Source organism: Sphingomonas sp. NPDC079357, from assembly GCF_044901155.1.
Taxonomy (GTDB): domain Bacteria; phylum Pseudomonadota; class Alphaproteobacteria; order Sphingomonadales; family Sphingomonadaceae; genus Sphingomonas.
Genome location: NZ_JBJDOM010000001.1, coordinates 1 through 56406, shown reverse-complemented (window position 1 = coordinate 56406; position 56406 = coordinate 1). Strand labels below are relative to the sequence as shown.

Annotated in this window: 49 protein-coding genes, 2 tRNA genes, 1 pseudogene and 1 other annotated feature (1 of these 53 only partly in view); of the genes and pseudogenes, 26 read left to right on the top strand and 26 right to left on the bottom strand. The window is 65.3% G+C overall.

The features are described from left to right. Positions 1-541: the beginning of a TonB-dependent receptor domain-containing protein gene (locus tag ACI2JO_RS00260; protein ID WP_404718761.1), read on the bottom strand. 2255 nt of this gene lie to the left of the window's left edge; 541 of the gene's 2796 nt are visible here — the first part of the coding sequence; the start codon lies at positions 539-541; its stop codon lies off the left edge, out of view. A 277-nt stretch (positions 542-818) separates the two neighbouring features. Here ACI2JO_RS00260 and ACI2JO_RS00255 point away from each other — a divergent pair, with 277 nt between their 5' ends. The 3 genes from ACI2JO_RS00255 to ACI2JO_RS00245 are packed head-to-tail and all read left to right on the top strand — an operon-like array spanning position 819 to position 3819. After that, positions 819-2093 (top strand): extracellular solute-binding protein, encoded by a 1275-nt coding sequence (locus ACI2JO_RS00255; RefSeq protein WP_404718760.1) that lies wholly within the window; start codon positions 819-821, stop codon positions 2091-2093. After that, complete coding sequence (locus ACI2JO_RS00250; RefSeq protein WP_404718759.1) at positions 2090-2971, top strand: carbohydrate ABC transporter permease; 882 nt, start codon at positions 2090-2092, stop codon at positions 2969-2971. Before ACI2JO_RS00255 ends, ACI2JO_RS00250 begins: the two co-directional genes overlap by 4 nt. Continuing rightward, positions 2962-3819 carry a carbohydrate ABC transporter permease gene (locus ACI2JO_RS00245; protein WP_404718758.1) on the top strand — a complete coding sequence of 286 codons (858 nt, stop codon included), beginning with the start codon at positions 2962-2964 and terminating at the stop codon, positions 3817-3819. The genes ACI2JO_RS00250 and ACI2JO_RS00245 overlap by 10 nt, the downstream gene beginning before the upstream one ends. On the opposite strand, the gene ACI2JO_RS00240 is transcribed toward ACI2JO_RS00245, so the two are convergent. The 3 genes from ACI2JO_RS00240 to ACI2JO_RS00230 form a co-directional block, all read right to left on the bottom strand. Further along, complete coding sequence (locus ACI2JO_RS00240; RefSeq protein WP_404718757.1) at positions 3816-4907, bottom strand: ABC transporter ATP-binding protein; 1092 nt, start codon at positions 4905-4907, stop codon at positions 3816-3818. The two genes, ACI2JO_RS00245 and ACI2JO_RS00240, sit on opposite strands and share 4 nt — an antisense overlap. 131 nt (positions 4908-5038) lie before the next feature. Next, positions 5039-6844: an NPCBM/NEW2 domain-containing protein gene (locus tag ACI2JO_RS00235; RefSeq protein ID WP_404718756.1), complete on the bottom strand. Its 1806-nt coding sequence runs from the start codon at positions 6842-6844 to the stop codon at positions 5039-5041. A 112-nt stretch (positions 6845-6956) separates the two neighbouring features. Beyond that, on the bottom strand, positions 6957-8084 hold the full coding sequence (locus ACI2JO_RS00230; protein ID WP_404718755.1) for an acyltransferase family protein: 1128 nt from the start codon (positions 8082-8084) through the stop codon (positions 6957-6959). A gap of 102 nt (positions 8085-8186) precedes the next feature. On the opposite strand from ACI2JO_RS00230, the gene ACI2JO_RS00225 reads away from it, so the two are divergent. The 4 genes from ACI2JO_RS00225 (at position 8187) to ACI2JO_RS00210 (ending at position 14811) form a co-directional block, all read left to right on the top strand. After that, positions 8187-9617, top strand: coding sequence for an O-antigen ligase family protein (locus ACI2JO_RS00225; RefSeq protein ID WP_404718754.1), 1431 nt, complete (start codon positions 8187-8189; stop codon positions 9615-9617). A 332-nt stretch (positions 9618-9949) separates the two neighbouring features. Beyond that, the gene (locus tag ACI2JO_RS00220) at positions 9950-10216 is read left to right on the top strand and encodes a hypothetical protein (protein WP_404718753.1); all 267 of its coding nucleotides are present in this window, start codon (positions 9950-9952) and stop codon (positions 10214-10216) included. Positions 10217-10302: 86 nt separating this feature from the next. Continuing rightward, the gene (secA, locus tag ACI2JO_RS00215; RefSeq protein ID WP_404718752.1) at positions 10303-13038 is read left to right on the top strand and encodes a preprotein translocase subunit SecA; all 2736 of its coding nucleotides are present in this window, start codon (positions 10303-10305) and stop codon (positions 13036-13038) included. Between the two features lie 165 nt (positions 13039-13203). Continuing rightward, positions 13204-13259 (top strand) — a sequence feature (sul1 is cis-regulatory element that is thought to sense ions involved in sulfur or methionine metabolism; They are found in Alphaproteobacteria). A 67-nt stretch (positions 13260-13326) separates the two neighbouring features. After that, a complete protein-coding gene (locus ACI2JO_RS00210; protein WP_404718751.1) occupies positions 13327-14811 on the top strand; it encodes a SulP family inorganic anion transporter in 1485 nt (494 codons plus the stop codon). A gap of 65 nt (positions 14812-14876) precedes the next feature. Here ACI2JO_RS00210 and ACI2JO_RS00205 read toward each other — a convergent pair whose 3' ends face one another. Next, on the bottom strand, positions 14877-15485 hold the full coding sequence (locus ACI2JO_RS00205; RefSeq protein WP_404718750.1) for a CC0125/CC1285 family lipoprotein: 609 nt from the start codon (positions 15483-15485) through the stop codon (positions 14877-14879). A gap of 196 nt (positions 15486-15681) precedes the next feature. Between ACI2JO_RS00205 and ACI2JO_RS00200 the strand changes: the two genes are divergently transcribed. Then, a complete protein-coding gene (locus ACI2JO_RS00200; RefSeq protein ID WP_404718749.1) occupies positions 15682-16416 on the top strand; it encodes a PEPxxWA-CTERM sorting domain-containing protein in 735 nt (244 codons plus the stop codon). A gap of 101 nt (positions 16417-16517) precedes the next feature. Here ACI2JO_RS00200 and ACI2JO_RS00195 read toward each other — a convergent pair. The 3 genes from ACI2JO_RS00195 to moaA all read right to left on the bottom strand — a co-directional run bounded on the left by ACI2JO_RS00195 (position 16518) and on the right by moaA (position 18455). Then, positions 16518-16592 (bottom strand) — tRNA-Asn (locus tag ACI2JO_RS00195). 76 nt (positions 16593-16668) lie between these two features. Next, on the bottom strand, positions 16669-17448 hold the full coding sequence (locus ACI2JO_RS00190; RefSeq protein ID WP_404718748.1) for an NAD kinase: 780 nt from the start codon (positions 17446-17448) through the stop codon (positions 16669-16671). Beyond that, on the bottom strand, positions 17445-18455 hold the full coding sequence (gene moaA / locus ACI2JO_RS00185; protein WP_404718747.1) for a GTP 3',8-cyclase MoaA: 1011 nt from the start codon (positions 18453-18455) through the stop codon (positions 17445-17447). Before moaA ends, ACI2JO_RS00190 begins: the two co-directional genes overlap by 4 nt. Before the next feature lie 110 nt (positions 18456-18565). Here moaA and ACI2JO_RS00180 point away from each other — a divergent pair, with 110 nt between their 5' ends. After that, positions 18566-19840 carry an EAL domain-containing protein gene (locus tag ACI2JO_RS00180; RefSeq protein WP_404718746.1) on the top strand — a complete coding sequence of 425 codons (1275 nt, stop codon included), beginning with the start codon at positions 18566-18568 and terminating at the stop codon, positions 19838-19840. Next, positions 19834-20241, top strand: coding sequence for a YybH family protein (locus ACI2JO_RS00175; protein WP_404718745.1), 408 nt, complete (start codon positions 19834-19836; stop codon positions 20239-20241). Before ACI2JO_RS00180 ends, ACI2JO_RS00175 begins: the two co-directional genes overlap by 7 nt. Before the next feature lie 97 nt (positions 20242-20338). Here the strand turns inward: ACI2JO_RS00175 and mfd are convergent, their stop codons facing one another. Further along, a complete protein-coding gene (mfd, locus tag ACI2JO_RS00170; protein WP_404718744.1) occupies positions 20339-23794 on the bottom strand; it encodes a transcription-repair coupling factor in 3456 nt (1151 codons plus the stop codon). A 133-nt stretch (positions 23795-23927) separates the two neighbouring features. Next, entirely contained in the window at positions 23928-24203 is a 276-nt protein-coding gene (locus ACI2JO_RS00165) for a succinate dehydrogenase assembly factor 2 (protein ID WP_404718743.1), read from the bottom strand. 73 nt (positions 24204-24276) lie between these two features. Here ACI2JO_RS00165 and recG point away from each other — a divergent pair, with 73 nt between their 5' ends. Together recG and ACI2JO_RS00155 are read left to right on the top strand one after the other, a co-directional pair. Continuing rightward, a complete protein-coding gene (gene recG / locus ACI2JO_RS00160) occupies positions 24277-26331 on the top strand; it encodes an ATP-dependent DNA helicase RecG (protein WP_404718742.1) in 2055 nt (684 codons plus the stop codon). Between the two features lie 146 nt (positions 26332-26477). Next, a complete protein-coding gene (locus ACI2JO_RS00155) occupies positions 26478-26915 on the top strand; it encodes a DMT family transporter (protein ID WP_404718741.1) in 438 nt (145 codons plus the stop codon). A 22-nt stretch (positions 26916-26937) separates the two neighbouring features. Here ACI2JO_RS00155 and ACI2JO_RS00150 read toward each other — a convergent pair whose 3' ends face one another. From ACI2JO_RS00150 to serS, 5 genes are all read right to left on the bottom strand, one after another. Further along, entirely contained in the window at positions 26938-27249 is a 312-nt protein-coding gene (locus ACI2JO_RS00150) for a PilZ domain-containing protein (RefSeq protein WP_404718740.1), read from the bottom strand. A 65-nt stretch (positions 27250-27314) separates the two neighbouring features. After that, complete coding sequence (gene tyrS, locus ACI2JO_RS00145) at positions 27315-28541, bottom strand: tyrosine--tRNA ligase (RefSeq protein ID WP_404718739.1); 1227 nt, start codon at positions 28539-28541, stop codon at positions 27315-27317. 24 nt (positions 28542-28565) lie between these two features. Then, on the bottom strand, positions 28566-29636 hold the full coding sequence (locus ACI2JO_RS00140) for a peptidoglycan DD-metalloendopeptidase family protein (RefSeq protein WP_404720295.1): 1071 nt from the start codon (positions 29634-29636) through the stop codon (positions 28566-28568). A gap of 39 nt (positions 29637-29675) precedes the next feature. Next, positions 29676-30446: a 5'/3'-nucleotidase SurE gene (gene surE / locus ACI2JO_RS00135; RefSeq protein ID WP_404718738.1), complete on the bottom strand. Its 771-nt coding sequence runs from the start codon at positions 30444-30446 to the stop codon at positions 29676-29678. Continuing rightward, positions 30446-31723 carry a serine--tRNA ligase gene (gene serS, locus ACI2JO_RS00130; RefSeq protein ID WP_404718737.1) on the bottom strand — a complete coding sequence of 426 codons (1278 nt, stop codon included), beginning with the start codon at positions 31721-31723 and terminating at the stop codon, positions 30446-30448. The genes surE and serS overlap by 1 nt, the downstream gene beginning before the upstream one ends. A gap of 95 nt (positions 31724-31818) precedes the next feature. Between serS and ACI2JO_RS00125 the strand changes: the two genes are divergently transcribed. From ACI2JO_RS00125 to ACI2JO_RS00115, 3 genes are all read left to right on the top strand, one after another. After that, on the top strand, positions 31819-32328 hold the full coding sequence (locus tag ACI2JO_RS00125; RefSeq protein WP_159759194.1) for a host attachment family protein: 510 nt from the start codon (positions 31819-31821) through the stop codon (positions 32326-32328). Positions 32329-32503: 175 nt separating this feature from the next. Then, entirely contained in the window at positions 32504-32971 is a 468-nt protein-coding gene (dksA, locus tag ACI2JO_RS00120; protein ID WP_404718736.1) for an RNA polymerase-binding protein DksA, read from the top strand. A gap of 88 nt (positions 32972-33059) precedes the next feature. Beyond that, positions 33060-33371 carry a PilZ domain-containing protein gene (locus ACI2JO_RS00115; RefSeq protein WP_404718735.1) on the top strand — a complete coding sequence of 104 codons (312 nt, stop codon included), beginning with the start codon at positions 33060-33062 and terminating at the stop codon, positions 33369-33371. 184 nt (positions 33372-33555) lie between these two features. On the opposite strand, the gene ACI2JO_RS00110 is transcribed toward ACI2JO_RS00115, so the two are convergent. From ACI2JO_RS00110 to purM, 3 genes are read right to left on the bottom strand one after another with little or no spacing between them, the layout of a single operon-like run. After that, a complete protein-coding gene (locus ACI2JO_RS00110) occupies positions 33556-33828 on the bottom strand; it encodes an MmcQ/YjbR family DNA-binding protein (RefSeq protein ID WP_404718734.1) in 273 nt (90 codons plus the stop codon). Continuing rightward, positions 33825-34391, bottom strand: coding sequence for a phosphoribosylglycinamide formyltransferase (gene purN / locus ACI2JO_RS00105; RefSeq protein WP_404718733.1), 567 nt, complete (start codon positions 34389-34391; stop codon positions 33825-33827). Before purN ends, ACI2JO_RS00110 begins: the two co-directional genes overlap by 4 nt. Beyond that, complete coding sequence (purM, locus tag ACI2JO_RS00100) at positions 34388-35479, bottom strand: phosphoribosylformylglycinamidine cyclo-ligase (protein ID WP_404718732.1); 1092 nt, start codon at positions 35477-35479, stop codon at positions 34388-34390. Before purM ends, purN begins: the two co-directional genes overlap by 4 nt. A gap of 260 nt (positions 35480-35739) precedes the next feature. Here purM and ACI2JO_RS00095 point away from each other — a divergent pair, with 260 nt between their 5' ends. From ACI2JO_RS00095 to mprF, 8 genes are all read left to right on the top strand, one after another. After that, positions 35740-36969, top strand: coding sequence for a heavy-metal-associated domain-containing protein (locus tag ACI2JO_RS00095; protein ID WP_404718731.1), 1230 nt, complete (start codon positions 35740-35742; stop codon positions 36967-36969). Then, complete coding sequence (locus ACI2JO_RS00090; RefSeq protein WP_404718730.1) at positions 36966-37586, top strand: chromosomal replication initiator DnaA; 621 nt, start codon at positions 36966-36968, stop codon at positions 37584-37586. The genes ACI2JO_RS00095 and ACI2JO_RS00090 overlap by 4 nt, the downstream gene beginning before the upstream one ends. Beyond that, complete coding sequence (locus ACI2JO_RS00085; protein ID WP_404718729.1) at positions 37583-39769, top strand: RNA degradosome polyphosphate kinase; 2187 nt, start codon at positions 37583-37585, stop codon at positions 39767-39769. Before ACI2JO_RS00090 ends, ACI2JO_RS00085 begins: the two co-directional genes overlap by 4 nt. Further along, entirely contained in the window at positions 39766-41253 is a 1488-nt protein-coding gene (locus ACI2JO_RS00080) for a Ppx/GppA family phosphatase (RefSeq protein WP_404718728.1), read from the top strand. The genes ACI2JO_RS00085 and ACI2JO_RS00080 overlap by 4 nt, the downstream gene beginning before the upstream one ends. A 188-nt stretch (positions 41254-41441) precedes the next feature. After that, complete coding sequence (locus ACI2JO_RS00075; protein WP_404718727.1) at positions 41442-41723, top strand: hypothetical protein; 282 nt, start codon at positions 41442-41444, stop codon at positions 41721-41723. 1 nt (position 41724) lies between these two features. Beyond that, on the top strand, positions 41725-42453 hold the full coding sequence (locus ACI2JO_RS00070; protein ID WP_404718726.1) for an AcvB/VirJ family lysyl-phosphatidylglycerol hydrolase: 729 nt from the start codon (positions 41725-41727) through the stop codon (positions 42451-42453). A gap of 90 nt (positions 42454-42543) precedes the next feature. After that, positions 42544-42984 carry a DUF2147 domain-containing protein gene (locus ACI2JO_RS00065; RefSeq protein ID WP_404718725.1) on the top strand — a complete coding sequence of 147 codons (441 nt, stop codon included), beginning with the start codon at positions 42544-42546 and terminating at the stop codon, positions 42982-42984. Further along, complete coding sequence (gene mprF, locus ACI2JO_RS00060; RefSeq protein WP_404718724.1) at positions 42977-45547, top strand: bifunctional lysylphosphatidylglycerol flippase/synthetase MprF; 2571 nt, start codon at positions 42977-42979, stop codon at positions 45545-45547. The genes ACI2JO_RS00065 and mprF overlap by 8 nt, the downstream gene beginning before the upstream one ends. Before the next feature lie 31 nt (positions 45548-45578). Here mprF and ACI2JO_RS00055 read toward each other — a convergent pair whose 3' ends face one another. The 3 genes from ACI2JO_RS00055 to ACI2JO_RS00045 all read right to left on the bottom strand — a co-directional run bounded on the left by ACI2JO_RS00055 (position 45579) and on the right by ACI2JO_RS00045 (position 47305). Then, entirely contained in the window at positions 45579-45920 is a 342-nt protein-coding gene (locus ACI2JO_RS00055; RefSeq protein ID WP_404718723.1) for an SWIB/MDM2 domain-containing protein, read from the bottom strand. Between the two features lie 236 nt (positions 45921-46156). Next, complete coding sequence (locus ACI2JO_RS00050; protein WP_404720294.1) at positions 46157-46855, bottom strand: endonuclease/exonuclease/phosphatase family protein; 699 nt, start codon at positions 46853-46855, stop codon at positions 46157-46159. A 267-nt stretch (positions 46856-47122) separates the two neighbouring features. Continuing rightward, positions 47123-47305: a hypothetical protein gene (locus ACI2JO_RS00045; protein WP_404718722.1), complete on the bottom strand. Its 183-nt coding sequence runs from the start codon at positions 47303-47305 to the stop codon at positions 47123-47125. Between ACI2JO_RS00045 and ACI2JO_RS00040 the strand changes: the two are divergent. Next, a pseudogene (locus ACI2JO_RS00040) lies at positions 47249-47446 on the top strand (DapH/DapD/GlmU-related protein); the annotation flags it as partial. The gene ACI2JO_RS00045 and the pseudogene ACI2JO_RS00040 overlap by 57 nt on opposite strands. A gap of 110 nt (positions 47447-47556) precedes the next feature. Here ACI2JO_RS00040 and ACI2JO_RS00035 read toward each other — a convergent pair. The 5 genes from ACI2JO_RS00035 to ACI2JO_RS00015 all read right to left on the bottom strand — a co-directional run bounded on the left by ACI2JO_RS00035 (position 47557) and on the right by ACI2JO_RS00015 (position 53892). Continuing rightward, positions 47557-47632 (bottom strand) — tRNA-Thr (locus ACI2JO_RS00035). 22 nt (positions 47633-47654) lie between these two features. Continuing rightward, on the bottom strand, positions 47655-48512 hold the full coding sequence (locus ACI2JO_RS00030; RefSeq protein ID WP_404720293.1) for a hypothetical protein: 858 nt from the start codon (positions 48510-48512) through the stop codon (positions 47655-47657). After that, on the bottom strand, positions 48512-49969 hold the full coding sequence (locus tag ACI2JO_RS00025; RefSeq protein WP_404718721.1) for a serine hydrolase domain-containing protein: 1458 nt from the start codon (positions 49967-49969) through the stop codon (positions 48512-48514). Before ACI2JO_RS00025 ends, ACI2JO_RS00030 begins: the two co-directional genes overlap by 1 nt. Continuing rightward, positions 49966-53271 carry a glycosyltransferase gene (locus tag ACI2JO_RS00020; RefSeq protein ID WP_404718720.1) on the bottom strand — a complete coding sequence of 1102 codons (3306 nt, stop codon included), beginning with the start codon at positions 53269-53271 and terminating at the stop codon, positions 49966-49968. Before ACI2JO_RS00020 ends, ACI2JO_RS00025 begins: the two co-directional genes overlap by 4 nt. Positions 53272-53499: 228 nt before the next feature. Then, positions 53500-53892 carry a hypothetical protein gene (locus tag ACI2JO_RS00015; RefSeq protein WP_404718719.1) on the bottom strand — a complete coding sequence of 131 codons (393 nt, stop codon included), beginning with the start codon at positions 53890-53892 and terminating at the stop codon, positions 53500-53502. Between the two features lie 25 nt (positions 53893-53917). Here ACI2JO_RS00015 and ACI2JO_RS00010 point away from each other — a divergent pair, with 25 nt between their 5' ends. Both ACI2JO_RS00010 and ACI2JO_RS00005 read left to right on the top strand, forming a co-directional pair. Continuing rightward, on the top strand, positions 53918-54604 hold the full coding sequence (locus ACI2JO_RS00010; RefSeq protein ID WP_404720292.1) for a winged helix-turn-helix domain-containing protein: 687 nt from the start codon (positions 53918-53920) through the stop codon (positions 54602-54604). A 15-nt stretch (positions 54605-54619) separates the two neighbouring features. After that, positions 54620-55963: an ATP-binding protein gene (locus ACI2JO_RS00005; protein WP_404718718.1), complete on the top strand. Its 1344-nt coding sequence runs from the start codon at positions 54620-54622 to the stop codon at positions 55961-55963. Positions 55964-56406 lie beyond the last annotated feature (443 nt).

Below are 56406 nucleotides of genomic sequence, written 5' to 3'. Positions count from 1 at the left end.
TTCGACCGGCAATAACCGAGGCGAAGCGGGTCGCACCATCGCCATATTGCGACACCCCCATCTGCGCGCGCGCTGCGACGCCGTCGAAGTCGCGACGAAGTACGAAATTGACGACGCCCGTGACGCCATCCGCGCCATAGATCGCCGATACCGCTCCGGTCAGCACGTCGACCCGGCTGATCAGATCCGTCGGGATGGCATTGATGTCCACCGCGGCATTGCTTGCCTCGGCCGCAACGTGGCGGCGACCGTCAACCAGCGTCAGCGTCCGATTGGCACCGAGATTTCGGAGGTTGAGCTGGTTCAGCCCAGTCTGGCCGAACTGCGCGCTCGACACCGCGTCGCCACCACCGGCACGCGTGCTGTCACGCGAATTGACCAGCGCCGGGACGCGCACCAGGAAGTTGGTCAGGTTGGTGTTGCCTGATTGACGGATCTCTGCGGCATCGCTGGAAATGAGGGGGTTGGGCGCCTCATAGTCGGGGCGCCTGATGCGCGAGCCGGTTACGACGATATCGGAGGGCTGGTCGTCAGCTTGCATTGATGCGGTTTCGGGCGTTGCGGTGGACGCCGTTTGAGCTGAGACTGACACCGAAGCCAGTGAGGTGCACGCCAGGAGCGCGCCGATGGTGATCTTCGTCATGTCGTTCTGTCCCCCTCCACCCTGAGCGGCCAGTTCGACAGACTGCGCCTTTCTCGATGCTTCATACGAATGAGCAGGCTCGCCGCTCCAAGGAATAATTTAAATCATCGATATAGATAGCTAAAAGGCGTTTTCCGCTGTTCGCGGGCTGAACGCGCTGTCACAACGCTCAGGGATGGACGATGACGTCGGGGAGAGATGGACGCGACGACGCGCGCTGCGTGCGATGGCATCGGTCGGCATCACTGCTCTGTTGCCCGCCTGCATCCCGCGCCGCGACCCGAGTGCGCTGACGTTCTGGGCGACCGGCTATGAGGGGGACTATGCGCCACATCTGATGACGGCGTTTACAGCCCGGACGGGGATCGCGGTCGAAACGCAGTCGTTGCCCGGAACCGCCGCCCATGAGAAATTTCTGACCGCGCGTGCTGGCGGATCATTGCCGGATGTAATGATGCTACCGGCCGGATGGGTTCGCGAGTTCGCAATGATCGGCGCGCTCGCTTCATTGCCGCACTCCGAACTCGGCCGCGACACATTCCCCGATGTGATGCGACCGCTCACCTACGAGGGTCGTAGTTATGCGATGCCGTGGTCGGTGGGGAGCCAGGTGCAATTCTATCGCCGCGATCTGTTGGGCGAGGTGGGGTATGACGAAGCGCCGACCAGCTGGGATGGCTGGCGCGATCTGGGAGCCAAGCTCAAGCGCCGCCACCCCGATCGCTACACGATGTTGCTGTTCCTCAACTGGTGGGACACGCTGACGACCTTCGCCGGGCAGGGCGGAGCTTACCCGCTCACCGCCAACGATACGCGCGGCAATTTTCGCACCCCGGCTTATCGCAGCGCGCTGGCCTTCTACGTGTCGTTATTCGCAGACGGTTATGCGCCGCGCATCGCCTCGAACGAATTGCAGGACCCGCTGGCGGCATTTGCGCAAGGGTGGTTCGCCATCTATCCCAACGGGGCGACGCTGCTGACCGATCTTCACCGCCGCGCGCGTGAAATCGCGCCGGATCAGTGGGGCGTGTCGCGGATGCCGGGCCCGAAAGGGCCCGCGGCCGTCTCGACGATCAACAACAGTATCGCGGTCTCGGCGACGACCGACCGGCCGGCGGCCGCCTGGGCGCTGGCGCGTCACCTGACCTCGGTGGCTAGCGAGTTGCGATTTCAGCGGATGATCGGCGTCCTGCCGGCGCGCCGGAGCGCATGGAACAGCCCGCAGCTTGCCGATCCGGTGTTGCGCCCCTTCGCCGAACAGATCGAGCAACCGGCACTTCAGCCGGCGATCGTCGAATGGGAGCGCATCCGGCTGGAGGTGCAGATCATCGCCGAGCGAGTTGTGCGTAACGAGATGACGGTCGATGAAGGGCTCGAAGCGATGGACAGGCGTGTCGACGTACTGCTGGCGCAACGCCGGCGGCTGGTCGCGGCGGGAAAGATCGCGTGAGCCGGCAGGAGCGCTCGGCCTGGCTCTTCGCCGCCCCGGTGCTGGCGGTGATCGCGCTGGTGTTCGTGCTACCGACCCTGCTCGCGCTCGGGTTGAGCGTCACCGACTACAGCATCTATGCGCTGGCGGACTGGTCGAACCTGCGCTTCGTCGGCCTCGGCAATTTCGGTGATCTGCTTGGCACGCCCCTGTTCTGGCGGGCGCTCCGGAATACCGTGATCTTCGCCGCACTGGGCGTGCCGATGGCGATCGGGACGTCGCTGTTTACGGCACTGTTGCTCAACGATGCTACAATACGTTGGAAACCATTGTGGCGGGTGGCGCTCTTCGCTCCCTACGTCACCGGGATCGTCGCCACCGCCGTGGTATGGCGCTTTCTGCTCAATACGCGCTTCGGCTTGCTGAACTGGCTGCTGGCGCAAATCGGCATTGCGCCGGTCGACTGGCTCGGCGACCCGCGCTGGTCGATACCGGCGATCCTGTTGTTTGTGACGTGGAAGGTCTTCGGCTACAATATGATCGTCTTTACCGCCGCACTCGCCGCGGTGCCGCAGGATCTGATGGAAGCCGCGCGGCTCGACGGGGCGGGGGCGTGGACGCGGTTCCGCCATGTGACCTTGCCGGCGATCGGGCCGACCCTGTTGCTCGCCGCCGTGCTGAGCGTCGCTGGCTTCCTGCAGCTTTTCGCGGAGCCCTATGTGATGACGCTGGGCGGCCCCTCGCAGTCGACGGTGACAATCCTCTACTTCATGTTCGACGAAGGCTTCAAATGGTGGAACCTCGGTCAGGCGTCGACGGTCGCGTTCGTGCTGCTGTTGCTCATCCTCTCGTTGACGCTGGTGCAGGCCCGCATCGGGCGGCGCTACGAATGGCTGTGACGCCCCGCCGCCTCCGCGCGATCATTCTCAACTTGGCCGTTGCGCTGGTGACGTGCGGCACATTGGTGCCGTTCGTCTGGATGGTGACGGTGTCGTTCATGCCGCGCTATGACTCGAGCCGCTATCCGCCGCCGTTCTGGCCGCGTCGATGGACGCTGGAAAACTACCACGAATTGCTGATGCGGCGGCAATATGACGGGGCATGGTTCGATTACCGCATCCTTCCTGCCATGGGGAACAGCCTGCTCATCGCGACGATCTCGACGCTACTCGGATTGCTGCTGACGGTTCCGGCGGGCTACGCCTTCGCCAAGCTGCGGTTCCGGGGGCGCGAACGTCTGCTGAAGGTGCTGATCGCCAGCCTCGTCGTGCCGGGGCAGGTGGCGATGCTGCCGTTGTTCCTGATCTTTCGTGAGCTTGGTTTGATCGACAGCTATGCCGGGGTGATCCTGCCTAGCCTGGCGAGCATTTTCGCGGTGTTGTTCGTCCGGCAGGCCACGCTCGGCATTCCCGACGAAATGATCGACGCTGCACGGCTCGACGGCGCAGGGGAACTGCGAATCTTCGTGTCGATCGTGCTGCCGCTGCTGATGCCGGTCACGGTGACGCTCGCGCTGTTCATGTTTCTGGGCAGCTGGAACGATTTCCTGTGGCCGCTGATCGTTCTGTCCGACCAGCACCATTATACACTACCGGTCGCGGTCGCGGCGATCTCGCGCGAACATGCCGCTGATGGCGAGTTGATGATGGCGGCGGCGGTGGTGACGACGCTGCCCGTGCTGATGCTGTTTCTCTCGCTCCAGCGCTATTATATCGGCGGCCTGCTGGGTGGCAGTATCAAGGGCTAGCCCGTTACGCGCGCGTGGCCGTCCTCCCCGAAGACATGCAGTCGCTGCGATAAACCGCGAAAGCGGAGCGTTTGTCCGAGCGTGATATGGCGATCACCCGGCAACTGCGCGACAATCGTCGTTCCGAGCCCAGGCGATCCAAGATGCGCGAACGACAGCGGCCCCAGCCGCTCGAACAGCTCGACCTTCCCCGCGAGAGGACCGTCGTCGTCGGGCACCAGATGCTCGGGCCGGATACCGAGCGTCACCGGCTCGCCTGCTTCGCCCTGAACCCGGACAGGCACGGTCTCGCCGGTCGTCAGGCGTACGCCGGCGCCACCTGGCCCGTCCGTCGCGATCGTGCCCGCCAGCAGGTTCATGCGCGGCGATCCAATCGCGCGCGCCACTGCCAATGTCGCCGGAGTGTCGTACAGCGCCAATGGTGCACCGACCTGCTCTATCCGGCCGGCGTTCATCACGACGATGCGGTTGGCAAGCGTCATCGCCTCGACCTGATCGTGGGTGACGTAGATCATCGTCGCAGCGAGCTGTGCGTGGAGCCGGGCGAATTCATGTCGCATCCGGACACGCAGGTCGACATCCAGATTGGACAATGGCTCGTCGAGCAGGAGCACTTTGGGTTCGCGGACGATGGCGCGCGCGATCGACACGCGTTGTCGCTGTCCACCCGACAAAGCCTTGGGGCGCCGCGACAGAAACGCTGTCAGACCCAGCGTTTCTGCTACGTCCGCCACACGCTTCGTCACCTCGGCGCGTGGTGTCCGGGCGACGCGGAGCGGAAAGGCGATGTTCTCGGCGACGGTCAGGTGCGGATAGAGCGCATAGGATTGAAACACCATCGCCAGTCCGCGATCTGCCGGGGCGGCGTGGGTGACATCGCGACCGTCGATCGAAATGCGCCCGGTGCTCGGCTCCTCAAGCCCTGCGATAAGGCGAAGCAAGGTCGACTTGCCACAACCGGATGGTCCGACGATGGCAACGAATTCGCCATCCGCGATTGTCAGATCACTCGGGGCCAGCGCTGTAACCGTCCCGAAACGCTTGCTCACATCGCTGATGACGACATCTGCCACCTGATGAACCCCCATCGAACGCCGGGACCGCCGGTGCGCCGATGCCGACGCGCGACACGGCACCGTTTCATAACGATCATGGGGGGCAAGTCGACGCGTGGCGACCGTAAAGACGACCATTTACCTGATGATAGCAATAGCGACGGTCACGATCGGGTGGTGACGCGTCGGGTGAGCCGAAGGTTGTGCCAGGCGAATTGCGTGTTGCCGCCCGACGGTGGCGGCGCAATTAGCTCGAGTTGCCGCGCATCGCGAACGTGGAGCACGATCGGATGGGCCTGCGGGGACGCGACGCCTTCCGCCAGCATACGCCCGTCGACCCGGATCAGATAAGTCCCGTTCGCTTTCCCCGGCATTCGCGGATCGACCGACACGCGATCGTAGCGTCCGGCAAGATCGATACGGATCCGCGATCCCGCGGTGACACCCAGGCCGGCATGATCCTGCACGCCATCAAGCATCAGCGGTTGGCCATCGGGGCGAAAGCCGATCTGCGCCAGCACCCATTGTCGCGCCGGGGTGCGATCGGGTGCCTTGTATCCTGCGTCGGCAACGTCGAAGCGCGCCGGAAGGTCGGCGGGGCGGTCGACATTGTCCTCTGCCGGGCGACCCTCCACCCGCAACAAGGCGGTTTCCTGCGGCTTCAGGCTCACGCTGATCCGGCCGTTGCGCACGGCGCGCGTCTCGCCGCTCCACACGTCACGTGCCGTCGTGGGGGCGGTTGCGGACAGGCCGAGGTCGGCGAGCTCGACCGACAGCGTCAGTGGGTTGGTGCCGCGATTGATCAGCGCGACTGCCTTGTGACCCGTCGTAGCCAGCGCTTTGGCAACAACCTGCCCGTCGCCGTCGCGCGACACGACGACGCCCTGGTGGCCCGCAGGATCCTGATCGATCGCGATTACCTCGCGATTGCTGATGATCGCGGCGATCTCCGGGGTCATTCGGCGCAGATCGTTGCCGAGGATCAACGGCGCGGCGAGCACCGCCCACAGGCTCATATGCGCGCGCGCCGCAGTCAGGTGAGCGCCGTCGAAGGCGCCATTGCCGACCTCCAGCATGTCGGGATCGTTCCAGTGGCCTGGTCCGGCGAATAGCGCACGTGACGCTGCGCTGTCGAAATTGAACAGCATCGCGTCCCAGGTCGGGGCGATGTCGAAGCTGGTGCGCGACATCTGTCCATAGCGGCGGGCCCAGTCATTGACGTCCGCCTGCCCCCAGGCGCAGATCGAGATAAGGGGCGACCGTCCCGATGCGCCGCGCCGCGCCGCATCGGCGAAGCTGGCATATTGCCGCGCCAGTTCCGCGGCGTCGGACCGTTGCGGTCGCTCGCGCACGATCAGCGGCGTAAAGGCGCGGAACGTGCCGTCCCGGACTTCCTTCACGTCCGCGCCGTAATCGGCCGCGCCGCAGGCATCGACCTTGATGAAGTCGAATCCCCATCTGGCGAAGAGCAGCGCGGCGTCCTGTGCATGATGGCCATAGGTGCCGACCTCACGCTGTCGCACCGTGCCTTCGGGAAGGTTGGGAGTGCGGGGACGCCAGCGCTGCGAGCAGGTATTCAGCCCGATGTCAGTGTAGATGCCGGCTTTAAGCCCCATTGCGTGCAGGCGATCCACGAACGGTCGCAGGCTGGTGCTGCCGTCGGGCAAGGCTGCCGACGGATAGATGGTGGTGCGTACGCGGATCGTGTCGTCTTCGCGCCGCAGCCACCAGCCGTCGTCGACATTGACATGGACGTAGCCGAGGCGCGCAAGCCCCAGTGATACCAGCAGATCGGCCTGCGCCATCACCTCCGCTTCACCGTAATTCAGGTCGAAGACGTTGTAAGGGTTCCAGCCCATCGGCGGCGTTGCGGCGGACTGTGCCTCAGCCTGCGCGGCGGGTGTTGCCACCAACAGGGCCGCACCCGTAATGTTCAGCCCCAGCCGCCGAATATGAGCGCCGATCGTCACGCGCAATCCTCTCTGCACATCGTCCCGACGGGTGCGAAGGCATCCGTCTAGCAATGAGGTGTTCGTATACGATCCGCACGACCAGTGGCCAGCCCTTTGAAGATCATGTCCCTCAGGCCGGTTGCGGTTGCTGGGCCGATTGCCTCGATCGCCCATACCGCTGCGCCAGCCGATGCGTTGGAGCTTCGATGAAGAACCAAAACAACGTCGCACCGCTCACGCACAGCGCAGTCTGAATTGCGAATTGCAGAACATGGCTCGGCGTGCCGTTATCGGCCATGCGCGTGACCAAGCCGCCGCTGATCATCATGATTGGCACATGGACCAGGTAAAGCGAATAGGAGATCTTTCCGAGGCCGTTGAGGATCGTACTGGACGCGCCGATCCGCAGGAAATTGAAGCGCGCACCGGCATAGAGCAGGATCGCGGTGAACGCTGCGGGCGTGTTGAAGACCTGTTCGGTGAGCGGCGCCCGCGCCAGCGTGATCATGATCAGGATGGCGAGCGACGCGAGCGACAGCCACCCGCCACGACGCCATCCCGCGACATACGCCAGACCTCCCATGACGAAGGCAAACCAGTAATTGAGGAACAGGCCATGAATGGTGACGTCGTGATCGCCCATCGCTGAGACGATCGCTGTAGCGACGAAAATGGTCGGGATGGCCAGAACCGCGCGGCGCCAGCCCGTCATGCGACCGCGCGCGCGGCACCATGCCCAGGCGCCGAGCAGTGTCAGCAGGTAGAATTGAACCTCATAAGTCAGGGTCCAGTAGACGTACTGAATCTGCTCGGTGGGAATAAGCTCCTGCAGGTAGAAGAAGTGCAGGATCAGCATGCGCAACGTTGGTCCCTCGAAAACATTGCCATGTGCCGCCGCGATGATCGCCGCTGACGCATAGGCCACTGCGATCGACGCCCAGTAGGCCGGGTCGAGGCGGATAATCCGTCGCATCATGAACCCGCGAGCGTACCGGCCATCCACGGGCTTGTTCCACAGGCTGTGCGTGATGACGAAACCGCTGAGCACGAAGAAGACGGCGACCCCTCCGCGCCCGTAATCGAACACCAACCTCTGAAGAATCGCTGGGAGTTCATCGTAAAATGGCTGGATGAGCCGCAACGTATACATGTGGAAGAATACTACCCACAACGCGGCAACCCCGCGCAGGATCTGCAGAAGGGCGAAGTGATCGGATGGCTGCTGCGTCGCGATGGGGAGGCGATCGTCACTGTTCATTAACCGGAGAGTCTGCATTTCATCCCCATCGATTATCTTCGTTGAAGATACGGTGAACTTTTAGATTGAATCACGATTGCGGCCCTGTATCGGCCATCCACGGTGCCGGACGACGGCGGACGCGGCCCAGGCCGTTCCGCAAAGGCTCCGCCCCAATGTCGGAGATGCGTCGCCTTGAAGTGGGTTTTTCTCTTACTCCTGCTGAGCCTGAGCCCCGCGCTTGCCTCCTACGCGCGGCAGCCGCGTTATCAGCCGGCGTTCGGCTTCGCCATGGGCGCGTTGCCTTTCCTGCTGGGACTATTGCATCTTTACGTCGCGCCGGTGTCGTTTCCTTATTGGCCCGGTCACACCAAGGGCATCGAGGTTTCGTTCATCGACGCGTTGGCGATCGCGATCCTGATCGGAATGCCGCGACGCAAGCCGCGCGGCCGGCTGCCGTGGCTGTTCATCGCCTATATTGTCGTCGTCGCCCTAACCGCGACCTGGGCAATCGACAAGCTGGCGGCGGTTGGATACACGGCGCAGCTGATCAGGATGCTGCTCGTGTTCATGGCGGCACGCCGGCTTGCCGCTCATCCGGACAGCTTCAAGGCCGTGGTCGCCGGGGGTGTCTGTGCGCTGGTGATCCAGCTCGGCTATTCGGTACAGCAGCATTTTTCCGGCGTGCTGCAGGCAACCGGAACGTTGGGCGCGCAAAATCTGCTTGGGCTGATGACCAATCTCATCGCCATTCCGGCGTTGGCGCTGGCCTTGGCGAATGTGCGTGGCTGGTCAGCGAAGACCGGTCCGATCATGGCACTCGTCATCGACGTTCTCACCGCCTCACGCGCCACGCTGGCCTTCGGCGCGGCAGGCATGGCCGCGCTGCTGCTGGTCTCGAGCAAGTGGCGGTGGACGTCGCGCAAGGCGCAGTTGTTCGGCCTGGCGGGCGTTGCCGCGCTGGTGGTTGCGCCGATCGCGATCACCACGATCAGCAAGCGCGCACATTCGAACAACGTCGAAAGCAGTAATGCCGAGCGCGAAGCCTTCAAGGCGGCGGCGTGGATGATGATCCGGGATTACCCGGCCGGCGTCGGGGCAAATTGCTATGTGGTGATCAGCAACATCGGCAATTACGCTTCGCGCGCGGGCGTTAATGCCACCTCGGGAAGCCGCTCGACGAACGTGCATGACAGCTATCTGCTTGTCACCGCCGAAACCGGGATGGTCAGCGTGATCCTGCTGATGGTCTTCATCGGCGGCGGCATCCTGAAGATTATGCGGACCGCTTTCAAAAACCGCAAAGACAGGCGAGGCGAGTATTTGCTGGGGATCGGCATGTCGCTGCTGACCGCCGGATTGCATCTGAAATACGAATGGGCCTTCGTCATCTACCCGGTGCAATATCTCATGTTCCTGTATCTCGGGCTTGGCATGGGGATCGCCGAGCAAGTCAGCGCGGATGCCGACGCGGCGCGGCGCGCCAAGCGCACCGCCGAGCGGCAGGTGCGTGAGGGGGCCGAGCTGGAAGCAGGGCAGGGGATGGCTTCCTGAAATCCTGGTCGGGCGGGCGAAGCCGATCGGCAGAGGTCTTGCCCCGTGACGCGGCCCCCGATCGTCTCGGGTCATATACCCGCCACCTGTACCGAGCCTAGCAGCGATCAGGGGGAGGCGGGATGGCCGGCGGGCGATCAAGGACCGGCGTTACAGGGCCGAGGGGGCGTTCGAGAGTCCATGTACGCTGCTACCCGTCTACGATCGATCCGGCTGTCCCGGATTCGCGTCGCGCCAGGATTTCGTGCCGCAATCGACCTCCATTCCCTATCGCCCATTGCCTTGGGACAATTGAGACGTTGAGGCGGTGGACGTGAGCGCTGCCTCATCCTATGTCCATCGCCGTGAATCTGCTGCTGTTCTTTTCCGCACTCCTTTCGGCGCTGACCGGCGTTGTCGGCAGCGTGCGTCAGCCGCAGGTCGCGCAGGCGGTGGCGCAGCAGATCGAGTCCATCGCGACGTCCGCCGGCACACGGCTTTTGGGCACGCGGCCAGCTGCAGCACGCTTCACGCCGGCCACCAGCCGCGACGCGCCGATCGCGCGTGTTTTCGCACTGGTCGCGATCGAGCCGATCTTCTCGGGCCGCCGGCGCGAATAGCGCCCCCGCCGCTCCGTCACGCCCTTTTTCGCGCGGCCGCCCGATACCGGCGTCGCCGCGACGCTTCCAGATACAGGATTACGCCCATGTTCGGCGGTATTGCCAAGTCGCTCTTCGGTTCGTCCAATGACCGTTACGTCAAGTCGCTCAACCCGATCCTCGCCAAGATCGCCTCCTTCGAGCCGGCATTGCAGGCGATGGACGATGCCACGCTGTCGAACCAGACCGTGTTGTTCCGCGAGCGGCTGGCGAACGGCGAGACGCTCGACCAATTGCTCCCCGAAGCGTTCGCGACCGTGCGCGAGGCGGCGAAGCGCGTGCTGGGGCAGCGTCACTATGACGTGCAGATGATCGGCGGCATCGTGCTCCATCGCGGCGAGATCGCCGAGATGCGGACAGGCGAGGGCAAGACGCTGGTCGCGACGCTGGCCACCTATCTCAACGCGCTGCCGGGCGAGGGCGTCCACGTCATCACCGTCAACGACTATCTCGCCAGCCGCGACGCCGACTGGATGGGCCGCGTCTACCGCTTCCTCGGGCTAACCACCGGGGTGATCGTGCCGAACCTGTCGGACGAAGAGCGCCGAAACGCGTACGCCGCCGACATCACTTATGGCACGAACAATGAATTCGGGTTCGATTACCTGCGCGACAACATGAAGTATGAGCGCAGTCAGATGGTGCAGCGTGCCTTTTCGATGGCGATCGTCGACGAGGTCGACTCGGTGCTGATCGACGAAGCGCGCACGCCGCTGATCATTTCCGGCCCGACCGACGACAAGTCCGAGCTGTACATTGGCGTCGACGCGATCGTGAAGCAGCTGAACGAAGAAGATTACGAGAAGGACGAAAAGCAGAAGTCGATCGTCCTGACCGAAGACGGCACCGAGCGCGCCGAGCGGATGCTCGAGGCTGCCGGGCTGTTGCAGGGCGCGAACCTGTACGACTTCGAGAACACGCAGGTCGTCCACCATCTGAACCAGGCGCTGCGCGCGAACGCGATGTTCAAGCGCGACACCGATTACATCGTCAAGGACGGCAAGGTCGTCATCATCGACGAGTTCACCGGGCGCATGATGGACGGGCGTCGCTGGTCGGACGGTCTCCACCAAGCCGTGGAGGCCAAGGAGGGCGTGCAGATCGAGCCCGAGAACCAGACGATGGCCTCGATCACCTTCCAGAACTACTTCCGCATGTACCCGAAGCTGGCCGGCATGACCGGCACCGCGGCGACCGAGGCGGCGGAATTCTACGATATCTACAAGATGAACGTGGTGACGATCCCCACGAACAAGCCGGTGCACCGCGTCGATGAGGAAGACGAATTCTACAAGGACACGCAGGACAAATTCCGCGCGATCGCCAAGAAGATTCGCGAACATGCCGAGACGGGGCAGCCGGTGCTGGTCGGCACCGTGTCGATCGAGAAGTCCGAGCTGCTGAGCGAGTTCCTACGGCAGGAAGGCGTCGACCATTCGGTGCTCAACGCGCGCTACCACGAGCGCGAGGCGCATATCGTGGCGCAGGCGGGGCGGCTGGGCGCGGTGACGATCGCCACCAACATGGCCGGGCGTGGTACCGACATTCAGCTTGGCGGTAACCCTGAGATGCGCGTCGAGGACGAACTGGCCGGGATGCCGGACGGACCCGAGCGCGAGGCGGCGATCGAGCAGATCCGCGCCGAGATCGCTGCCGAGAAGCAGAAGGTGCTGGAAGCCGGCGGCCTGTTCGTGCTCGCGACCGAGCGGCATGAGAGCCGCCGCATCGACAACCAGCTGCGTGGTCGTTCGGGCCGGCAGGGCGATCCTGGGCTGAGCCGTTTCTATCTGTCGCTCGACGACGATCTGCTGCGAATCTTCGGCCCCGACACGCTGTTCGCCAAGATGATGCGCAACAACATCAACGATGGCGAGGCGATCGGCAGCAAGTGGCTGACCAAGGCGATCGAGACCGCGCAGAAGAAGGTCGAGGCGCGCAACTACGACATTCGCAAGCAGGTCGTCGAATATGACGACGTGATGAATGACCAGCGTAAGGTGATCTACGAACAGCGCGCCGATATCATGGATGCCGACGCGGTCGGTGACGTCGTGACCGATATGCGCGCCGAGACGGTCAACGCGATCGTCGGCGAGGCGTGCCCGCCTAATTCCTATCCCGAGCAATGGGATGTGGAGGGAATGAAGACGCGGCTCGCCGAGGTGCTCAACATCACCCCGCCGATTGATGACTGGCTGAACGAGGATGCGCTCGATCCCGAGATCGTCACCGAGCGCGTGCTGGCCGAAGCCGACGCGATGGTCGAGGCAAAGGCGGCGGAACTGGACACCGCGACGTGGACGCAGGTCGAGAAGTCGATCCTCCTCCAGAACCTCGACCATCACTGGAAAGAGCACCTCGCGATGCTCGACGCGTTGCGTCAGGTCGTCCACCTGCGCGCCTATGCGCAGAAGACGCCGATCAACGAATATAAGCAGGAGGCATTCAACCTCTTCCAGCGGATGCTCGACGCGATCCGTGAGGACGTGACGCGGACGATCGCCTTCGCGCAATTCCAGATGCAGGCGCCGCCGCCGCTGCCGGATTTGCCCGACTTCATCACCACCCACTTCGACCCGTTCACGGGCGAGGACAATTCGAACGACATCGACGCCGGCACACGCGGGCTGGTGACGACCACGATCCCGCCGCTCCAAATCCCGCAGCCGACCGCCGCCGATCTCGGCGAGGATCCGGCGAGCTGGGAGGGTGTGGTCAGCCGCAACGCGCCGTGCCCGTGCGGATCGGGGCGCAAGTACAAGCATTGCCACGGCGCGGCGTGAGGTAAAAGGCGTCCACTCAACCTGACCCCGGACTTGATCCGGGATCCCGCTTTCTCATCTCGCGCACGGTAGAAGCGGGGTCCCGGATCAAGCCCGGAGCGTCGTCTAATCTGCTGCACTCTCTTGCCCGAACCGCCCGAACGCGCCTAAAGGCACCGGCATCCGCATGGACCCGGTGCAACTCCGGGTGGCTATCCCGGCCGCCGATCCGCCGGGCAACCTCCACGTATCGTCCTGAACACAGCGTCCCGTGCGGGCGCCGATGCGTGTTGTGGTTTCAACAGGCTCATGACCAACATTATTTCTCACTTCCGATCTGCTTGGTGCGCAAATGCGGGCGAAGCGCGCCGCGAGGTGCTCGCGGGCATCGTCGTCGCGCTTGCGCTCATCCCCGAGGCGATCGGCTTTTCGATTATCGCCGGGGTCGATCCGCGTGTCGGCCTTTATGCCTCGATCGCCATCGCGATCATTATTTCGTTGCTCGGCGGCCGACCGGCGATGATCTCCGCCGCAACCGCCGCGGTGGCGGTCGTCGTCACGCCGCTGGTCCGCGACCATGGCGTCGACTATCTCTTCGCCGCCACCATCCTGATGGGCGTCATTCAGATCATCGCCGGGCTGTTGCGGCTCGACCTGCTGATGCAGTTCGTGTCACGGTCGGTTATCACCGGCTTCGTCAACGCGCTGGCGATATTGATCTTCATGGCCCAGCTGCCGCAGCTCACCGGCGTGACCTGGCACAGCTATGTCTTGGTCGCAGGCGGATTGGCGATCATCTACCTCCTGCCGCGCGTGACGAAAGTGGTACCGTCCCCACTGGTGGCGATCGTCGTGCTGACGATGCTGGCGATTATGTTCGGTCTGCCGGTGCGCACTGTTGGCGACATGGGGAGGCTGCCTGAAGGACTTCCGTCGCTCGCGCTGCCGCAGGTGCCGCTCACATACGACACCTTGCGGATCATCGTGCCTTATTCGCTGACGATGGCAGCGGTCGGGCTGCTCGAATCGATGCTCACCGCGCAGATCGTTGACGATATGACCGATACCGACAGCGACAAGCGCCGCGAGTGCATGGGGCAAGGGGGCGCGAACCTCGCTGCCGCGCTGGTCGGCGGCATGGGCGGGTGCGCGATGATCGGACAGTCGGTCATCAACGTCACCTCAGGCGGTCGCAAGCGGCTGTCGACCTTCACCGCTGGTGCGTTCCTGCTCTTCCTGCTCGCGGTTCTGGGCCCGGTGGTCGGGCGCGTGCCGATGCCGGCCCTCGTTGCGATCATGATCATGGTGTCGGTCGGCACGTTCAGCTGGAACTCGATTCCCAATTTGCGCCGCCACCCCATAACGTCGTCGATCGTAATGCTCGTCACCGTCGCTGTCGTCGTCGCGACCCGCGATCTGGCGCAAGGGGTCGTTGCCGGCGTGCTTCTTTCGGGCATCTTCTTCACCGGAAAAGTCCGGCGGATGTTCGTGGTCGAACGTGAATCCGGCATTCCGGTACGTTACCTGGTGCGCGGCGAGCTTTTCTTTGCGTCGGTAGACCGGTTCACGCGCGCCTTTGCGGTCGAGGATGCGTCCGCCGTGGTGATCGACGTGTCCGCCGCGCACTTCTGGGACATTTCCGCGGTCGCCGCGCTCGACAAGATCGTTGCTCGGTTGCGGCGCGATGGCGCGTCGGTCGAGGTCGTGGGCTATAACGAGGCCAGTGCCGATCTCGTTGATCGCTTCGCGCTGCATGACAAGACCGGCGTCGAACTCGGCGTGGCCCCGCACTGAGGGCATGAAAAGGGGCATCGGTCACCCGGACCGACGCCCCAACCGCCATATGGCGGAACCGTGGCTTATGACGCCTTGGGCAAACGGATCGTTGGTCCGATCGATTCGACCACCGCGCGCGCGTTGAAGGCGCGCACGTTGCCGCGGTCGGGCGTGCCCTTGAACATCACAATTTCGGCGGACGCTTCATAGCGATCGACGGTGCGGATGTCCTGGCCACCACCGAAGCCGCCCCATGGGCCACCCCAGAACGGATCCCACGCGCGATAGCCGAAGCCGCGGCCGTAAAAGCCCCAGCGCGGCCCCCACAGCCCACCACCAAACGCACCAAATCCTGGTCCCCAGCCGCCGCCGAAGCCCGGTGTCGAATAGGTTCGCGCCTGACGATCGGTGTCGCGATCCGCCATGACAAAATAATCGTAGCCATTCTGCAACGTTAGCTCGGCCGAGCGGAACAGCAGATAGCGTTCGACGACGTCACGGTCGGTAACGGTATTGCCCGCGAAGGTCACGCGATAGCGATTCGGCTCGATCCGAACGTCGCTGTAACCGGTACGATAAAAGCCGCTGCCGGTGGCGGGCCGATAGGCGGTTTCGGTGGCGCAGGCCGCGACCAGCGTCGTACTGGCCGCCAGCGTCACCACCAACGCTGAGCGGCCGAACTTCATCATCATGGCGTACTCTCCAACGCACCCGGGCGGTGCGACGAGCCGTCGCATAGCCGAGATGAGTGGAACGTGCGATGAACGAAATCGCTCCGTTCGGCGGCCGGGCTGCTCACCGGCTGGCCACTCGGCGGGGTAGAGACGCCGCTGCCAAGTGGAAGTAGTATTCTCGGGATTAATTGTAAGGAACGCTCAAGTATAACAGTTGCGATCACCAAATCTGGCATTTACCATCCTTTGCGGCGGGTCGGTTCTGGGGAGAGTCGCGGAAAGCGCATCCTCGCCCTCATTGAACAGGGGTGAGATCATGATCCGTTCCATCAAGGCTGTCCTGGCGTTCTGTACAGCGGCCATCTTGTTGCCAGCGCCAGCGCATGCCGCCTATACGATCAACGTCGTCGAAAGCGGCGGCAGCGTCGTGGCAACCGGCAGCGGGACGCTCAATCTGAGCGCTCTTACAATCACCTTGCCGTCGGCGCTGTCGGGGTCGCAGCTCTATGCGGCGGTCGGCAATATCGTCACCGGCGGGGATTTCGATCCCGTGCCGATCACGCAATATGGCAACGTCACCGGACCGGGCAGCTTCGGCACGGGCCTTTTGACGCTCCCGAATCTTTACAGCCCGGTCACGCCGACCGGCGCCATCGTCGGCATCATCTCCAACACCGACAGCCTGTTTGTCCCTTATGGCTATGTGTCAGGGAGCGACCTCGGCGTCAGCAAAAGCACCTATTCGGGTAAATCCTTCGCATCGCTCGGCCTTGCGACTGGCAGCTACAAGTTCAGTTGGGGGCAGGGGGCAAGCGCCGATACCTTCACCGTCAACGTCGGGCCGGTTACCGCTGCCGTGCCGGAACCCGCGACATGGGCGCTGATGATCCTGGGCTTTGGCATCATCGGCTTTTCGATGCGCCGGCAGCCAGCAAGCCGCTACGCCTGATCGCACAAGGCGCGCTGTGACCGTGGGTCGCGGGAAGCATCCTGCGGCCCATCACGGGTGATCAGTTGCTTGGCATCCACGACGGACCGCAATAAAAGAAGTGGCTCCCTGAGTAGGATTCGAACCTACGGCCGCTCGATTAACAGTCGAGAGCTCTACCGCTGAGCTATCAGGGAACGGCGTTCAACGTCGTGGAGGGGGTCTATAAAGCCGGATTTTCGACGCGCAAGACCCTTATTTCATCTTTCCGACTTATGCGACGAACTGCTCCATCGTGATCCGGTCGTCGAGTGCGTGCTCCGGGTCGAACAGCAAGGTCAGATCGCGTGCGCGATCCATCGCAATGTCCACCTGCGCCACGTTACGCACCTCGCGCTGATCCGCGACCGCAGAGACGGGGCGCTTTCCGGCGTCCAGCACGCGAAGCGACACACGCGTCTTGTCTGGCAGGATCGCGCCGCGCCAACGACGCGGGCGGAACGCGCTGATCGGTGTCAGCGCCAGCATGTGCGAGCCCAGCGGCAGGATCGGGCCGTGCGCGGACAGATTATAGGCGGTCGACCCGGCCGGCGTCGCCACCAGAATGCCGTCGCACGACAGTTCGTCAAGCACGATGCGATCGTTGATCCGCACCTCCAGCTTGGCAGTCTGCCGCGTTTCGCGCAGCAGCGACACTTCGTTGATCGCGGGCATCGTGTGCACGCTGCCGTCGAATCCGGTCGCGGTTGCGGTCAGCGGCGTCACCTTGAACGCGCGCGCCCGTTCGATCCTGCCGTCGAGATCGTGGCGCCGCCATTCGTTCATCAGGAAGCCGACGGTGCCGAGGTTCATTCCGAACACCGGCACGATCGCGCGCCGCCGCTCCAGCAGCAGGTGCAGAGTCTGGAGCATGAAGCCATCGCCGCCGAGCGCGACCACCAGATCGGCCTCCTCCAGCGGGGACCAGTCCCACGCATCGGCAAGTTCGGCGCGCGCGGCCTGCGCGGGGGCGGTTGGCGAGGCGACGAGTGCCCGCCGCGGATAAAGGGTCATCCGCCGGTGACGCTCATATGCCGGGCGACCGCAGGCGCGGCGTCACGATCGATCCTGAAATCGTGCCGGCGTGGCTTCGTGGTCAGCGCACCCTCGATCGCGGCGTCGAGTGCGGCAAGGCCGCCCTCGCGCAGCGCGGCGCGCAGGTCGCGATGGTCGTCATGGCCGAGGCAGGTGTACAGCCGTCCTTCGGTGGTCAGCCGGACGCGGTTGCAGCCGTCGCAGAAGTTCTGGGTCAACGGCGAGATCAGCCCCAGCTTGGTCGCGCTGCCGTCGACGCGCCAGTAACGCGCCGGTCCGCCAGTCTGCGCTGCGTCGCGTTCCAGCGTGAACAGCGTCTCCAGCCGCTCCTTCACGACCGTCAACGGCAGGAAGCGATCGGTGCGATCCTCGTCGACCGCGCCCAGCGGCATCGTTTCGATCAGCGTCAGGTCATGACCTTCCGCGACGCACCAATCGAGCATCGTGGCGATTTCATCCTCGTTGACACCCTTGAGCGCAACCATGTTGATCTTGACCGCTAGCCCGGCGTCGCGCGCGGCGGCGATGCCGTCGAGCACCTGTGCGACATCGCCGTGGCGGGTGATGTGGCGAAACCGCGCGGGATCGCGGCTGTCGAGGCTGACGTTCAGCCGGCGCAGCCCGGCCTCGCGCAATGCGGCGGCATGGTCGCGCAGCCGCGTGCCATTGGTGGTCATCGTCAGTTCGTCGAGCGCGGTGCCGACGTGCCGCCCGAGCCGCTGGACCAGCTGCATCACGTCGCGCCGCACCAAGGGCTCACCGCCCGACAGCCGCACCTTGCGCACCCCGCGAGCAACGAATCGCTCGGCGATGATCGCCAGCTCCTCTAGCGTCGCGATCTTCGCACGGGGCAGGAACGTCATCTGCTCCGCCATGCAATAGCGACAGCGCAGGTCGCAGCGGTCTGTCACCGATACGCGTAAATACCGGATGGTGCGGCCGAAGCCGTCGATGAGCGGCGCGGCCGTGCTGCTGATTTCGTTCATTGCCGTCACAACGCGCGAAGCTATTGAGTCGTTCACCGTCCGGCAAGATCGGATTGCCGCGCCGCGCTCCACCGCTTACCACCGGCATTATGGAGCGCCAGACACGGACCATGCAACGCGCCGCCGGCCGGCGTCGTGGCGAGCGAACGGCCAGCGAGGAACAGCTGCAACTGGTTTCCTCCGCCGGTCACGACGTCACCGCGATCACAGCCGCGCCGACCAGCTTCGAAATCGTCAATGCCGCCTATGGGCGAATGACAGGGGATCAGTTGGTCGAGGCGATCGACGAACGGTTGAGCGACGCGCTGGCCGATTACCGCAGCGCCGCGGTACGCAGCGGCGCAACCTTCACGATCATCGTCGCCGGCGATGCGCAGGTGGGTGATGCGGCGGTCGACTCGGTCGAGCGAGCGCTGGAGCAGCCGTTCACGATCGGTAACGAAACCATACACCTTGGCGCGCGGATCGGCGTGGCGCGGCGGGTCGATCACGAGACTCCCGACCATCTGCTCCGCCGCGCGGCCGAGGCGCTGGCGCATGCCCGCGCCAGCGAGGGCGTGACGACGCGCGTTGCGACCGAGGGCAGCGGGGTGCCGATTGCCGCGCTCGCCGCCGACCTCCACCGCGCCATGGAGCGGCAGGAGATCGACGTCCGCTTCCAGCCGCAGGTGCATTTGATCGACAGCCGGATCGTCGGGGTCGAGGCGCTGGCGCGTTGGCATCATCCGCGGCTGGGCGAACTGGGCGCCGAAACGCTGCTGGCGGCGGCCGATCGTGCCGGGCTTGGTGTGGCGTTGTCCGATCACGTCCAGGCGCTGGCGCTGCGCCGCGCGGCCGACTGGCCCGATGCGCTGTCGGGCTTGCGGATCGCGGTGAACGTCACCGCAACCGATCTGTCGCGCACGCCATTCGTCAGCCGCTTTCTGGCGCGTGTACACGAGGCGGGGATCGCGCCGGGGCGCGTTACCGCCGAAGTCACCGAGGGTGCGATGATCGACAACCTTCGCGCCGCGAGCGTCGCGCTGGCGGCGTTGCGCGCCGCCGGGTGCCGCGTTGCGCTCGACGATTTCGGAACCGGCTATTCCAGCCTGTCCTATGTCGCGACGCTGCCGCTCGATTACATCAAGATCGACCGCAGCCTGACGACCGCCGCGGTCAGCGACGCGCGCAACCGGGTGGTGTTGCAGGGCGTGCTGGCGATCGCCGAAGGGCTGGGGCTGGAGACGATCGCCGAGGGGGTGGAGACTCAGGCGCAGCGGCAGTTGCTCGCGGCGCGCGGCTGCACCTTCTATCAGGGGTTCCTGTGCGCCGGCCCGCTCGACGATGCCGCGCTGATCGATCTGGTGCGAGCGGCGGCCGTGAAAGGGGAGAAGAAGACATGCTGATCGTTCCGGCACTGCTCGCGGCAGCGGCCGCCACCGCCACGCCGCAGGCAGCGATTGACGCCGCGATGGCTGAGAGCGCTGCGGGCTGGAACGTCGGCGACCTTTCGCGTTTCACCGCCATCTATGCGCCCGACGCAATGTACGTCGCTGGCGACAAGGTGGTGCGCGGCAAGCCCGCGATCGCCGAGCGCTATGCCAAGAGCTTCGCGGACGGCGGCAACACGCGCGGGCGGCTCACCTTTCAGCCGATGGCGTGGCGCTCGCTGAGTGCGGTCCACATCCTGCACGTCGCGCGCTGGACGCTGACCCCCGCCACCGGCGCACCGCACACCGGGCTGACGACGTTGCTGTTCGAACGCCGCAAGGATGGGTGGAAGATCATCTCCGACCATAGCGGTTGAGGCCGGGGACGTCGTTGCGAGCGCAGCGACCCAATCCAAAGTTCCGCGCGCTGCCCTGAATTGCTTCGTTACGCTCGCAGTGAGGGGTTGATGCTACTTACCCCGCGGCCTTCGCCAGCCCTTTCGATAATTGCAGCGCGCCGTGCAGCCGCGCCTTGGGATCGGCCCAGACGCGGGTGAGCGCCAGCTTGCTGTCGGGGCGCAGCTTGGCGATGCCACCCAGCTTGTCGACATAGGCCAGCAGCCCGGCGACGTTCGGCGGCTTGTCGTCGTGGAACGCAACCAGCGCACCCTTCGGACCAACATCGAGCTTGGCGACGCAAGCCTTCTTGGCGTTGAGCTTGATCTCCATGATCTTGACCAGATTGTCGGTTGCCTCGGGCAGTGGGCCGAAGCGATCGATCATCTCGGCCGCAAAGGCGTTGAGTCCCTGCACCTCGTCCACCTCGTTGAGGCGGCGATACAGGCCCATCCGCAGGTCGAGGTCGGGAACATACTCCTCGGGGATCAGGATCGGCGCGTCGACGCTGATCTGCGGGCTGAAGTCGCGCTGGCGCTCGCGCAGGCCGCCGGCCTTGGCCTCGAGGATCGCCTCTTCCAGCATCGACTGATAGAGTTCGTAGCCGACCTCCTTGATATGCCCCGATTGTTCGTCGCCGAGCAAATTGCCCGCACCGCGAATATCGAGATCGTGGCTGGCGAGCTGGAAGCCCGCGCCGAGCGTATCGAGGTCGCTCAGCACCTTGAGGCGCTTGTCCGCCGCCTCGGTCATCTGCCGCTCGGGCGGGGCGACCATATAGGCATAGGCGCGCGTCTTCGACCGACCGACGCGCCCGCGCAGCTGGTAGAGCTGCGCGAGGCCGAAGCGGTCGGCGCGGTTGACGATCATCGTATTGGCCGACGGAATGTCGATCCCGCTTTCGATGATCGAGGTCGAAACCAGCACCTCGAACTTCTTGTCGTAGAACGCGCTCATCCGCTCCTCGACCTCGGTCGGTGCCATCTGGCCGTGCGCGATGACGTAGCGGATTTCGGGCACCTCGCGGCGGAGGTAATCCTCGATGTCGGGGAGGTCGGCGATGCGCGGGGTGACGAGGAAGCTCTGCCCGCCGCGATAATGTTCGCGCAGCAACGCCTCGCGCAGCACCACCGGGTCCCAGGGCATGACATAGGTGCGCACCGCGAGGCGATCGACCGGCGGCGTCTGGATCACCGACAATTCGCGCAGGCCACCCATCGCCATCTGGAGCGTGCGCGGGATCGGAGTCGCGGTCAGCGTCAGCATATGGACGTCGGCGCGCAGCGTCTTCAGCCGCTCCTTGTGCGTGACGCCGAAGCGCTGTTCCTCGTCGACGATCACCAGTCCGAGCCGCTTGAAGTCGACGCTCTTGGCGAGCAGCGCGTGGGTGCCGATCACGATGTCGATCGTCCCGTTGGCAAGCCCGTCCTTGACCTTCTTCGACTCGCTGGCGGTCACCAGCCGCGACAGGCGACCGATCTCAACCGGAAAACCGTCGAACCGGGCGGAGAAATTCTGGTAATGCTGGCGCGCGAGCAAGGTCGTCGGGCAGACGACCGCGACCTGCATCCCGGCCATTGCCGCGACGAAGGCGGCGCGTAGCGCCACCTCGGTCTTGCCGAAGCCGACGTCGCCGACGATCAGGCGGTCCATCGGCTTGCCCGCCGCGAGATCATCGAGGACGTCCGAGATCGCCCGGTCCTGATCGTCGGTTTCCTCATAGGGGAAGCGATCGACGAACGCCGGATAGCCGCTCGCATCGGGCTCGGCGATTTCGCCCGGGCGCAATGCACGTTCGGCGGCGACCGCGATCAGCGTGCCCGCGATTTCGCGGATGCGCTCCTTCATCTTCGACTTGCGGCGCTGCCATGCTTCGCCGCCGAGCCGGTCGAGGCTCGCGCCTTCCTCCGACGAGCCGTACCGGGAGAGGACTTCGAGATTTTCGACCGGGATGTAGAGCTTGTCGCCGCCGGCATATTCCAGCGCGACGCAATCGTGCGGCGCCTTGGCGACCGGCACCTGCGTCAGGCCGACATAGCGGCCAATGCCGTGATCGGTGTGGACGACCAGATCGCCCGGCGACAGCGTCGCGAGTTCGGCGAGAAAGGCGTCGGCGGACTTGCGGCGCTTGGTGCGGCGGATCAGCCGGTCGCCAAGCATGTCCTGCTCGGTGAGCACGGCAACATCAGGTGCAGTGAAGCCGTGGTCGAGGCCAACGACGGTCAGCGCGACGCCGCGATCGGCGGCCCCTAGTGCGTCCTGCCACGTGTCGGCAAGCCGCGCGCCGGCTAGCCCGTGATCGTCGAGCAGCGTCTTCAACCGGTCGCGCGCACCGACCGAATAGCTGGCAAGGATCGGCTTGCGCCCGTCCTTCTTCAGTCGTGCGACATGCGCGACCACTGCCTCATAGACATTGGCCTGATTGGCGCGCTCGGGCGCGAAATCGCGCGGGCCGTCGACGTGGAAGTCGAGGACGGTCGACGATTCGGGCTCATGGAAAGGCGTGACCAGATGCGCAGGCATCCCGGCCACCTCGGCGCGCCATTCTGCGTCGTCGAGATAGAGCGTCTTGGCAGGCAGCGCACGATAGCTGCCGGGCTCAGCCGCCTCGGCACGCTTCCGGTTCTCGTAATAATCGGCGATCGCATCAAGGCGTCCCTCGACAGCCGCCGGAGTTCCAGCATCGCGCACCACGATCGCATCGTCGCCGAGGTGATCCCAGAGCGTCGCCAGCTTCTCCTCGAACAACGGCAGCCAATGCTCCATGCCGGCCAGCCGCCGGCCTTCGCTGACCGCCTGATAGAGCGGATCGCCGGTCGCGGTCGCGCCGAACCGCTCGCGATAGTGGGTGCGGAAGCGCTTGACGCTGTCGTCGTCGAGCAAAGCCTCGGACGCGGGGAGCAGCACGAAGCCGTCGAGCCGCCCGGTGGTGCGCTGGTCCGCCGGATCGAAGGTGCGGACGCTTTCGATCTCATCGCCGAAGAAGTCGAGGCGAAGCGCCTGCTCCTCGCCGCTTGGGAACAGGTCGACGATGCCGCCGCGCACCGCATATTCGCCGGCGTCGTGAACGGTGTCGGTGCGGACATAGCCGTTCGCCTGCAACAGCGCGCCGAGCCGATCTCGGTCGATCCGCGCGCCCGGCTTCAGCTCGGCGACCAATTGCCGGATGCGGAACGGGGTCAGCGTCCGCTGCGTCAGCGCGTTGACCGTGGTCAGCACCAGCTGCGGGCCTTTCGGCTTCTGCTGGAGCCGGTACAGCGCGCCGATCCGCTCCGCCATCACGCGCAGCGTCGGCGAGGCGCGGTCGTAGGGAAGGCAGTCCCAGGCCGGCAGCTGAACAATGTCCAGTTCGGGCGCGAAGAACGGCGCGGTGGCGGCGATGCTGCGCATCTGCGCCTCGTCAGCGGCGACGAAGACCGCGCGGCGAGGCGCGGCGCGCGCGAGATCAGCGAGCAGCGAAGGCAGGAAGCCGCCGGGGACGCCCGAAAGCGTGAGCGGGACGGTGGCTTTCAGGATCGTGGAAAGGTCGGGCATATTTCTTCTTCTAGCCCTCTCCCTTTGGGGAGAGGGTTGGGTGAGGGGGCGGGGCCTCGCAGAGCGCGTCGGTCTCCGTGAGACCCAGCCCCTCACCCCAGCCCTCTCCCCGGTGGGGAGAGGGAGCAGCGCGTCACATCCCCGTGTCGAGCACCGTCACGAAATCGACTCGGCGCATCGTCTGCATCATCTCGCCCTCCCATTCCGCCGGGCAAGGGATCGAGCCGATCGCCCAGCCCATAATATCGACATCCTGTTCCTCCAGCAGCCGCTCGAACCAGTCGAGCTGCTCCGCGTTCCACGTCGCGCCATGCGCGTCGAAGAAGCCGCCGATCATCAGATCGGCCTCGCGCGTACCGCGATGCCAGGCGCGGAAGCGGAGGCGTTTCAGGCGGATGTCGTGATCCATCAAAGGTCCAATGCAAAACGACCGGCGGGCGCTGGCGGCGACCGTCGGGGCAGGGTATCGGCACCAGATAGTCATGCGACCCGATATCCTCAATCCGTTGTTCGCCGAGGTGGAGGCGCTGAAGGGCGTTGGCCCCGCGCTCGCGAAGCCGCTCGACCGGCTGGGAATCGCGCGCGTGCTCGACCTGCTGTTCCATCTGCCGTCCGGCTGGGTCGACCGCTGGCCACGCGACGAGCTGATGCAAAGCGATGTCGGGCGGACGATCGCGATCACGCTGACCCCAACCGATTATCGCACCAGCAGCAGCCAGCGCGCGCCGACGCGGGTCGTGGCGCGCGACGCGCATGGCAATACCGTGGCGCTGGTATTCTTCGGCGGCGGTTCGGGGCGGGTGCGCAAGCTGTTGCCGTTGAACGAGCCGCGCCGCATTTCGGGGCGGCTCGACCAATATGGGCAGGATCTCCAGATCATCCACCCGGAGGTCGGCGGTGACGACGACAACTTCCGCGAGCGTGAGGCGATCTACCCGCTCACCGAAGGCATGACCTCGCGGCGGCTCGGTGCGCTGATCGACCAGGCGTTGGCGCGTGCGCCCGACCTCCCCGAATGGATCGAGCCGAGCCTCAAGGCGCAACGCGACTGGCCCGCGTGGCGCGAGGCGATGACGCGGCTCCACGCCGATCCCGCCGACGCGGTAGCCCGCGCGCGGCTGGCGTATGACGAGGTGTTCGCCAATCAGCTCGCGCTGTTGATTGTCCGGGCCGACACGCGCAAGCGCCGCGGGCGTGCGCTAAAGGGCGACGGGCGGCTGCGCGACATGCTGCGGTTGCCGTACCAGCTGACCGGCGCACAGGCACGCAGCGTCCGGGAGATTGAGGGTGATCTGGCGCAGAGCGCGCCGATGCTGCGGCTGCTGCAAGGCGATGTCGGCTCGGGCAAGACCTTGGTTGCGGCGATGGCGCTGCTGATCGCGGTCGAGGCCGGCGCGCAGGCGGCGATGCTCGCGCCGACCGAGATCCTTGCCCGCCAGCATTATGAGACGCTGCGGCGCACGCTCGCCGGGCTGCCGGTCGAGATCGCGGTGCTGACCGGCCGCGACAAGGGCCGTGCGCGCGAGGCGACGCTGATGGGGCTGGCGGACGGCAGCATCCATATCCTGGTTGGCACGCACGCGATCTTCCAGGAGGCGGTCAGCTATAGAGACCTCGGGCTGGTGGTGGTCGACGAACAGCATCGCTTCGGTGTCGCCGAGCGGATGCTGTTGCAGGCGAAAGGGAAGACCCCGCCGCACCTGCTCGCGATGACGGCGACCCCGATCCCGCGCACCCTCACGCTCGCGCTGCACGGCGAGATGGACCAGAGCCGGCTCGACGAAATGCCGCCGGGGCGCGAACCGATCGAGACGCGCGTGCTGTCCGAAGAACGTGTCGACGAGGTCATCAACGCCCTCGGCCGGCATTTGTCGGAGGGCAAGCAGGCTTATTGGGTCTGCCCGCTGGTCGAGGAAAGCGAAACCAGCGACCTGCAAGCCGCCGAGGCGCGTGCCGCGGCGCTGGCGAGCCGGTTCGGCGATCGCGTCGGGCTGGTCCATGGCCGGATGAAGGGTGTTGAGAAGGACGCGGTGATGGCGCGCTTCTCGGCCGGCGAAATCGGTGTGCTGGTCGCGACGACGGTGATCGAGGTCGGCGTCGACGTGCCCAATGCGACGCTGATCGTGATCGAACATGCCGATCGCTTCGGGCTGGCGCAGCTTCACCAGTTGCGTGGCCGGGTGGGGCGCGGCGGCGGCCGCTCGGTATGCCTGTTGCTGCGGGCCGGGTCGCTGAGCGAGACGGCCCGTGCGCGACTGGCGTTGATGCGCGAGACCAACGACGGCTTTCGGATCGCCGAGGAAGACCTGCGACTGCGTGGCGCGGGCGAGTTGCTCGGCACGCGGCAGTCGGGCGAAGCGATGTTCCGGCTGGCGACGCCGGACCTGCTGTCGGATCTGCTGCCTGCCGCGACCGACGATGCGCGGCTGCTCATCGACCGCGACGGCGGCCTGAATGGCGCGCGGGGGCAGGCGGCGCGCACCGCACTTTATTTGTTCGAGCGGGATGCCGGCGTCGCGTTGCTGCGATCGGGATGACGAGGCGCTCTGTGGATAGGTCTATACCCCACCGCTCGCCCTGAGCTTGTCGTAGGGCGTGCGACCGTGCACGTGCTTCGACAAGCTCAGCACGAACCGTTCGGGAGGCATCGAGCGGGTTGAGGGCGCTTAAGGAGATTGTCGTTTTGGCGGGGCTGACACCGATCATCATCGTCGTGCTCGCGGGGCTGGGCCTCGCTATCCAGCCGCCGACCAATGCCGCGCTGGCACGTGTGTCCGGCTCGGTGTGGCTGGCGGCGCTGGTGTCGTTTACTATCGGCACGGCGACGTTGTTGATCGTGTGGACGTTCGACCGTACCCCGCTGTCGGCGTTGAAGGGCGCACCGTGGTGGTCGTGGCTGGGCGGGCTCTATGGTGCGGCGTTCGTCGCCGCGCTTGCCTTCGCCGCACCGCGGCTGGGGATTGCGGCAGCACTCAGCATCGCGATCGCGAGCCAGTTGATCGCGGCGCTGACGCTCGATCATTTCGGCCTGCTGCAACTCCCGCAGCAGCCGGTAACGGTGACCAAGCTCGCCGGAATTGCGCTGGTGCTGATCGGGGTGGTGGTGTTCCGACGCGGTTGAGCGCGTGGCGGTTGCTTCGCGGCTACCGCATCGCCGACAGCACGAATTGATACAGGGCCGGGGGCACTTCCTGCGCGAGCTTGCAGCCGATCCGCCCGCCCAGCGCCCAACGCACCTCCGCGGTAAAGCTGCCGGCGACGGGGAGGGTGACGGTGACGAGGTCGCCGACCGCGAACGCATCGTCGCTTCGCGCCATGAAGCCGTTGAGGGAGACGTTGACGATCGTCACCAGCCGCGACTCGCCGCTCGCAACGATCAACCGCGTGCGATGCAGGGTTTCGTCGCGCGGCTCGACGCGGTCCTCATACGCTATCGTCGCCGATCGTACGGCCATGTCGTCCTCCTACGCTCACCCGGCCTTATCGCCCGGCCGGGGTTAACGCGGAGTGAGTAAAGACGTTAAGCCGGGTTCACCATCCCATGATGCTTCTTGCCTGCGGAGATGCGCACCGGCTCTTCCGCCACCGTCACCACCGCCGCTTCGTCGGCGACCTTCTCGCCATCGATCCGCGCGCCGCCGCCCTTGATCAACCGGCGCGCTTCGCCCTTCGACGCCGCGAACCCGAGCGTCACCAGCACGTCGACCAGCGGCGTCGCGCCCGGCGCGACCATCGAGGGCAGCCCCGCGCCGCTCGCGCCTTCCTCGAAGGTCTTGCGCGCGGTTTCCGCCGCATCCTCGGCGGCGGCGCGCCCGCGACACATTGCGGTCGCCTCGTTGGCGAGCACCTTCTTTGCCTCGTTGATCTCCGCGCCGTCCAGCGCCTCCAGCCGCGCGATTTCGTCCAATGGCAGGTCGGTGAACAGCCGCAGGAAGCGGCCGACGTCACGGTCGTCGGTGTTGCGCCAGAACTGCCAATAATCGAAATGCGGCAGCTGATCCTCGTGCAGCCACACCGCGCCGGCGACGGTCTTCCCCATCTTCTCGCCCGAAGCGGTGGTGAGCAGCGGCGTGGTGACGCCGAACACTTCGGTGCCATCCATACGCCGCGCCAATTCGACACCGTTGACGATGTTGCCCCACTGGTCGCTACCGCCCATCTGCAGCCGCACGCCCGCGCGCCGCGCCAGCTCGCGGAAGTCGTAGCCCTGCAGGATCATGTAGTTGAATTCGAGGAACGACAGCGACTGCTCGCGGTCGAGCCGCAGTTTGACCGAGTCGAAGCTGAGCATTCGGTTGACGCTGAAATGCTGGCCGACCTCGCGCAGGAACGGGATGTACTCCAGCTTGTCGAGCCATTCGGCATTGTCGAGCATCACCGCATCGCTCGGGCCGTCGCCGAAGGTCAGGAAGCGGTCGAAGATGCGCTTGATGCCCGCGACGTTGGCAGCGATCACTTCGTCGCTGTTGAGCTTGCGCGCCTCGTCCTTGAAGCTGGGATCACCGATCTTGCCGGTGCCGCCGCCCATCAGCACGACGGGCTTGTGCCCGGCCTGTTGCAACCGGCGCAGCAGCATGATCTGCACCAGGCTGCCGACATGCAGCGACGGTGCGGTCGGGTCGAAGCCGATATAGCCGGGCACGACCTGCTTGGCAGCCAGCGCGTCGAGCGCGGCGGCGTCGGTCATCTGGTGGATGTAGCCGCGCGCGGTCAGCGTGCGGAGCAGGTCGGACTGATATTCGGTCATAGCGCTGGCGTCGTTACACACACGTCAGCGGCGCGGCAATTGCGTGACCGGATTGACAGGCGACCGGCCGCGGCGGAGCTCGAAATGCAGTTCCGGCTGGTCGGCGAACCCGGTGGCGCCGCTCAGCGCGATCACCTGTCCGCGCGTGACTGCCTGTCCGCGCCGCACCAGCAACTTGCCGGCATGACCGTAGATCGAGGTCCAGCTGTCGCCATGCTTGACGATGACGAGCCCACCCAGCGCGGCGATCCCGTCACCGGCGTAAGCGACGGTGCCGGCCGCCGCGGCCTTCACCTCGGTTCCCGACGGTACTGCGATCTCGATCCCGTCGAACCGCTCGCCGCTGCGCCCGATGCCGAAGCGGCGGACGATCTGCCCGGTCAGGGGCCAGACAAAGCGGCCCGGCGCGGCGCTTGGCGGCGCGACGGGGATGGTGGGGGCGGGAACTTCGGTCCTGCCCTTGACGGGACGCACCGGCGCGCGCCCGCTCGCCACCGCCGGTTCGCCGCCGGTCAGGATCGTGTCGACATCAAGCGTAAAGGCCGCCGCCCGTGCTGCCGCGGAGGCGGGTTGCGACGGGATCAGCACACGTTGTCCGGTCACCAGTACGAACGGCTCGCGCAAGTCGTTGGCGGCGACCACCTGGCTCCACGGTACGCCGTAGGCGCGGGCGATGCCGATGCCGGTCTGCCCCGGATCGACGCGGTGATAGCGGCCGCCGGGGATCACCAGCCGCTGCCCTGCTCGCAAGGCGTAGGGCGGCGACAGCGTGTTACGGCGCGCGATGGCGGCGATCGATGCGCCGGTTCGTTCGGCGATCGCGCTCAGCGTGTCGCCCGAGCGGACGACCACGTCCTGCGTGCGGACCAGCCGCGCGTCGGCGGTGACCGGAGCAGCCTCCCATGCCGGGCGCGGTGCGGCGAGTTGCTCAACCGGCGCACGGCGTGCCGGGCGGGGGCGCGCGATCGGTTGCGGTGTCTCGGCTACCGGCTGCGGCTGGGGCTTCGGCGGCGGCGAGATCGGAACGTCGGCGGGGGGCGGGGGCGGGGCGAAGCGCGGTTCGGCGGCAGGGATGCACCCCGCCAGCACCAGCATCAGCGCCGCCGACCTCGCCGCTCGCCGCGTCAAGCCGCGCTACACCCCGGCGAAGGCGTCGCCGAGCGCCGCGAGCGAGTCGTGCTGCGTCAGGTCGAGTTGCAGCGGCGTCACCGTGATCCACCCCTGCGTGATCGTCGCCAGATCGCTGCCGTCGTCGATGGCGGGCTGCACCCGGCCCATCGACAGCCAGTGGTAATCGAACCCGCGCGGATCGGTGCGGCGGTCGAAGCGCACGCGCCCGTAATCGCGCAGCCCTTGCGGCACGACACGTACGCCCTTCACCGCGCCCGCTTCCGGCTCGGGAAAGTTGATGTTGACCACCGAGCGAGGCGCCCAGTCATGGTCGAGCAACGGGCGCAGCACGCGCGCGCCCCATTCCTCGGCTGCGGTGAACGACACGTCCTCGCCCGGCTCGCGCCGCCCGTAGCGCTGGCTGAGCGCGACCGAGCGCACGCCGGCCAGCGCGCCCTCCATCGCCGCAGAGACGGTGCCCGAATACATCACGTCCTCGGCGATATTGCCGCCGCGATTGACTCCGGACAGGATCAGGTCGGGCGGCGTATCCCGCAGCACCTCGGCTAGCGCGTACATCACGGCGTCGGTGGGTGTGCCCCCAACCGCAAAGCGCTTCTCGCCGAATTGCTTGACCCGCAGCGGGCGGGTGAGCGTCAACGAGCGCCCGGTGCCTGATTGCTCGGAGGCCGGCGCGCAGACCCAGACGTCGTCGGAGAGCTGTGCGGCGATCTTCTCCAGCACCGCCAGCCCCGGTGCATGATAGCCGTCGTCGTTCGAGAGCAGGATCCGCATCAGCGCGCGCCCAGCGCGTCGAGCCCGCCCAGATACGGCCGCAGCACCTCCGGCACCGTCACCGTTCCGTCCTCGCGCTGGTAATTCTCGATCACCGCCACCAGCGTCCGCCCGACCGCTAGGCCCGAGCCGTTGAGCGTATGAACGAAGCGCGTCGTCTTTTCGCCGTCAGGACGATAGCGCGCGTTCATCCGCCGCGCCTGGAAATCGGTGCAGGTCGAACAGCTCGAGATCTCACGATAGCGCCCCTGACCGGGCAGCCATACCTCCAGATCATAGGTGCGCGCCGCGGTGAACCCCATGTCGCCGGTGCACAATTTCATGCGGCGATAGGCGAGCCCCAGCGCATCGAGCACGCCTTCGGCACAGGCGGTCATCCGCTCATGCTCGGCCTCGCTCGCCTCGGGAGCGACGATCGACACCATCTCCACCTTGTCGAACTGGTGCTGGCGGATATAGCCGCGTGTGTCGCGCCCCGCCGCGCCCGCCTCGGAGCGGAAGCACGGCGTCAGCGCCGCGAAGCGCAGCGGCAGCACGTCGTGGCTGAGGATTTTCTCGCGAACGATATTGGTCAGCGACACCTCGGCGGTCGGGATCAGCCAGCGCCCGTCGGTGGTGCGGAACAGGTCCTCGGCGAACTTCGGCAATTGCCCGGTGCCGAACACCGCCTCGTCGCGCACCATCAGCGGCGGCGCGACTTCCTCGTAACCGTGCTCGCGGGTCAGCCGGTCGAGCATGAATTGCCCGAGCGCACGTTGCAGCCGCGCCGCATCGCCGCGCACCAGCGTGAAGCGTGCGCCGGCGATCGCCGCGCCGGTTTCAAAATCAAGCCCCAGCGCCGGCCCGATCGCATCATGCTCGCGCGGGGTAAATGCGAACTCGGGTCGCTGCCCGCGTTCGTGGACCAGCTGGTTGTCATCCTCGTCCGCGCCCTCCGGCACATCGGCGGCGGGGACGTTGGGCAAAGCGGCTAGCGCGGCGTCGAGCGCGCTGCCCGTCTCCGCCTCTTCGGCCTCCAGCTGCGGCAGCCGTTCCTTGAGCGTCGCCACCTCCGCCATCAGCGTGGCGGCGGTATCCTCGTCCTTCTTCGCCTTGGCCGCCCCGATCGCCTTCGACGCCTCGTTGCGGCGCGCCTGCGCGGTCTGCGCCTCGGTCGCGGCCTCGCGGCGACGGCGGTCGAGTGATACGAGCGTCTCGGCGCTGGCAGGCAGGCCACGCTTGGCCATGGCGGCATCGAAAGCGGCGGGATCGTCGCGGATCAGGCGGATGTCGTGCATGGCCGCGCTATGACCTTGCGCCCGCCGCTAGGCAACCCGCGCCGGGCGCGCGGCGTTCTCCCCCCGACACGCAACGAGCAGAAGGAGAAACGTCCATGCAGGTCCCCCACAATTCGGTTGTCCTGGTCGCCGATGGCCGCAAGCTGCTGTTCCTGCGCAACGAAGGCGACGCGGAATATCCCAACCTTCAGGTTGAGCATGCCGAGGAACGTGCCAATCCCGCCACGCGCGATCAGGCGACCGATGCGGCCGGCGGTGCCTCCTCGACACAAAGCGGGGCAGGCGCCCCCAACGCGGCCCAGGGCGGCTCCGGCCATGCGCAGGGCGGCGGCGCGCAATTCGCGCCCTCGCGCGGCAGCTTCGAGCAGACCGATTTTCACCAGTTGGAGGAAGATCGTTTCGCCGCGGACGCCGCCGACCTGCTGAAGCGGCGCGCGCTGTCGAATGACTTCGAGTCGCTGATCGTGATCGCGCCGCCGCGCACGCTGGGCGAGTTGCGCAAGCACTACCACAAGGAGGTCAGCGCGCGACTGACCGGCGAACTCGACAAGGATCTGACCGGACATCCGATCCCCGACATCGAGAAGGCGCTACTCTCTGCCTGACGGGTCGGGTGCCGGCGGGGGTAGCCCCGCCGGCACCGGTGTCCGTCCTTGCGACGGTTCATATCGATAACGCCCAAGTCATTCGCTTGTGGAGGATCGGTCAGGTGACTATAGGCGCGCCCAAAGGGGCGTGCAGAGATGCTGACGACATCCTTCACGTGGGCGGGAGAAGGTCATGGCGACGGTGATGAGTCAGGTCGAAGACGCGTTTGACGAGCCGGAGGCGCTCTCCAGCCCGATGCCGGATGGCTATCGTCCCAGTGCGGACGAGCCGTTCATGAACCCGCGCCAGCAGGCGTATTTTCGTCATAAGCTACTGGTTTGGAAGGATGCTATTCGCCGCGAGGCGCAGGGTACGCTTTCGCAGCTTCAGGTCGACTCGCTGCGTGAGGCCGATCTGAACGATCGCGCGTCGAGCGAGGCGGACTGGTCGCTCGAACTGCGCACCCGCGACCGCCAGCGCAAGCTGATCGCGAAGATCGATGCCGCGCTGCGTCGTATCGAGGATGGCGAATATGGCTATTGCGAAGTGACCGGCGAGCCGATCAGCCTCGGTCGGCTGGAGGCGCGGCCGATCGCGACGATGACGGTCGAGGCGCAGGAACGGCATGAGCGTGCCGAGAAAGTGTCGCGGGACGATTGACGCGGATCTTAACCTTTCATCAATCATTTTGACGCAACCGTCCGGATTGAACGAACGGGCGGGTTTCATGGGGCAGTCGAGACACAGCTTGGTTGACGAGCAAAAAGTCGCGGGTCAGCCCGACGAGCGCGGGCGCGGTGATGTCCATCTGTCGGCGCGGATGCGTGTTCATGCCGAGGATGCTGGCTTCCTGGTGCGCCTCCGCAACGTTTCCGCCGGCGGGTTGATGGCGGAACTGCCACACCCGCTACCACCAGACAGCGCGGTCGAGATCAAGCTCAACGGGCTTGGCTGGGTTGCCGGACGGGTCGTGTGGCAGACGGAGGGTCGTACGGGGATCGCGTTCGACAATCCGATCGATGTCACGATCGTTCAGCACGACAGCGATACGGCTTATTGAGGACGCGACCCGCCAGAAACGTACGTTTGAATGGTAGCCCCCCGGAATGGCCGCGGGGCGCCGCTTTTTATCTCAACGTCCGCATCCGGAATTAAGAAGCGGCATTGCCGAAACCCATCCGGAACGATCCGGCGGGTTCACAGCTCAATTCCCATTCGCCGATCGACGACGGGCGATGCGAAGGTCAGCGCCCGCCCGCTTCCAGCAGTCGTCGCGGCGCGGTCAGTTCCCAGCTTTGGGCAATCCGATCCTCTACCAACGTCCAATCGACATCGGGATCCAGTGCTAACGACGTCTCACCCGAGTCGTCACGCACCCGCAACGTCACCGGCGTTTCGCCCGAAAGCGTCGCAAACGATTTTCCGTCAACGATGAAGCTCACGCCGTCGCCGGTCGTGCGCTCTTCCGCCTCGGGCAGCAGCAGCGCAATCGCGCGGACCTGTTCCGATACCGTCATGAGCGAACGAATGCCTTCAGCGTCGCCGGGTACAGCCGATGTTCCTCGACCAACACTCGCGCCGCCAGACTGTCGGGCGTTTCACCGGGTAGGATCGGCACCTCCGCACGACCCAGCACCTCGCCGCCGTCCAATTCCTCGGTGACGACGTGCACCGAGCAGCCGCCCGCCGCGTCTCCCGCCGCGATCGCGCGCGCATGGGTATCGAGGCCCTTGTATTTCGGCAGCAACGACGGATGGATATTGATGATCCTTCCACGCCATCGCGCCACGAACGCGTCCGACAGCAGCCGCATATATCCCGCCAGCGCGATCCACTCCGCCCCCGCGTCGCGCAGGGCAGAGTCCAGCGCCTCCTCATACGCGGCCTTGCCGATCCCTTTCGGCGAAAGCGCGAAGCTTTCCAGCCCGTGCTCGCGTGCCCACGTCAGCCCGGCCGCTTCGGGGCGGTCGGAGGCGACCAGCACGATGCGATAGGCTTCGCCCTGCTCGCCGGCCAGCGCCTGCATGTTCGATCCGCGGCCGGAGATCAGCACCGCAACCTTGGCGGGAGACGTGCTCATTGGTGGTGCGTCGCCGTCCAGTCGGCGCGCGCGCTCCACGTCTCGGTGCTGCCCGTGACGGTGCAGCCACGGGTGCCCGCCTCGATCCGTCCGATCGTGTGGACGGTCTCGCCAGCCGCGCGCAGCGCCTCCGCCACCTCCTCGGCGGCGTCGGCACTGACGACCACCGCCATGCCGATCCCGCAGTTGAAGGTCCGCGCCATCTCCTCGGGCTCGATCGCGCCCTGCGCCTGCAGGAACGCCATCAGCCGTGGCTGCTCCCACGCATCGGCATCGACCTGCGCATGGACGCCATGCGGCAAGACGCGCGGTATATTCTCGAGCAATCCGCCGCCGGTGATGTGCGCCAGTCCCTTGATCTTGTGCGCCCGCAGCAGCGGCAACAGGCTGGCGACATAGATGCGCGTCGGCGCCATCAGAATGTCGATCAACAGCCGGTCCGCATCGAACAGGGCCGGGCGGTCGAGCTTCCAGCCCTTGTCGGTGGCGAGCCGCCGGACCAGCGAGAAGCCGTTCGAATGGACGCCCGACGAGGCAAGGCCGAGGATCACGTCCCCCGCGCCGATCGCCGTGCCGGTCAGCACGTCGCCACGCTCGACCGCGCCGACGCAGAAGCCCGCGAGGTCATAGTCGCCGGCCGCATACATGCCCGGCATCTCGGCGGTCTCGCCGCCGATCAGCGCGCACCCCGCGATCCGGCAACCTTCCGCGATCGAGGCGACGACGCTCTCCGCAACGGCGTTGTCGAGCTGGCCGGTCGCGTAATAATCGAGGAAGAACAACGGCTCGGCACCCTGCACGATCAGATCGTTGGCGCACATCGCGACCAGATCGATCCCGACCCCGGCGTGGCGGTCCCATTCGATCGCCAGCTTCAGCTTGGTGCCGACGCCGTCATTGGCTGCCACCAGCAGCGGATCGGTAAATCCCGCGGCCTTGAGGTCGAAGAAGCCGCCAAATCCGCCCAGATCGGCATCGGCGCCGGGGCGGCGGGTGGCGCGCGCCAGCGGCGCGATCGCGCGCACCAGCGCGTTGCCGGCCGCGATCGACACGCCAGCGCTCTCGTAGGTGTAGGCTTCGTTGCTCATGGTTGCCGACTAGGGTGCAAAATCGATCAGGACAAGATCGTGACGGGGTGGATCTTGGCACCAACATCCGGCCGCCCTTTCGGGGACACCCCTGAAAGGTTGCCGAACATCGTCGCTGGCTTGGGGGTGGCGTCGTCTCCCCACGGCTGCGCTCCTTGCCGCTGGCCTCTCCCGGGCGATTAGCACCTCGCCGGAATGAGTTCGGCGTCTGGCCACATCCTGCTTGGATTCCCTCGTCTGCTTCGCCAAAAGACGTCGCGATGCGCCATCGCCCTCCGATCGCCCTGGTCCTGACCGTTCTTGCCGCCGCGCTGGGTACGCGTGGCGTGCTCGCGCAGATCGATGGCGGAGATCGCGGAGTCGCGGCGGTCGACAGTTCCAACGACTTCGAGGTGGCCGGCGTCCGCGTCGACGTGTCCGGTCCCAATGCGGAGGCGGCGCGGCTGGCGGGCTGGCGCGAGGCGCAGCGCAAGGCCTACAGCTTGCTGTCGCAGCGGATGGGAGCGGGCGCAGGCGCGCTGCCCGACGGAACGCTCGACTCGATCGTGTCCAGCATCGTCGTCGAGAACGAGCAGATCGGTCCCAACCGTTATGTCGCGCGGCTGGGCGTGCTGTTCGATCGCGCGCGCACCGCCGGGCTGCTCGGCGTCTCCGCAGCGGTATCGCGGTCGTCGCCGTTCCTGGTGGTGCCGGTGCAATGGTCGACCGGGGTCGGGACCGTCTTCGAACAGCGCACCTTGTGGCAGGAAGCCTGGGCACGCTTCCGCACCGGCAGCAGCGCGATCGATTATGTCCGTCCGACCGGCACCGGGCCCGACTCGCTGCTCCTCACCGTTGGCCAGACGCAGCGTCCCGATCGTGGCTGGTGGCGGGCGCTGGTCGATCAATATGGTGCCAGCGACGTGTTGATGCCGACCGTTCAACTGTACCGGCAATGGCCCGGCGGCCCTGTTATCGGTGCTTTCGAGGCACGCTACGGTCCTGACCACCGTATTTTGCAGCGCTTTTCGTTACGGGTCGGCACCGCGGCGGGGATTCCCGCGCTGCTCGACGCGGGCGTGAAGCGGCTTGACGACGTATACCAGCGCGCGCTCCGCGAAGGATATCTCGGGCTGGATCCGGGGCTTAACCCAATCATGCCGGTGGTGGAGAAGCCCCCCGAAGAAGTGTCCGACGTTCTTGCAGGCGATCCGGCGTTGATCGCGCCATCACTTGCAGTGACAGTTCAATATGATAGCCCGGATGTTGGTGCCGTCACGGGAGCCGAGGCGACGCTGCGCGGCGTACCCGGCGTCGCCAGCGCCACCACCACCAGCCTTGCGCTCGGCGGGGTGTCGTCAATGAACGTCAGCTACGCCGGCCCGGTCGAGACCTTGCGTGCGGCGTTGGAAGCACGCGGCTGGCAAGTCATTGGAAACGGTACGACCTTGCGCATTCGGCGCGCGGCACCGACGCCAAGTCCCAGTACACGCGTCGGGACGGCGACATGAACCAGATCGCGCTGCCGCTTGGGTGGCCAGCGGAAGAACGGGGCGAGTTTCTGGTGGGCGAATCGAACGCACGCGCGGTTCGGATGCTTGAACATTGGGCGACGTGGCCGGTACGTACCGCGGTTCTCGCCGGACCGCCCAAATCTGGCCGATCACTGCTGGGCCGAATTTTTGCCGCGCGTTCCGGTGGTTCGGTCATCGACGATGCGGATCACGCCGCCGAAGACGCGCTGTTTCACGCCTGGAACCGCGCGCAGGAGGAGTCGCGGCCGCTTTTGTTGATCGCTGCCGCAACGATGCCGGACTGGCAGGTGTCCCTGCCCGATCTCCGTTCTCGCCTCGCGGCGAGCCCCACAGCGACGATCGGGCCGCCGGAGGAGACGTTGATCGCGGCATTGTTCGAGCACGGCTTCGCACGGCGGCATCTCGACGCGCGCGCCGATCTGATCACGTGGTTGACGGCGCGCACCGAACGTAGTCACACCGCCGTCATCGACACGATCGATAGGCTCGATCGTGCCGCGCTGGCAGGGCGCCGCCGGCTGACGATCCCGTTGGCGCGCGAGACCCTGGACCCGGAACAGGCGGCAAGGAACCGGAGCGACCTTTCATCATGACACGGCCCGTGAGTATCGCGCGCAAGGATGCCGAAGCGGCGCTGAAGCTGGACGACCCATTTCTTCAGCGTGACGGTAACCGCTACTTCAATCGCGAGCAATCCTGGCTCGCTTTCAATCGCCGCGTGCTGGAAGAAGCGTGCAACTCGGCCCATCCTCTGCTCGAACGGCTTCGCTTTCTCGCGATTTCCGGCGGGAACCTCGACGAGTTCTTCATGGTTCGCGTTGCCGGCTTGAAGGGTCAGCAACTCCAGGATGTCGAGGCGCGTTCTGCTGACGGCCTTACGCCCGGGCAGCAACTGGCGGCGATCGTCGAACAGGCCGACGCCTTGATGGCGAGCCAGCAGGCGGTGTGGCGCGATATCCGCCGCGACATGGACGAGGCTGGTATTTCCGTACTGGGCAGCAAATCACTCGAGTCGCTCGATGGAGAGCAGCGCGCGTGGCTCGATACGTATTTTCAAGAGCAACTGTTTCCGGTGATCACGCCGCAAGCGCTTGATCCCGCTCATCCATTTCCCTTTATGCCAAACAAGGGCATGGCGGTAATGTTCGATCTGGTGCGGCGATCGGACTCCGAGCCGATCCGTGAGTTGGTGATGCTTCCCGCCGCGATGCCCCGTTTCGTGCGCCTGCCGGGCAGTGATCGAGCATCATACGTCGCCGTCGAGTCTATCCTCAAGCGCTTCTCCCATTTGCTTTTTCCAGGATATGATGTGCTTGGCGCCGCCGAATTCCGGGTGCTTCGCGATAGTGATATCGAGATTGAGGAGGAGGCCGAGGATCTCGTCCGCTACTTCGCCAACGCCATCAAGCGGCGTCGGCGAGGACGCGTGATCCGCCTCGAACTGGAAACGGCTATGCCTGACCGGCTTGCGCAGGCGTTGCGCGAGGAGTTGGGCGGCAGCGGTACGATCGTGACCGAGACGGGCTCGTTTCTTGGAATTGGCGATCTCTCCCTTCTGGCGGACGAAGATCGGCCCGACCTGAAATTCGTCCCTTTTACACCGAGATTTCCGGAGCGAATTCGGGAGTTTGGAGGGGATTGTTTCGCTGCGATCCGAAGCAAGGACATCATTGTCCATCACCCGTACGAGACCTTCGATGTGGTGCTCGCATTCCTCAAACAGGCGGCAAACGACCCGGATGTCGTCGCTATCAAGCAGACATTGTATCGTGCGGGCAAGCAATCGGCCGTCATCAGCGCGCTGATCGCCGCCGCCGAGGCAGGCAAGTCAGTGACAGCGGTTGTCGAACTGAAAGCTCGCTTCGACGAGGAGCAGAACCTGCAATGGGCAAGCGCGCTTGAGCGCGCCGGCGTGCAGGTTGTCTATGGCTTCATTGAATGGAAGACGCACGCGAAGGTGGCGATGGTCGTCCGGCGCGAGAACGGCAAGTTTCGCACGTACTGCCATTTTGGTACCGGCAATTATCATCCGATCACGGCGAAGATCTACACGGATCTCAGCTTTTTCACGGCCAATCCTCGCATCGGACGTGATGCGGCGCGCATGTTCAATTACATCACCGGCTATGTCGAGCCGTCCGACATGGAGATGGTGGTGCTCAGCCCGCGCTCGCTGCGTGAGCGGTTGCTGGAGTGTATCGACGCCGAGATTGCGCATGTTCGTGCGGGACGTGCCGGTTCGATCTGGGCGAAGATGAATTCGCTGGTCGATCCAATCATTATCGAGAAACTCTACGAAGCGAGCTGCGCCGGGGTCGAGATCGACCTGATTGTTCGTGGAATTTGCTGCCTTCGCCCGAAAGTGCCGGGCATGTCTGATAATATCAGGGTCAAGTCGGTGGTCGGGCGTTTTCTCGAGCACAGCCGCATCGCGGCGTTCGGCAATGGCGCCGCGCTGCCTAATGACGGCGCCGTGGTCTACATATCCTCAGCCGACTGGATGCCTCGCAATTTTGACCGGCGCGTCGAATATCTGCTGCCGCTCGATAATGAAACGGTGCATGATCAGGTGCTCGATCAAGTCATGGTGGCCAATCTGATCGACAATGAACAGAGCTGGGAATTGGAGGCGGACGGTAGCTACGTTCGCGACACGCCTGGTGAGAAGCCGTTCAATCTGCATCGTTACTTCATGGTCAATCCGTCACTTTCGGGACGAGGGGCCGCTCTGGACGGCGACGAGGTGCCGGTGCTGTCGCTAAGGCGCAAGCGTTGAGGTGGCCCAAGCGCGTGGAGGAAGGCGTGGTCGCGACCATCCGTCCTGAGCCACGCTCGGCGATCATCGATATTGGCTCCAATTCCATCCGTCTGGTTGTCTATCAGGGCCCTCCACGGCTGCCGGCCATATTGTTCAACGAGAAGGTGCTGGCCGGCTTGGGCCGGAGCTTGGCGGAAAGCGGGTCGATCGACGAGCAGGCAATGGCGCTGGCGCGTACGGCGCTCAACCGCTTCGCCGCGTTGAGCCGTGAGATGGATGTCACCACATTGCGCACCGTGGCAACGGCAGCGGTTCGCGACGCCGACAACGGCGCCGCGCTGATCGCCGTCGCGGAGGCGGCAGGTCTGACGGTCGAAATTCTTCCCGGTGAAAGGGAAGCCGAGGCAGCGGGTTACGGCGTGCTGTCGGGCATCCCCGAAGCCGATGGTATTGTCGGCGACCTGGGTGGAGGTAGCCTTGAATTGGTGAGGGTGCGGGGTGGCCGCTTGCTCCAGCGCGCATCCTTTCCGCTTGGCGTGCTCCGGATCGCCGCGCTGCGTGAAAAGGGGCGGCTTGACCGGCAGGTTCGTGCCTTGCTGGACGAGAGCGGGTGGCTGGGGACGGGGAAGGGACTGCCCTTCTATCTGGTCGGCGGGTCGTGGCGCGCGATGGCGCGGCTGGACATGGAGGCCACGCGCTATCCGCTGCCGGTGATCCACCAATACGCGATGTCGCAGCAGACGATCGCCCGGCTCCGTCGCACGCTATCGCACGTCGGCAAGGCGCGGTTGAAGGATGTGCCTGGGCTATCGTCCGGGCGCATCCCGACGCTATCTGATGCTGCAGCCTTGCTTGCGGCGATGCTGAAGCATCTGCGGAGCAGCGGCACCATTGTCTCGGCCTATGGCTTGCGCGAGGGGCTACTCTACGAGCGTCTCTCACCTGAGCAGCGCGCCGCCGATCCGTTGATCGTTGCGACGCGCGACGAGGGGCGACGGAGCGGGCGCTTTCCGGAGCATGGAGATCTGCTCGACCGCTGGATTGCCCCGCTGTTCGGCGACGATCCTCATGCTGACGCGAGGCTGCGCATCGCGGCCTGTCATCTTGCCGATGTCGGCTGGCGCGCCAATCCCGATTTTCGTGCGGAGCGGGGGGTGGAAATCGCGCTCCACGGCAATTGGGTCGCGATCGATGCGCGGGGGCGCGCGCTGCTGGCGCAGGCGCTCTGGACAGCGCTGGGCGGAGCGATCGACAGCCCCGCGCCGCTGGCTGCGCTGGCTGGCGAGGCCAGCTTGCGCCGCGCGGCACAATGGGGGCTCGCCATCCGCCTAGGGCAGCGCCTGAGCGGCGGGCTTGCGGCGCCGTTGACCCGCTCGTCGGTCAGCGCTCAGCATGGTTCCCTCAGGCTCGATCCAGGCGACCCCGCGCTTTATGGCGAAACCGTACAGAAACGCCATCGGGCCCTCGCCGCGCTGATGGGGTTACAGGCCGAGCTGGCCTGAGATAGAGCCGACACCGGTGGCGAACATGACCGAACAGTCATGTTGCGGATAGGTGGTTGCGAAGCCGCGCGGGGCAGAAGCGCAGCATGGGCGATCTTTCTCATCTCGACCGACAACCGCGTGACGTTACTGATCGGCATCGCTCACAGTCGGCGCTTGATGAGCGTGTCTGTCGACTGATCTGCCCCATGGCGGCGGCGATGGTCGGCGTATGCCTGACCGGAATTGGCCTCCTCCACGTCGGTATCGCTTGGGGGAAGCGGGCCAGCTTTGCCGACGATCTGCTTGCGGTCGATTCGCTGATCTTCCTGATTGCGATGCTTGCCTCGTATTTGGCGGTGCGAACGCCCGATGCGCGACGGCGAACGTGGTTGCACCGACTCGAGCAAGTAGCGGATGCGACATTCATTCTCGCGATGTTGCTGCTCACCGCCGCCTGTTTCGTCATCACCTATGCCGTGAGTGCCTGATATGCTGAAGAAGCGTGCGAACTGGTTCGCGATCGGCGCCGGCTTGCTCACCGCGGTGGCGCTACTCGTCGTGGGTGGCGTCGGCTACCTCGGCTACTTCGGCGGCCCGATCCTGCGGGTTTCCCCGGCGATCGCGCGAACATCGCCGGCGGCGCGCGGCACGCAGATCCTGTTTTTGTCCGGCGACATGGGGCTGAATGCCGGCATGGGCCCGCGGCTGGTGACCGCGTTGAACGAAGATGGACTACCCGTTCTGGGGTTCAACTCGCTCACTGCTTTTGGCACGCGTCGCACGCCGACCGAGGCGGCAGCGATCGTTGCGGCGTCGATCGCGCGCGCAGAGCGTACGCCTGGTACGACCCGGGTGGTGTTGATCGGTCAATCGTTCGGCGCGGACATGCTGCAATATGCGAGCGCGCATTTGCCGAGCGGTTTGCGCCCGGCTGTCGCGCAAATCATTTTGCTCGTCCCAGGCAATACGTTGCTTTTCAAGGCAAGCCCCGGAGGCGTGCTGGATGGTGCACCCGATGCACCAGCCCTGCCCAGCGCGCGACGTATCGATTGGGCGCCGCTCACCTGCATTCAGGGAGAAGGGGAGCCTGCCAGTCTGTGCCCCTTGCTGCATGGCGCAAACGTCCGACGCGTCGCGCTGCCGGGCGGCCATTTCATGAACTACGACGTGCCGCTGATCGCACGGACGCTGCGCGCCGCGATCACCAACGGTCGCTGATCCGTCATCTTCATTACGGATAGTTCAGCCGTCGTCGACGTGCCCGCAATCAAGGGCAGCCTATGATCGGCGGATTACAGGGGATCACACATGTTCGCTTTTCGCCTCCCCGCGGCGGTTGCCGCGCTCATGACGGTCATTGCCACGCCCGCCGTCGCACAACCGGGAAATGCCGCCTCTTCAACGATCTACGGCACATGGATGAACCCATACAAGAGCGTTGCGGTCCGTACCGGACCCTGTGGCGATCGATTGTGCGGCTGGATCGTCTGGGCGAACGAGGAAGCGCAGACTGATGCGCGCGACGGCGGAACGCCCAAGCTCATCGGGACGGCGCTCCTGGAAAATTACCGTGTCGAGAAGCCGGGATCGTGGTCGGGCACCGTGTTCGTGCCCGACATGAATCGGCGCTTCTATTCGATCATTCAACAGGTTGGGCCGGATCAGATGAAGGTGAAGGGCTGTATCCTCGGCGGCCTGCTCTGCAAGTCGCAGTTATGGCACCGGATTGCGGACGTTCCTCATGCATGAGGCGAAGGAGTGGCTGGCGCGGCATCGCACCGCCCTGTCGCTCGTGACCGTATTGGTGCTGATCGGGCTTGGCTTCGCCGCGATGCAGCAGCTCACGCGCGAGCTGCATTTCTCGCACATTCGCGCGGCGCTACATGGCTTGTCCGCGTGGCAGATCGCGGCGTCCCTTTGCTTTACCGCGTTCAGCTATCTCACGCTGACCGGTTACGACGTTCTCGCGCTCCGGATTATCGGTCGCCCCTTGCCATGGAGGGTTGCGGCGTTGGCGTCTTTCACCAGCTACACGCTCAGCCACAATCTCGGTCTGTCATTGCTGACGGGCGGATCGGCGCGATATCGCATCTATACCGCCGCCGGTCTCGACGGACCGGATGTCGCGCGCGTGATTGGCATCGCCAGCGCAACCTTCTGGAGCGGGGTGGTCACGGTCGCGTCAGTCGCGCTGCTGGCACGCGATGGCCCGATTGATCTTGCGGGCTTCACGATTCCCGCTGCGGTATCGCACGGGATCGCGGCAAGTGCTCTCGTGCTGATCATTGCCGGTCTCATGCTGTGCGGCAATGCCCGCGGCCCGTTGCGGCTGTGGCGACTGAGTGTCCCGCTGCCCACGGTGCCGCAGGCTTTGGCGCAGATCGCGCTGGCGGTGCTCGACACCGGCACGGCCGCAGCGGCGCTGTTTGTGCTCGTCCATGGTGCCGAGCCGTCGCTGCTGCCTGCGTTCATCCTCGCCTATGCCCTTGGCATCGTCGCGGCGGTCCTCGCGCACGTGCCGGGCGGTATCGGCGTGTTCGAGGCGGTCGTACTCGCAGTGTTGCCCGGCGACCGCTCGGTCGCCTTCGCGGCGTTGATCGCCTATCGCGTCATCTACTATCTGGTGCCGCTGGCTGTCGCCGTCGCGATCCTCGCGTGGCGTGAAGGATTGCGACGGCGCCACCTGCTCAACCATCCGCTATCGTCGCGATTGCTGCGGGACGGGCGGGCGGTTGCCAATGGGATCGCGCCCCTCGCACTCTCCGCCGCGACCTTCATGGGCGGCGCAATGCTGCTCCTGTCGGGCTCGTTGCCGTCGCTTCATGCGCGCATGGGGGCGTTGGCATCAATCGTGCCGTTGCCGTTCATCGAGGCGAGCCATATCGCTGGCAGCCTTGTCGGCACCGGGCTGCTGTTGCTCGCGCCCGGCCTCTATCGACGGCTTGACGGTGCCTTCGTCGCGACGCGGGCGCTGTTGCTGGTGGGCGCGGCCTTCTCGCTGGCCAAGGGCATCGACTACGAAGAGGCGATTGTGTGTCTAACGCTGGCCGTGATGCTGCAATGGACACGCGGAGCCTTCTATCGACGCACCGCGCTGACCCAAATCCGCTGGTCGGCGGGCTGGTTGTCGGCGGTTCTGGTCGTGTTGGCCGCTGCGGTGTGGATCGGACTCTTCGCCTATCGTCGTGTCCCCTACGAAGACGATTTGTGGTGGCGTTTCGCATTGAAGGGCGATGCGCCTCGCTTCCTGCGCGGTACGTTGGCCGCGACGGTGGCGCTCAGCGCGGCGCTGGTTTGGCGCTGGATGCAGCCGCCCGGCGCACCCGAGCCGCGGGCGATCGATCCGGCGGCCCGCGCCCACGTGCTCGGCCTCGCCGACCGCACCGACGCGATGCTCGCGATGATCGACGACAAGCGGTTGCTCTTTGCTGAGTCCGGCGCGGCGATGCTGATGTATCAAGTGCGTGGCGCGAGCTGGATCGTAATGGGCGATCCGGTCGGTTCCAGCGACGACTGGCCGGAATTGCTGTGGCGGATTCGCGACAAGGCCGATCAGGCGCAGGGTCGATTGATGCTGTACCAGGTGACAGGGCCGGTGCTGGAGCTGGCGATCGGCATGGGGCTTCACGTCATCAAATATGGCGAGGAAGCGATCGTCGACCTGCCCAATTTCACGCTGGAAACGCCGCGCCTGCGATCGGTGCGCAAGGCGGAGCGGGCGGCGGCCCGGCGGGGACTCACGTTCCGGATCGTTCCTGCTGCGGCGGTCCCGGTGGTGGTCGACGAGCTAGCGGAGATTTCGGACGAATGGATGCGCGCCAAGGGGCATGCTGAAAAGAGCTTCAGTCTCGGCCATTTCAGCCGCGACTACATGCAGCGCTTCGACGTGGCGCTGGTGATGGATGGTGAGCGGATCGCCGCTTTCGCCAATCTGTGGCTGACCCAGAACCAGGCCGAGGCGTCAGTCGACCTAATGCGGCACCGTGACGATGCCCCGCATGGCACGATGGACTTCCTGTTTGTCAATATCCTGCAATGGGCCAAGGACCGTGGCTATCAGCGCTTCTCACTTGGCATTGCGCCGCTGTCCGGCATTTCGGGGCGGCGGCTGGCGCCGGCCTGGGCGCGCGCGGCATCACTGATCTTCAATCACGGAGAGCGCTTCTACGGCTTCCGCGGACTGCGTAGCTACAAGGAAAAATTCGCCCCCCGCTGGGAGCCGCGCTACATCGCCGGACCAAAGGGGATTGGGATGATCCGCAGCTTGCGGGACTTGTCGCGACTGATCGGGCACGCACCCGCCGCGTCGTGATCGACAGCGGCGAGCGCGTGGACTTCCTGTATCAGCTTTTCTTGGCGGTAAGATGTGCGCTGAGAAACTTGTTCATCTCGAACATGCTGGCGGACTTCTTGCCGAAGATTTTCTCCAGCTTGTCGTCCGCGTTGATCTGGCGACGGTCCTTGGCGTCCTGCAGATCGTGCTTCTTGATGTATTCCCACACCTTGCTCACGACCTCGCTACGCGGCAGGTCGTTCTTGCCGACGATTTCGGCCAGATCGGCCGAGGGGGTGACGGGCGCGGTGATCCCGCCGCGTGCGCCGCCGGCGGGCTTGCCGGTCGATTTGACCTTCTTCTCCGCGGCCTTGGTTTCGTCCTTGCCGCGTTTTTCCGCCGACTTCGCCATGTTAAGCTCCCTTCCTGAATTACTCTTGGATGGCGCAACACCCGGGTGCGGCGCAAGTTCATCCTGATTACGTCTTATCAGTGGTTTTGGCCCTCTGCACAAGGAAGCACGAGACGGAAGGTCGCGGCGACGGCTCCGGCGGGCGCGAGGGCTGTGCAACGAAGCTTTTTGGACCATGTCCGACCCCGGGATGTTCAGCCTTCCATGCTCACCTAGGCGGCCGGTCCGCCAGGTAATCAGGTGTCGGTGAGTTCGGCCCAGATCGGCAGATGGTCTGAGGCGATCCGGGCGGCAGGGGATTGATGAACCCCGCAGGCGTCGATCCGCAACTCGGGTGAAACCATGATACGGTCGAGGCGGGCAATCGGACGTCGCGCGTGAAAACTCGCGCCGGTATCCGCAAACCGGAACGATGAGCCGAAGTCGCGCAGGCATCCTGCGGCTCGGCTCCATTCGTTGAGGTCACCCATCATTACAGTCGGCATCGAGCGGACACTGGATGCGACATGCGACAGAATGGCCGCCGCCTGACGACGACGCCATAACCCCGACAGGTCGAGATGCATGCCGACAATGCGTACCGAGACACCACCAAGCGCGATCTCCGCCGAGACGGCACCGCGGGGTTCCAGCGCAGGCAAGTGCAATTGCTCACAGTCGAGAATACGCGCCGACTTGCGAACAAGGATTGCGTTTCCATGCCATCCCATGCTGGCGGCACGCGTCCCCAGCCCAACAGCCTGCCAGTCGCTGTGCTCCTCCAGCAGATGCGGAGTCAAAACAGCGGCGCGCTGCCCGAACCGGCGATCCGCCTCCTGCAATGCGACGAGGTCCGCGTCGATCTCGCGCAGCACCTGAAGGACCCTTTCCGGGCTGCGACGACGATCGGTGCCGATCGCCTTGCGAATATTGTAGCTGGCGACTTTCAACCTCATTGCCGGCGAAACGACTGAACGGGGCGTGGGTTGCAGGGCAAAGCATGCAAACGAGGATCGTTGGCGACTTAACCGCCGAGGAGGGGTAAAAGCAACGCGGCGAATTGCTTGGTCATTACAATGCATGACCTAAGTTTATGTGATGCGGGGGAAGTAATGATTCGTGCTACGGCGCGGGCGTGGTGGGTCGCGATGGTCAACGGCGTCGCATCGGTGTTGCCGGATGATCCGTTCAGCTCGAGGATCAGGGCGTACGTCTATTACCCGTTAGCCTTTAGCTTTGGAAAAAGGCCGACAATCAAGGGCGGTGGGCGGGTGAATGGCTATGGATTGCGGATCGGCAATCGCGTTTTCATCAATCGCAGCTGCTTTTTCGACCTGTCCGCGCCAGTCGTGCTCGGGGATGACGTGGTGGTGGGCCACCATACCGCCTTCGTCACAGCCGATCACGAGATTGGACCGCCAACACGCCGCGCGGGTGCGCTGAAGCGCGCACCGATTATCGTGGAAGACGGGGTGTGGATCGGTTGCCGCTGCGTGATCCTCCCGGGAGTCACAATCGGCAGAGGCAGTGTCGTCGCAGCGGGATCGCTCGTGCGCAAGGATGTGCCGCCACACAGCAGGGTTGCAGGGGTTCCGGCGGCGGAAATAGGCCAGAACGGTGAGATGGGACTCAACGGTCAGGTCGATGTGGATGACGGTGGTGCCGGTTGCAGGAATCGAACCCGCGACCTTCGGTTTACAAAACCGCTGCTCTACCAGCTGAGCTAAACCGGCCAGCCGTCACGCTCTCCATGCGTCAGCGAACGCCGAACGTCCAGCCCTCTGTCGCGGCGACGGCAGGTGTCATTGCTGCGGGTTGCCATAAGGCAGGATCACCAACAACGTGGCGCATCCATGCGGCGGTCATCAGTGCGTCGGTTGCATGATCGGTGTAGGCGGCGAGCGGTGCGTGGGGAGCGCTGCCTAGCATACGCAGGGCAGCGTCGAGTGATGCGCCGTCCCGCACCTTGCTGCGTCCGGCACGCAATCCCGTCGCTCGCGCCGCGATGGCAGTGTAGATTTCGACAACCATTGCGCCGGCTTCGGGGACCGGATCGAACGGCCAGACCGGAATACGGCCATCAAGGCGGTGAAGCAGGCGCATGCCGGCGAAACTCGCCTTGGAGACCTGTGCTGCTCCGATCGCATCGTAAACCGTCGACGGCTTAGTCGTACCATCGCCGTGCTGCTCGCAGACGCGCCAGTGCAAAAAGTCACGCTTCGCACCGTCATTTGCACCGAGATAGAAATGGGTGCCGCGTCGAGCCTCCACGAAATCAGCGGCGCCCAGATCACAACCGGCGGATCGTGCGTCGACATAGGCCCAGAGGCTTCTGGCATCGGCGGTGTCGGTCTCGCCGGGAAGATGCGCGCCGCGCGCAACGAACGGAGCAGCGAAGCTGAAGTCGAAACCGACGAGGACGGGCTCCGAGTCTTGCGCGAGCAGCCAGTCGAGCACCTCGGTGCGCGACCAGGCGGTGCCCGTGGGTGGGGCGACCAGAACCGGCGAGGCGGTGCCGGCGCTGCAACAGGCGACCGCAATTCCCTTGTGGCGTCCGCCGCGGGCGCCAGACCAGTCGATCGCCGCGAAGCGGGTGAAACGGTCGGGCGTGATCAAGGAGCGGCAATCACGTCGGCAGTGAAGCGCGCCACGTCGAAACGGGCTGCGCCGGGATCCTCGCCACGTCGGACGACAACCAGACGGTGCGCGGGGACCACCATGACATATTGGCCGCGATTCCCTTGGGCGGAATAGCTGCCGGCCGGCAGGCCCTGTGCCGGGCCGAACAGCCAGATCGACGCGCCATAGCCTTCGCTTCGCTCCGGCTGCGGGGCCTTCGCGGTGGTCATGTAGCGCATCCAGCCCGCCGGAAGCAGGCGACGACCCTGCCAGATACCGTCCTGCAACCAGAACTGGCCAAGCCGGGCGAGATCTCGAGCGGTCGTCCACATGTCGCTGGAGGCGATGAAATCATCTTGCCAGTCGCTCTGGGCTACGGTGTGGCGCATGCCAAGTGCGGTAAAAAGCCGCTGCGGCAATGCACGGTAGCGCACATCGCCAAGGGTGGCTCGCAGCGACTGTGCCGCCAGCAAAATATCGTTGTTCGCGTAGCGGAACCGCTCGCCCGGTCGCGAGGAAAGCGGCCAGGCTGGTACCTGTTCTCTGACGGTGGTGCCGCCGAAGTAGATCGCGTCGGTGCGATTGCCGGCGGTGTCACTGTGCAAACCCGACGACATCCGCAACAGATGATCGAGCGTGATACGGCCGCGCGGATCGGCACCGTATCGACTCCTCCATTGAGGAATGTCGGCGGGCCGGTTCGGATCGACACCGCTCATGCCGACCAGCGTGCCGGTAATACTCTTGGCGACGGACCAGGTGCGATTGGCGACAAACGGGCCGAAACCGTCGCGATAGCGTTCGGCGATCACGCTGCCGTCACGGACCACAACCACCCCGAGGGTGTCAGTGCCGCCGCCATACGTGCTGCCAAAGGCACGCTCTACGACGCGCTCCAGCGCCGCCGAGGGGCGTGGCGCTAATCCACCGTCGCCCATTGGCCATGCACGTGGATCGGGACCAGCGGGCGGGGCAGGGGGAATACGATCGCTACTCAGCGGCGGTGCGCCGATCGGCGCCAGCGTGCAGCCACGGCCCTTGCGCCATGTCGCATGACGTGGCTGGAGTTGCCGGTCGAACGCGACGCTGACAAGCCCCCGCCGCCGGTCGATACGGGCAGTGAGCGTGGGAACGATACCTTCATACTCGGGATAGATGCCCTTGAGTTCGACAGCCTCCACCTGTCGCTCGCTGCGGCCGGCGTTGAAGATGCCGCCACACAGGAAGGCCGCCTTGTAACCGGCAGCCACGGCGCGCACCCAGTTGGCGCGATCATCGGCGCGCACCGACTGCGGCGACTGGGCCAGTGCCGGCGCAGATGACAGGATCAAGGCGGAAAGCAGGAGAACGCGACGCATGCCAGCGTTCTTCCCATTCCAAGCCACGCACGGCAATGCGGGAATGGGTGCCTCGCGGCTCCGGCGCACGCGCCGAAGCCGCCTGCCGGTCATTGAACGGGGGCCGCGACCCGGCCGGTCCGCTCAAGTTTGCCCCAGCCGACCACCATGCCGCGCACCGCAGATGAAATGGCGCGGATCACCACGCCGTACATGATCTGGCGATAGACCAGCCGTTGCGCGATCAGCAGGAAAGCGGGGTAGCGCTCCTTGCGGCCGTCGAGGCGGAAGGCGATCCAGCCGCACAGCACCTCGACCGCGGTAAAGGCCAGCCAGTAAAGTCCCATCTTGCTGACGTCCCCGCTGGTCTGCGCCCAGCCGTGCTGGTGGATACGCAGCGCTGTTCCCACGATCGACAACACCAGGGTCAAGTCGATCAACGGCGAGATGGCGGCGAACAGGATCTGGAACAGCCAAGCCTGCGGCAAGCCGACCAGCGCCAGCCCGGAAGGCTTGCGCTTGCGCAGGATAGCGCGATGCTTCCACAGGCATTGCAGCGTCCCGAACGCCCAGCGGTAGCGTTGCTTGGCGAGTGCACGGAAGGTTTCGGGAGCCTCCGTCCAGGCCACCGCGCGCGGATCGTAGGTGACCCGCCACCCGGCACGCTGGATCGCAATCGTAAGATCCTGATCTTCGGCGAGCGTGTCTTCGGGGTAGCCGCCGACGGCGTCGAGCGCCGCGCGCCGCCATGCGCCGACCGCACCCGGCACCACCGTCATCGCATCGAAGCCGGCCAGCGCGCGACGTTCGAGGTTCTGCGCGGTGATATATTCGATGGCCTGCCAACGAGTTACGAGATTGACGCGATTGCCGACCCGCGCGTCGCCGGCCACCGCGCCAAGCCTCGGGTCCGCGAACCAGCGGACCAGGCGCGTGATCGTCTCGGGCTCGAACTGCGTATCCGCGTCGAGCGCGATCACGACCTCGCCGGTAGCCTGAAGAAGTGCGCGATTAAGCGCCGCCGCCTTGCCGCCGTTCTGTAGCGTCAGCAGCGTGACGCGCGGATCGTCGGCGAATGCGGCTGACACGGCCGCGCTGGTGCCGTCGCGCGAACCATCGTCAGCGACGATGACCTGCAGGTCGGGATAGTCGCTCAACAGCACGCGCGCTACCGAACTGGCGATCACCCGCTCCTCGTTGAAGGCCGGAATGATGACCGAGACGGTAGGCCGGTAGACGGGTGGTTCGCCGCGACGACGTCGGCTCTGGACCCAGGCGAGCGCCGCCATCAGGACCGCGCGCGCCATCCCAAGCCCGATCGCCAGATACGAAAGCCACCCAATCAGCGCGACGATCCCCGCGAGCACCACGAACATCGCCACGTCGGTGCGGACGGCGAGCAGGTCGCGCCCCTCGACTTTCGGCATTGCCTGCGCTTGGTTGAGTCCGGCCAATTGTGACACGGTGACGAAGCGATAGCCTTCGCCCTTCAGCGTGCTGATGATCCGAGGGAGCGCGGCGACGGTTTCCGATCGGTCGCCTCCGCCGTCATGAAGCAGGATGATGTTGCCCGAACTGGTCGACGTGGCATTGTGCACCTGATCGAGCACTTGTTCGACGACTGTATCGGTGCCGGGGCGTGCCCAGTCGTCGGGATCGACGTGCAGCCCCGTGACCGTGTAGCCGAGATTTTGCGCGATCAGCGCCGGCCCGAGTTCGTCCGTCGTGGTCGGTTCAGCGTCACCGAAATAGGGTGCGCGGAACAGCGTCATGCGACGCCCCGTATATGCCTCCACCAACCGCTGTGTGGTGTTGATCTCCAGCTGTGCCTGCCGATCCGAGACCGCCGCCAGATTTGGATGGCTGTAGGTGTGGTTGCCGATCTCGCCGCCGTCCGCGATGATGCGGTTGAGGAGGCCCGGCTCCTGAAGGGCATTTTGGCCAATGACGAAGAAGGTGCCGGGGATTTCAGCCTGTTCAAGCTCTTTAAGGATCTTCGGCGTCCAGGTCGGGTCGGGGCCATCGTCGAAGGTGAGCGCCAGCATCTTCGGATCTTGCGCACCGGTTCGGCGAACGACGAACGGGGTGGGCAAGGCCACATAATGTTCATCGGTGATGATGCCGTTCCGGTCATGCGTCACTTGGCGCACGCCCGGGGTCGGCGTCGCGGTGATGCGCAGGATCTCGCCGCTGCCCTCAACGTCGGCGTTCAGCAAGGCGCGCGGCGCGGACAGGTCGGGCTTTCCGCCGGTCCGCCAGGCGGTGAGGTCGGCCCAGAAGCCCGGATCCTCACTACCCAATCGCCACAAGGCGACATCGTCGATGCCAAGGTGCTTGAGCGCGACGAGTTCATTCCAGCTCGTCGCGGCGTCGAGCATCCAGATGGTATGGCGCTGCCCGTCTTCGTCATAGGCGAACCCCGCGTTCCCGGCGTTCCGATCGAACATGACCGGCGCCTGGCTGTCGTGCGCGGCGAGCCAGGCGTCCTCGATCGACAACGCATCGGTGTCGTCGCCGTGCCAGTCATAACCGTAGCTGCCGAGCGCCACGACCAGCTTGTCGCGACCGACGGTGCGGATCGCTTTGGCGACCTGATCGACGAACCACGCCTGACCGGCGATCGGGCCGGGGGTGCCGCCCTCCCAATGCTGGTCGTAAGCCATGAAGATTAGCCGATCGGAGACGCGCGCAAGCGCGGCGAGTGGCCAGGCATCGTCTTCGGCCGGCACCGTCACGGCGAGCTGTGCGCCCTTGGGCATTGCGGCCCGCACCTGCCGAAGGAAGCGCTGATAATCGCTCATCGATTGGGCGGGCAGTGTCTCGAAGTCCATGACCAGCCCGGCGCGACGGGTCATCGTGACATAGCGGCCGAGCTTGCGCGCGAACGCGTCCGCGGCGCGTGGGTCGTGCAGCAACGCCGCGGCGCCTGCGCCATCCCAGTCGCGATCGCCAAAGTTCTGCACCATCGGCAACACCTTCGGGGGATGCTTCATTGCAGCGATCATGCGGTCGAAGGCGGGATCAGGCACGAGATCGACCTTGTGCGATGGCCCCGACACGCTGATCGTTGCGGGGACGACCCAATCGAGGCTGGCGCTGTGCCGGCGCAGCGACGCGATGCTGGCGTCGTCGCCGGGAACGTAGAAACCGATCGAAAGCGGGGAGTGCGGATCGGCGGCGGCCGGCCGATGCGGCAGCCATCCGGCGATGCCACGACCGAGCGACTTTTCCATCCTCAATGCGGCAGCGCGCGGCTGCGGCAACGGCAAGGCCAGATCGCGTCCGCGAGGAACCCGGATCAGCGTGAGCGCGAAGACCGCAGAGCTGATGACGATGAGCACCAGCAGCGCCGCCAGCACCCGCTTCGACAAACGGCTGCGCCGGCCGGTGGGGTCAAAAAAAATCGGCAGGGTCATGGCTCAGCGGGCTCCCCGCGTCGCCGCGACGACGGTGTTCACGATCACGAATCAACTCCCGACGGGCAGATTGCCCAAGGATCGGGGGTATAGATGCCGATCAATGGAGATAGCGTGATGGGCAAATTACCTTTCGGTCATCCGCGTTCATGACCGATCGGTCATGAACGGCTCATCTTGCGTCGAGTCACAAACGGTTAGGGGTTGCCGTCGGAGGTTCATGTCATGTCAACCATGCCGCCCCGGCAGCATCAGATGCGCGACGGTTTTGCTACGGCAGTCGATCCCGATCTGCGGGCGGTCGGCTTGTTGGCGCTGCTCGTGATCCTTGCCGCCATAATAGGTGGTCTGTTCTGGTCCCGCTCGCTCGGAACGCACGCGGGCGGTCCGCGCGGGAGCGAGCGGATCGGCGCCACGCTGGCGCCTTTCGGAGGTGCCGCGGTAGTGGTCGACAGCGTTCGCGCGACTGGTGCCGCGCGACGGGGCGGGTTGCTGGTGGGCGACGTGATCGAGACCGTCGGCGGTACGCCGGTCCCCGACGTAGAGGCCGCGGATCACGCTTTGCTCGGGCAAAGTCTCGACATTCGTGTCCGTCGCGGCAAGAGAGAGGTCGACCTGCATCTGGACGCAGGCGGGGGAGACGGGCGTGGCCAACAAGGTCCTGCTGATCGAGGATGATGACGCCACCGCCGACTTCGTCGCGCGCGGGCTGACCGAAGAAGGATTCGTTGTCGATCGCGCGGCAAACGGACGCGATGGCCTGTTCCACGCGACCGACGGCACGTACGATTGCATCGTGCTCGACCGTATGTTGCCCGGCATCGACGGCATGGGCGTTCTTGGTGCGGTGCGGGCTGCCGGGATCGATACGCCGGTGATCGTTCTGTCGGCACTTGGCGCCGCGGACGATCGCATTCACGGCCTGACCAACGGGGCCGACGATTACCTCACCAAGCCTTTCGCGTTCGTTGAGTTGCTTGCGCGCATCCGGCTGCTGATCCGGCGCGGGGGTGCGGCCAAGGCGGTCGAAACGGTGCTGCGCTGCGGTGATCTTGAAATGGACCTGCTTGCCCGACGCACCAAACGCGCCGGCAAGGCCATTGACCTGCAGCCGCGTGAGTTCCGGCTGCTCGAATTCATGCTGCGTCATGTTGATCAGGTCGTGACTCGCACGATGCTGCTGGAAGGGGTCTGGGACTATCACTTTGATCCCGGAACGAACGTGATCGACGTGCATCTCAGCCGCTTGCGGAAAAAGGTGGACGACGGCTTCGACCGGCCGCTGCTGCATACCGTGCGAGGGGCAGGGTACCGGCTCGGTCTCGATCCGTAAGGTCGGTCGCTCACGATGTTGCGCTCCGCAACCTTCCGCTTCGCCGCGCTGGTGTTTCTACTGCAGATGGTCAGTGCCGCAGCGTTGATCGTGACGATCGGTATGGCGGTTCGCCGACAGCTGCAGGTCGACGCGCAGCGCACCGTGGCGGTGCTTAGAGACGATCTGCGTGCCAGTTACGCGGCCGGCGGAGCCGGGGGTTTACGTCGCGAGGTGGCGCTGCGCACCGGGCAATTGATTACGCCGGGAACGGTGTTGTTGCTCGTCGACCGAAATGGCGCGCGACTGGCAGGCAATCTTGACGCCTGGCCGCCGAGTGTCGTTCGCGACGGTCTTGCAACCGATGTGACGCTGTATAGGTCTGGGTTGACCATCGCCGAGCCAATGCACGTCGAGGCAAATCGTCTCCCGGGTGGCGAACGATTATTGGTCGGGACCATCGTCGCCGGCGAGCTGCGCGCGATGCGGATGCTGGAACAGGTGAGCGGCGTGGCGCTGCCGTTGGCGCTGATCTTCGCGGCACTGGCGGCGTGGATCGCCGCACGCACGATCGTTGCGCGTCTTGAGGAGCCGCTCGCGGCGCTAAACGCGGTGGCAGCGGGCGATCTGGGGGCGCGCGTGCCCGCCGACGGATCGCGTGACGCGCTGGCGACGCTCGGTGTGGCGATCAACGGTGCGCTTGAGCGTGTCGAGACGTTGATGGGCGAATTGCGCATGGCCACCGACGGCTTGGCGCATGATCTGAAGTCGCCGCTGACGCGCCTGCGGGTGGTGCTCGAGCGGGCGGCCGTCCGGGTTCGTGATCCGGCGGCGGTCGAGTCCCTCGACCGCGCGCTGGCGGAGGCCGATCGGCTGTTCGCGCTCGTGCAGACCGCGCTTAGCATAACTCGGGCTGAGGCGGGGATCGGGCGCGAATATTTCACCATTGTCGACTTGGCAGCCGAGCTGGAGGCCATCTGCGAAATGTATGCGCCGCTTGCGGAGGATCAGGGCCGCAGCCTGTCGGTCAACGTCGGGCGCACCTGCCTTGTATCGGTGCACCGCGAACTGCTGGCGCAGGCGCTCGGCAACATTATCGACAATTCACTGAAATACGGCGCGGGACCGATCACGCTCGCCCTACGGTCCGACGATACGTCGGTTGCGCTGACGATCGCTGATCGTGGCACGGGTATACCGCGAGCACGGCACGAGGATGCACTTCGGCGCTTCGGCCGCTTGGATGATGCGCGGCAAGGCGGCGGGGCGGGGTTAGGCCTTTCGCTTGCGGCTGCGGTGGCGCGGCTTCACGACGGGGTGTTAGTTCTTGCAGATGCCGCGCCGGGGCTGTCGGTCACGATCACTTTCCCGCAGTCTTGACCGAGCGCGAACTCAGGCAAGGCCGATTTTTTTGGCTGATCAGTTCGCGTCTCGGTGCAGCCGGTGAGCAAGAGGGAAATCGAGCACCTTGCCGCCGTGCCAGCCACGTAGAGGCCTTCGCGTGCAGGGGCAGTTTGAGGCGCCTATAAAGCCCGGCAGCTTTCGTCGTTCCACTTTTTTGACAAAAACTGCAAAAAAGGGCTTTACGCGCTCAGGCGCCTCCCCTAGATGGGTGTCACCGCAGCGGCGGACTGGTTCTTCCGGTTCTGGATCGCCGCGGTGATCGCAAGGATAGGCGCTGGCCTCAGCTACCGAAAGGTAGGCGTGAGGGTGGCGCCGGTTTTTGCCGCTCTTTGACATTGTAGGTAAGATGAAGGGACATGTGGGCGGCGGCTCTGCGGGTTCTGTGCATTCAAGGTGCATGGGGTTCGTCAGAAGTTAAG

What these genes read in the sequence shown, in the direction of transcription:
- ACI2JO_RS00240 (WP_404718757.1), bottom strand. Translation starts at nt 4,907, where the DNA reads ATGGGGGTTCATCAGGTGGCAGATGTCGTCATCAGCGATGTGAGCAAG.
- ACI2JO_RS00255 (WP_404718760.1), top strand. Translation starts at nt 819, where the DNA reads ATGGACGATGACGTCGGGGAGAGATGGACGCGACGACGCGCGCTGCGT.
- ACI2JO_RS00065 (WP_404718725.1), top strand. Translation starts at nt 42,544, where the DNA reads ATGTTCGCTTTTCGCCTCCCCGCGGCGGTTGCCGCGCTCATGACGGTC.
- purN (WP_404718733.1), bottom strand. Translation starts at nt 34,391, where the DNA reads ATGAGCACGTCTCCCGCCAAGGTTGCGGTGCTGATCTCCGGCCGCGGA.
- serS (WP_404718737.1), bottom strand. Translation starts at nt 31,723, where the DNA reads ATGCACGACATCCGCCTGATCCGCGACGATCCCGCCGCTTTCGATGCC.
- purM (WP_404718732.1), bottom strand. Translation starts at nt 35,479, where the DNA reads ATGAGCAACGAAGCCTACACCTACGAGAGCGCTGGCGTGTCGATCGCG.
- ACI2JO_RS00230 (WP_404718755.1), bottom strand. Translation starts at nt 8,084, where the DNA reads ATGAACAGTGACGATCGCCTCCCCATCGCGACGCAGCAGCCATCCGAT.
- mfd (WP_404718744.1), bottom strand. Translation starts at nt 23,794, where the DNA reads ATGCCCGACCTTTCCACGATCCTGAAAGCCACCGTCCCGCTCACGCTT.
- ACI2JO_RS00110 (WP_404718734.1), bottom strand. Translation starts at nt 33,828, where the DNA reads ATGACGGTATCGGAACAGGTCCGCGCGATTGCGCTGCTGCTGCCCGAG.
- ACI2JO_RS00075 (WP_404718727.1), top strand. Translation starts at nt 41,442, where the DNA reads ATGGCGGCGGCGATGGTCGGCGTATGCCTGACCGGAATTGGCCTCCTC.
- ACI2JO_RS00210 (WP_404718751.1), top strand. Translation starts at nt 13,327, where the DNA reads ATGACCAACATTATTTCTCACTTCCGATCTGCTTGGTGCGCAAATGCG.
- ACI2JO_RS00070 (WP_404718726.1), top strand. Translation starts at nt 41,725, where the DNA reads ATGCTGAAGAAGCGTGCGAACTGGTTCGCGATCGGCGCCGGCTTGCTC.
- dksA (WP_404718736.1), top strand. Translation starts at nt 32,504, where the DNA reads ATGGCGACGGTGATGAGTCAGGTCGAAGACGCGTTTGACGAGCCGGAG.
- ACI2JO_RS00190 (WP_404718748.1), bottom strand. Translation starts at nt 17,448, where the DNA reads ATGACCCTTTATCCGCGGCGGGCACTCGTCGCCTCGCCAACCGCCCCC.
- ACI2JO_RS00005 (WP_404718718.1), top strand. Translation starts at nt 54,620, where the DNA reads ATGTTGCGCTCCGCAACCTTCCGCTTCGCCGCGCTGGTGTTTCTACTG.
- recG (WP_404718742.1), top strand. Translation starts at nt 24,277, where the DNA reads ATGCGACCCGATATCCTCAATCCGTTGTTCGCCGAGGTGGAGGCGCTG.
- ACI2JO_RS00175 (WP_404718745.1), top strand. Translation starts at nt 19,834, where the DNA reads ATGCTGATCGTTCCGGCACTGCTCGCGGCAGCGGCCGCCACCGCCACG.
- ACI2JO_RS00025 (WP_404718721.1), bottom strand. Translation starts at nt 49,969, where the DNA reads ATGACCGGCAGGCGGCTTCGGCGCGTGCGCCGGAGCCGCGAGGCACCC.
- ACI2JO_RS00090 (WP_404718730.1), top strand. Translation starts at nt 36,966, where the DNA reads ATGAACCAGATCGCGCTGCCGCTTGGGTGGCCAGCGGAAGAACGGGGC.
- ACI2JO_RS00150 (WP_404718740.1), bottom strand. Translation starts at nt 27,249, where the DNA reads ATGGCCGTACGATCGGCGACGATAGCGTATGAGGACCGCGTCGAGCCG.
- ACI2JO_RS00245 (WP_404718758.1), top strand. Translation starts at nt 2,962, where the DNA reads ATGGCTGTGACGCCCCGCCGCCTCCGCGCGATCATTCTCAACTTGGCC.
- mprF (WP_404718724.1), top strand. Translation starts at nt 42,977, where the DNA reads ATGCATGAGGCGAAGGAGTGGCTGGCGCGGCATCGCACCGCCCTGTCG.
- ACI2JO_RS00220 (WP_404718753.1), top strand. Translation starts at nt 9,950, where the DNA reads ATGTCCATCGCCGTGAATCTGCTGCTGTTCTTTTCCGCACTCCTTTCG.
- ACI2JO_RS00015 (WP_404718719.1), bottom strand. Translation starts at nt 53,892, where the DNA reads ATGCAGGTCGACCTCTCTCTTGCCGCGACGGACACGAATGTCGAGACT.
- surE (WP_404718738.1), bottom strand. Translation starts at nt 30,446, where the DNA reads ATGCGGATCCTGCTCTCGAACGACGACGGCTATCATGCACCGGGGCTG.
- ACI2JO_RS00055 (WP_404718723.1), bottom strand. Translation starts at nt 45,920, where the DNA reads ATGGCGAAGTCGGCGGAAAAACGCGGCAAGGACGAAACCAAGGCCGCG.
- ACI2JO_RS00085 (WP_404718729.1), top strand. Translation starts at nt 37,583, where the DNA reads ATGACACGGCCCGTGAGTATCGCGCGCAAGGATGCCGAAGCGGCGCTG.
- secA (WP_404718752.1), top strand. Translation starts at nt 10,303, where the DNA reads ATGTTCGGCGGTATTGCCAAGTCGCTCTTCGGTTCGTCCAATGACCGT.
- ACI2JO_RS00020 (WP_404718720.1), bottom strand. Translation starts at nt 53,271, where the DNA reads ATGACCCTGCCGATTTTTTTTGACCCCACCGGCCGGCGCAGCCGTTTG.
- ACI2JO_RS00140 (WP_404720295.1), bottom strand. Translation starts at nt 29,636, where the DNA reads ATGCTGGTGCTGGCGGGGTGCATCCCTGCCGCCGAACCGCGCTTCGCC.
- ACI2JO_RS00095 (WP_404718731.1), top strand. Translation starts at nt 35,740, where the DNA reads ATGCGCCATCGCCCTCCGATCGCCCTGGTCCTGACCGTTCTTGCCGCC.
- ACI2JO_RS00165 (WP_404718743.1), bottom strand. Translation starts at nt 24,203, where the DNA reads ATGGATCACGACATCCGCCTGAAACGCCTCCGCTTCCGCGCCTGGCAT.
- ACI2JO_RS00180 (WP_404718746.1), top strand. Translation starts at nt 18,566, where the DNA reads ATGCAACGCGCCGCCGGCCGGCGTCGTGGCGAGCGAACGGCCAGCGAG.
- ACI2JO_RS00205 (WP_404718750.1), bottom strand. Translation starts at nt 15,485, where the DNA reads ATGATGATGAAGTTCGGCCGCTCAGCGTTGGTGGTGACGCTGGCGGCC.
- ACI2JO_RS00050 (WP_404720294.1), bottom strand. Translation starts at nt 46,855, where the DNA reads ATGAGGTTGAAAGTCGCCAGCTACAATATTCGCAAGGCGATCGGCACC.
- tyrS (WP_404718739.1), bottom strand. Translation starts at nt 28,541, where the DNA reads ATGACCGAATATCAGTCCGACCTGCTCCGCACGCTGACCGCGCGCGGC.
- ACI2JO_RS00125 (WP_159759194.1), top strand. Translation starts at nt 31,819, where the DNA reads ATGCAGGTCCCCCACAATTCGGTTGTCCTGGTCGCCGATGGCCGCAAG.
- moaA (WP_404718747.1), bottom strand. Translation starts at nt 18,455, where the DNA reads ATGAACGAAATCAGCAGCACGGCCGCGCCGCTCATCGACGGCTTCGGC.